We start from the raw sequence: 57671 nt of genomic DNA, 5'->3' as shown, positions 1-57671 counted from the left end.
ATATCCAGTGTAACGCAAGCCTTCTGTTCTACCTGCACACGCACCCGACTTTCAACTGATGGCAAATTGTTCACTTGCCTATTCGCACAGTCGGGCCATGATCTACGCGCACTTATGCGTTCAGGTAAGAGCGATACGCAAATTACCCGTGCCATAGGATTAATTTGGAATCAGCGTGAGGATCGCTATTCACAACTTCGAACAGAAGAAACGACAGGCAACAAAAAAGTGGAGATGTCGTATATCGGTGGCTGATATTTTCAGCCATAACGACACTTTAAAACCATGTAAATTTTTAAAAGTAATATAAAAAACCCAAACAGAAAATACTGTGCTGAGCTTTTTATGCACTAACAAAGATTATGCTTAGAAGTCGTCGAGTACTGCACCTTTACTGGCACTGGAGGCGTTAAAAGCAAACTTGGCTTGCACCCCACGGTTATAACGTGGCGTTGGCGCTTGCCAGCCTTTTTTACGTTCAGCAAGCTCATCATCGCTGATATTCAGTTGCAGTAGTAACTGTTTAGCATCAATGGTGATGGAGTCGTCTTCTTCAATGAAGGCGATGTTACCACCTGCAGCGGCTTCAGGCGCGACATGTCCGACGACCATTCCCCAAGTACCACCAGAAAAACGGCCATCAGTAATTAAGCCAACGCTTTCTCCCAAACCTGCGCCAACAAGAGCGCCTGTCGGTGCCAGCATTTCTGGCATACCTGGGCCACCTTTAGGACCTAAATAGCGCAGTACCATGACATCACCCGCTTTAATTTTACCCGCCAATATGGCCGCGAGAGCAGTTTGTTCGTCGTTGAAGACACGAGCTGGGCCGGTCATTACGGGGTTTTTTAAACCGGTGATCTTAGCCACACAACCTTCCGGTGACAAGTTACCCTTAAGAATGGCCAAGTGACCCTGCTGATACATAGGGTTGCTGATAGGACGAATCACATCCTGATCTGCTCGTGGCACCTCAGGCACGTATGTCAGTACTTCTGCAATGGTCTGTCCTGTTATAGTCAAACAGTCGCCATGCAGTAGACCGGCCACCAATAATATTTTCATGACTTGTGGGATGCCACCAGCTTGATGCAAATCGACAGCCAAGTATTCTCCGCTAGGTTTGAGGTTGCACAGTACGGGGGTCTTTTGGCGGACTCGTTCAAAATCGTCAATAGTCCATTCCACTTCAGCCGCATGGGCGATAGCTAAGAAGTGAAGCACGGCATTAGTTGAGCCACCGGTGGCCATGATGACCGCCACAGCGTTTTCAATTGATTTACGGGTCACAATATCACGCGGTTTGATATTCTGGCGGATAGCTTCAATCAGTACCTTGGCAGACTCTGTCGCGGAATCTACTTTCTCATCATGCGGGTTAGCCATGGTTGATGAGTAGGGCAGAGAAATACCCAGTGCTTCAAATGAGCTCGACATAGTATTCGCTGTGTACATACCACCGCAACTACCGGTGCTTGGAACAGCTCGGCGTTCGATTTGCAACAAGTCTTCATCGCTCATTTTTCCAGCAGCATGTTCGCCCACGGCTTCGAAAACACTGACAATATTAAGTGCTTTCCCCTGATACTTTCCGGGCAGTACGGTACCACCATAAACATAAATAGAAGGCACGTTGGCACGCAGCATACCCATTAGGCCGCCAGGCATATTCTTATCACAACCTCCAATGACTAATACGCCATCCATCCACTGACCCTGTACGCAGGTTTCAATACAGTCAGAGATCACTTCGCGGCTGATTAATGAATACTTCATGCCCTCGGTACCCATGGCCATACCATCAGAAATTGTCGGGGTACCAAAAACTTGAGCATTCCCCCCCGCTTCTTTGATCCCCGCTATTGCGGCATCAGCCAACTTTTGCAGGCCACTGTTACATGGAGTAATAGTGCTGTGCCCATTGGCGATACCCACCATAGGTTTATTGAAGTCTTCTGCCTTGTAACCCATAGCATAATACATCGATCGGTTCGGTGCGCGTGAAGGCCCTTCTGTAATATTTTTACTACGACGATTGATTTGGTCGCTGGTATTTTTGCTGTTTTGCGTCATGATGTTTCTCGTCGGAAATAAATGTGGGTAAACATAAAGTATGCACTAGGGAATAAAGCTATTCCAGATATTTAGCATGACTCAATCCCTCCAAAAGCCAAGTTAATATATAAAATATGGTATTTACATTATTACTCTCTAAATAAAATACCCCACCTTTGCATTGCCCTCAACTTTCGTAGGCCATCATTAATGCTTGCATCGTTAACCCCTTATCAGCGATCAATTTAGCAAGTAATTCAATATGCTCATTTCTTTTGGTAATCACAATGACTAAGCTGCCATGGTTTACGGATTTTTTGATGCTGTTAACAATCATTTCATCTCTAGCTTGGTTACAAGCTAAGTGTTCGGCTCTGTTATAGGTTAGCTTCACCAGATAGCAAAAGTACGGTTCTCTATAACACCCTATCAAAAAAAGATAGATCATCGACCCATCTATTATGTAATTCCTTTTACATATAGCGTCCAGTTAATGAATAAAAAATTTTGAAAAAATAGTGACAAAAAAGCAGAAACCAACGATTTTTTCCTGAAAGCTAATTGCGCCATATAACACAATTTCGTCCCTCTTCTTTTGCTTGATACAGCATATCGTCAGCCAACTTAAACGTCGCTTCAGAACACATTTGCTGTGTTGGAAAGCAATTGACTCCACCAATACTGATTGTCAGGTATTTATTGCTGGTGTTTTTTTCGTGCTCTATTTTCAGGTCCTCCACAGCTTGGCAACAAGATTCCATTATACTAAAGGCATCTTGAGCTGGCGTGTTCGGCAGCAATACCACAAATTCCTCGCCTCCGTAACGAGCAACAAAATCAAAAGGTCTTTTTAATTGCTTAAAAATCACTTGTGCCACCATTTTTAAAGCTTGATCTCCTGCCGCATGCCCGTATTGGTCGTTATATTGTTTGAAATAATCTATATCAATCATAATCAGAGATAAAGATGTATTTTTTCTGACGGACATTCGCCACTCAAGAGCAAATATTTCGTAGAACTTTCGACGATTAGGGACACAGGTTAACGAATCTACATTTGCTAACTGCTCAAGCTGTATGCGCTGCTCTGCCAATTTCAAATGTAGATTAACACGTGCAAGTACTATATCAATGTGAAAAGGTTTTTGAATATAATCACAGGCACCTAGTGCCAAGCCTTGACTTTCATCGACCACATCTGTCAGACCTGTAATAAAAATGACAGGGATAGCAGAAGTTTCCTTATTCTTTTTCAGTTGCTTGATAACTGCAAACCCACTCATTCCCGGCATGATAATATCCAATAAAATAAGATCAGGCTTAAATTTTATTATTTTTTCAATACCTTGCGTACCATTTTTTGCCAAAATAATATTAACCTTTGACTTAAAAAGTTCACTTAAGATTTTAAGATTAGCTTTTTCATCATCAATCACTAAGACAGTTTGTCGCTCAGATATTAAATTTTTCATAAATTTTTTTCCCAGCTATACTCAGATATTATACAAAGATAAATTCTACATGGCTAATGGCTAATGGCTAATTTGAGCATACAGTTTATCGGCATATTCCGATGCTTCTTCATACTCAATATTATCAACAAGTTCAATTATTTTGTTAATAACAAATGAATATTCACTATCCTTACACATTGATTGTATTCCGGGTAAATATTTTTCCACTGAAAAATCAGAAGCTTTCAGCAACGGTCTTATTTTATCCAAATCATTGAGTAGATTTTTGATTGAAAATGAAACTGTTAACTCAGTTTGAGCGGTATTAACTATGCGAGCAATCTCTGTAAGTAGTATATCCAATTCCTTTAATGTTATATCAAATAAAGCCCTGTTTGGGGATCCCTCTTGTAAGGTGTATTCCAGCTCATCACATAATGTCGATAATTCAACAGCGCCTATATAAGCAGCATTCGACTTTAGTGAGTGTATAATACGATGGAGAGTCTCCCAGTCGCCCTCTTGATACAACTGTTCAAGGACTTCTTTCCCTTCTTGAACATTCACAAAATCGTTTATTAAACCTAAGTAAAACTCAATATTGCCTTTTAAATTCCCTAAGGCTAAATCATATTTAATTCCTTTTAACTGCATAATTAAGGATAATTGATCTTGCATATTTTTAGGGATATCAGCGAGTAAAACAGCTTTATTATCAATATTGAGTTCTGCCTCTATAGATGTGCTTACATGTGTTTCAATCTTCACACTCAAAAAGCTGACCAATGTTTTATACAAAACATCAAGATCAATCGGCTTCATTAGATGAGTATTCATGCCAACCTCTCGACTTTTGTCAACATCACTTTGCATCGCATGGGCTGTCATCGCGACTATCGGTAAATCAACCAATTTCAATGTCTGGCGAATTTCTTTAGTGGCAGTTAATCCATCCATTTCCGGCATCTGAATATCCATAAAAACTAAGTCGTAAGTCGATTTCTGTAACTTTTCCAAAGCTATCAAACCGTTTTCTGCAATATCTACCTGAATATTCGTCTCCTTCAAAAAACCTAACATTACTTTACGATTAAGAAAGTTATCTTCCACTAATAAAATATGAAACGAAGCTAAATTCGGCGTAGTAACTTGGGTTTTAAAAGTGCTCGGCCGCACTTCCATAAGAGGTGGGAGAACATTCATAATAGCATCTATTAATATCGATTGATTAACCGGTTTTTCAATAAATCCTTGGATAGCCGTACCACTGATGAGTGGTTGAGCCACGTATTTGTCATAAGCTGAAACCATTAGAATATGTGGAGATTTCTTGATAGCCAACTCACTAATATGACGCGCAGTTTCAATGCCATCCATATTGGGCATTCGCCAGTCCATAAAAATAATATCATAGTAAATATCATCGTTTTCAGAGCGCTTAATAAACTCAACTGCCTCTCTACCTGATTCAGCTTCATCAGCATGAATACCGAGGTCATTTAGAAGTGACTGCAATACAACTCTAGCCAGAGGAGCATCATCGACTATAAGTACCTTCAGCCCTGATAACTTATTTTTATCAACCAATATTTCCGAGTTGAAATCGACTTTGTCTACCATTACTGTAAAGTGAAACGCGGCACCTTTACCTGCTTCACTTTCAAGCCAGATTTCTCCATCCATTAATTCACTCAGCTGTTTTGATATCGCTAAGCCAAGACCTGTTCCCCCATATTTTCGTGTCACAGAATCATCTGCTTGAGAAAAAGACTGGAATAATCTGGATTGCTGTTCCTCAGTCATGCCAATGCCTGTATCAATAACAGAAAATTGCAACATTAACTGTTGTTTCCTGTCTTCTTTAATCTGTAATTTGATACAGATAGTTCCTATTTCAGTAAATTTAACGGCATTACTAATTAAATTAACAAGGATTTGCTGGAGCCTATAAGAATCTCCTACAAGCTTGGGAGGTATATTTTTATCTACATGCAGAATCAACTCAAGACCTTTATCATGAGCCTTTAAAGCATTAAGATTGATTGCTCTACATAATAACTTTTCTAATGAGAATGAACTTTTTTCAAGGGTTAGCTTACCCGCTTCTATCTTCGAAAAATCGAGAATTTCATTAATTAATATTAATAGGTCTTCACCTGACTCCAAAATACTTTTAATATTCTCTTCTTGTTCATTATCCAAGTCAGTTTTAAGAGTTAAACGGCTTAAACCAATCACCGCATTCATCGGTGTACGTATTTCATGACTCATTTTTGCTAAAAAGTCAGATTTAGCTTCACTGGCTGCTTTTAACTTTAAGTTAGATACTGCAAGCTCTGAAGTTCTTCGATCAACCTTAACCTCTAAGCCTTTATTTAATTCTATATTTTCTTCATTAATCAAACTAAATTTATTTGCCATCGCAAAAGCAAGTAATATAGATTCCAAGGCAAAACCAATCAGCCCCAAAAGATATCCCGTAATACTTATAGGAGGTAATAGATCAAACGTAATCAAATTATTAAGCATATTCGGCACGGATAGCGTTATATATGCCAATACAAAATATCTTGCAGGCCTAAAACCAAGTCGCCAAGAATAGATACCCGCATAAAAAGCTAACAGCACATAAACACTACTTGTTATCGTCAACAACCAAAATCCTGTTCCAGGATCTGCCATAACAAGAGGTATGCAACAAATAACAAAGCGAGCAAAGTAAATGGAAAGTTTATTTAGTTTTGGATGAAACTCTTTCAACTTCAAAAAATGTGAATAAAAATAAATACCAAAAACTATCATCAGAGCAACACCTAACCAATGTAGATGTGGATAAGAGTCGCCTGATATTCGAGGGAAAATCAGTTGAAAATGAGTCCAATAGAAAACCCATGATCCTGTAAATAATGAATAGTAAAGATGACTGAGATCTTTAAAAGCCATGTATATCAAAAAATTATAGATGCACAGCGAGAGTCCGATCCCCAAACACAGTACAACAATTAAATTTTCTAGCGTAACTTGATCTTTAAACGCTTCAACCGGTGTGACACGTATATTAAGTGATAAGTAAAAATAGCTACTTTCAATAAAACCAATAATATAGTGTGTTTCACCTCTATTTAGTGTGATGTTATTACCGTAATGAAAATCGTATTCAGTTGGATAGTTTTCTCCTGAGAATACCTGCTGTACTCCGTTTTGAGAATAAATGGAGAAGCGCATTTCCTCAATTAACGTATTATAGGGGTACAAAACAAAGTCACTGTATTCCGACTGGTTATAAATTTTTATCACAAACCAGAATTTATCTCCACTGGCGTTGATTGCTGTAGGAGGTAATACTTTTTTATCTTCAAGCCACCCAGGTATGTCATCTAAACCGGCAGGAAATTGTACGTCGTCTGCTTGGTAATATGTGACAAGATCGCTAAAGTCTCGGTCAACGGTAGAAGAATTTAATATTAGCGGCTCTACCTTTGTAGCACTTACACTGAATGACATGACACACAACAGAGCGACACACAACAAAGCATTAGCATATATGAATGTTTTTCTTAACATAAAGTCAATCAACCTAATAAGACTAGAAGCGCTACACAGCAATAGTTAAATAGCAGAGGTTTTTAAAATCGCAAATTTACATCAAGACCAAAATGCCGAGGCATTGGCATAATATAATAATCAAACATAAACGTTTGCTGTGCATTAATGGCATAAACGGGCTCATTGTTTTCTTCAATATTTTTAATCCACAGTGATACATCATAACTTTCATTTGCAGACGACCAAGTAAACCTAGCATTTGACTGCATATAACCGTCTGCTTTAATGCCCTCATACCCATAGTCATCATTGTAAGCAGAGAACCACTGTTTACTCACATATTGACTATTAAAGTGCATTGATACCTCTCCCCAGCTCCCCCTAGCCGCAATGTAATCCACAGAAATGTTCATATTTACACTGGGCGCCGAAGGTAATTGGTTACCAGAAAGGTCAACGGGTAAACTTGTAGCCGGGTTTGTTAAGCTAAGTTCATCATACTCTGTATCGAGTAAACCAAGACCTATATTAATTGATAAGTCTTCGGACAGTAGCGCACGAAACTCTAATTCTGCACCATCAATATACGAGCTACCTGCATTTTCCAGAAATCGTACAGCACCAACAATATTAACCAGTTGTTGATTCTTATAATTATTGTGAAATAGCGCACCATTAAACTGTAAGCGGTTATCCCACCAACGAGACTTTATCCCAATTTCGTAAGCCTCTACCGTTTCAGGCTCAGCTATTGTCAATTCAGTTGTGCTGAAGGTTGCACCACCATTGAAAGCACTACTGCGATACCCCTGACTATAACTACCATAAAGCATAAACTCATCGGATAATTGATATTTCAATCCCATACTACCGCTTACTTTGTCATCGTTGTAACGCTTAGGTGGCTGATCTACAATTAAGTCATAGGCGTGATTAGCATCATAATCGCCCACCCATGAATGTACATTAGAAAGTTTTCCTTTATCCTTGGTATAACGCACCCCCAAGAAACCTTCTAACAACTTATTAATGTCGTAGGTTAAGTGCGTATAAATAGCCTTAGAATCACGCTGTTGTTGATAGCTTTGACCCACTGTAAAGCCACTGGTCGCTAGAGAAGGATCAAAAGGCACTCCTAAAGACTCAGTGAATAACAAAAAGCTCAGGTCGTTTTGAATTTTCATTTTATCGTGACTAACAAACACACCAACAATAGCATTAAGGTCGCCCTCAAAATTGGTCGTTAAACGTAGATCTTGTGACCACTGTTCAATCTTACTACTCCAATCTATTTCAAGAATTGAGACAGGTGAACCATCGCCGTTTTCATTTAACGCTTTACCCTTCGACCATGCTGTCACGGAGGTATAATCAATATCTTTTGTCAATGCACCTTTTACGGTTAAATTAAGACTATCTGTTTCTGTGTTATAGGCACCCACTTTATCTTCAGAGCCTTCAAAGTCATCATAGTTTTGTTTAATACGTTGTTCTATTACGCCACCACTAAAAAAGCCCGCCACATCATAACCATTTGGACCTCGTCCTTTAGCAATAATACCCGCCGTATTGCCAAGCGTTTTACCCAACTGTAAACGTAATATTGCATCAATCGACTCTGTTTTATAACGTAACGAGGTTCGAAGCGCCCAATTGTTAATTTCTCGTAAATCTTCAGCGCCTTCATAGTTATTTCCATAAAACCCATCACTGTCGCTGTAGGTAAAAGCGGTTCTTAGTCCCAAAGTATCATCAAGAAATACGGTTTCACCTGCGCCTGAAACGCGAAGGTTATTATTATTGCCGTAGGATAAATGCAAGCGTGCATTTCGCTCAAATTCAGGGACTCTACTCGTAAAATTGATAGCTCCAGCGGTCGTGTTTTTACCATATAACGTTCCTTGAGGACCACGTAAAACTTCGGCACGCTCAATATCAAACAACTGTGAAGCTTGCATAAAAGATGCCTCAACTGGTGACTCATCGAAATAAATACCAACAGGGCTAGATTGATTGGTATTAAAATCCGTCATACTAATTCCACGTAATGTGAAAATAGGCTGCGCATCTCCATAAGGTTCTGACACCTGTAGATTTGGCGTTTGTTGAGCAATATCTGATGGCAAGAGAATACCCAAGCTCGACAATGATTGGCTATCAAAAGCCGATATTGAAACCGGCACCTTTTGAATGTTTTCAGTGCGTTTCTGTGCCGTTACCACGATGACTTCCAACATTGGATGTGGCTTTGGGGTTATATTTGATGGTTCTGATAAGACTAAAACATCTACGTTTGACGCCGATTCGCTCTGCTCATTTACAACTAGTACGTCCTGCATCTGGGCAGAAGAGAAAAAAGATAATAGAAAGAAAGGAGCTACAAACGTTAAAGAAAAGCGTGAAGGAAACACCTGCATATTATATTGAAGTCCACAAAAAACCTTAGCATTAACTATAAGCATGCAATAGATTAATTTCAATGAACAATGCCTCTATTCAACGGTATAGGCTCTTACATTACGCTCTTTCTTATGAATAACATGAAAAATTATAATGTTTTTATTTTTAAGATATTATCAAAGACCTATTTCATAAATATTTTATCATTACCCATAAATATAATTTTCTGAATTTTGATACTTAATACGACTATAAAAAAGCCTAGTTGTTAGTGATTGTAGGTCTACTTCTAGCAGAAATATTAACTAATAACAGAAAAAATATAGTATAGATCCTATTTATATTTTCCAAAAAGTTAAGATCAGTAAGGATCCACATGGATGATATTTATCTCTACCAAAAAAGTTGTTTTTACAAAATATAACGTTTAGAGTTTATGACGTATCAACTTGATATTTTTTCATTTGATATCATAAAGTTATATTAAGGACATAAGTATGAATAATCTTCCTCCCTATATTAATTACTCAGGCAACATAATTATACATCCACCTGCAATATGGATAATGCCGATATGTATGGTTTTTTTGTAAAAGGAAAACTTGATTAGTTGATAAAAATAGAAGATCCCTTTTCGAAATGAATAACGTAGCATAAACGTTTCTAAACCAAGCCCACAGTGAGCACCTAGGTAGTTTATACTTTTCATTTTCTCCTTCTTTAGAGAATGATCATTTGACAAGATATCCTTTCACCAGAAAACTAGATAGGGTTGAAAAAAAACCCGAATATCGCTATTCGGGCTTTCATTTAAATGATTAGACTGTATAGATTTAGAGTTTAAATCCTACTTACATCATGCCGCCCATGCATGAACTATCTATTTGTTTTTATTAAAAATTCAATACGGGGATTTTATTGATACCCCACCTTATACCCCTGAAGCATGTGCACCTAACCTAAGTTATTGAAAAATATTGAAACATCGTTGTTTCATTTAGTTTAAATAAATTTTAAAGTATGCGCTAGACACATAAATAATGAAACCTAAATAGTATAAAAAGGCTCAAATGTACATTAGTGTTACGGATGATTAATTTAGTTTTTTATTCGTTTTATTGCCTTTTTAAACCACTACGTATTTGTCAGCCAAAGATTAGGGTAAATGATAGCTATTATCCAAAAACAATAAATGCTTACAGGTCAAACCGTAATAAACCAAAATGGATTGTTGAAAAAGTCATTTACCTCAAAGCCATGATGGTAAATCATGGTTGTGGAAAAATAGCAGCCACATTTAATCGTTGATATTGTGATAAAGGTGAGTCTGCTAGCAAAGCATTTGTTTATGAAAAACTCAAAGCAAATAAATATCAACTGGCGCTAGTAAAACGCGATATTAAAGATAAACCCCATATTCAATTCCTGTGAATCAAACATGGGGACTTGATTTAACTACTGTAAACTTATCAACTAAACAGCAAGTTAGTTTAGGCAAAGTAGTTCATGGCTCTCGACTTAATTTGAAATTACAGCACTTAAAATCAAAACATTCTGAAAAATATTTTATTTGAACTTGTTAGCGCTATACGACAGCTTGGTTTTCCTACGTTTATCAGAACGAATAGTGAACACTTTTTTAGATCTTCATTCATGAATCTTGGCTTAAAGTTGTTAAGTATAGGACATCAAAAATATGATATTACTTGCCCTTACCAAAATGGAAGCATTGAACATTTATCAGGCATATTTAAATCCAAATATAAACAACTTGATTGGTCAAAAGTTTGCTCTAACTACTTACAAGTAGAATTAGATAGTTTTCAAGCTTGGTACAATTATGTGAGAGTTCATTCGAACTTAAATGATCGTACACCTGTTGAATTTTTTATTAACAGTAACCCTAAAGGTAAGGACAATATGTTTCTGATTGGGATGCCGTGTTAACTGGATTTTATTTTCCTGATTGATCGCAAAAATGCATATTTGAAACTAAATAAAAGTATCATTATTAAGACATAATGATACTTTTTACATCTACAACTTGCAAAAGAGCGTAATTAACCAGCAACAGTGATTAATTTGGCAAAAAACTGAAAATTAATTCTTGGTTTATGCTTAAAAATAAAGAAAGTTAACGGTCAAGTATTTTAAAAATGACAGCTGATTTTATAGCCCTTGTTGACTGTACGGTGCGAACGGAACAACATTTGCTTACACCTTGCTACAAAAGTGTTTACTAATTCTAAACGATTTGTTAACATCCTTGACGCACTTAAGGAGGAGCGTTGATTTTAAAGGGTATTTATTCCACTATTCTTCCACCTATTCTTTAATTTGCAAAATAGCACTGCGTCTTCTGGTTAAATAAATCAATAAAAAGGAATGAAAATGAACAAATTTAGTAAAAGGTTATTAATAACGCTTCTTGTAAGTTTTGGCTCTGTATCTATGGCTGCTTATGCTGTAGAAAAAGAGTTAGAGTGCCACAAAATGAAAGATGGAACGTTTCTATGTCAAGACAAGGTTGAAAAATAATGAATAAATTAAAAGTTGCTTTAACCGGATTAATAATGGGTGCATCTGTAGCCGCCTCGGTAACTGTATATGCCGTACCCATGTTATGTGATATGACTAAATGTAGTAAAGTTATGGGTGGTTATATTTGTGAAAAAGGCGCCTGTAAAGAAATTGAAAAATAAAATTTAAAAAAATAAAGTTTTAAAATTAGAAGACGCACTTATGATAAAAAATAAATACAAGCAATTTATACTGGCAATTAGTTTTATTATATTACTAGGGATAATTTGGATTTTAAATACTAGCACACCAGAAACAACTATTATTCATAAACCAAAAGTTGTTGATATTTATCAAAACAAGCCAGTCAAATCATTTAATGATGAATTTAACAATTCAAGCCAAGTAAGTATTAATCGGAATAAAACACAAGCAACTTTAAGCATTGATGAACAAAAAAGCACACTAACCTCTAATCTTTCTATTCTAGATAAGTCTACTGAACGTTATGGCAAATACAAAGAACTGTATAAGGAGGAGAAATTCTCAATTAAAGCCATTGGTGACAATTTAGTCGGAGCTTATAGCAAAGACAATGATGTTGACTTTATTATTATAGATCTAGCATTTATTACGAATAACTTAGGTAATACGCAGGCAACGCATTCATATTTTTTAGACGAATTAGATGAAAATGAACAATACGGGACTTGGGATAACTCTTTAAAAGATGAATTTCTAGATGCTCTTTCAGCATATAACTCTTCTGACGTCCTTAATGTTTCGGATGTCAATTGCAGAGAAATAAGATGTGTAGCGACACTTCGCTTTGATAACGAAAGGGAGTTTAGTCAGTTGTTCCAAAAACTTAATCAAGATGCTAAATATTCATTTTATGCCATACCTTTTTACGCTGTTACTTCGTTTGAAGCAACATTAATAATTATGAGAATTGATAATGCGTGATGTATTAATATGGGTACTTACTTTAGCGTTTGGTTTTGCCATATCACTCTCTATATTTCAACATATAAATAAGAAAAACTCTATTGAGGAAGGTAATTATTCTCGATATTTCAAGAATCTAGATGAAGATATCATTATTGTTTCTGTAGATTGGTGTAAATATTGTGATGAACTTAAGGTATTGCTTAAAGAAAATAGGGTGAAGTTTTATAATTTTGATCCTAGTAAAGAGCTGAATAATTCAAATATTTTTCATGAGCTTAACTCAGACGTATTCCCTATCATTGTTACCAATAATATCAAGATAAAAGGGTATTCAAAACAATTAATTCAAGATTTACCAGAGTTCCAAAATGCAACCAACTAGCTTTACACTCCCAACTAAACTAACACCTAAAAAAAGTATTTATTTATGGTTATTTATTTTCGGAGTACTTGTTTTTTTTATCTATAAACTACAAAACATAGGTGCAGATTTCACTTACGAATCCATTAAAACAGGCGTAGTTAGAATAGGGACACTTAAACAAGTATCGCTTGGAACTGGAAAACTACAATCATCTGTACAGCGAATAATATCTGCCCCTAACGGTGGCACCGTAGAAAAAATTTATATGTATCCTGGGTCGGAAGTAACTGAGGATAGTATTGTAATCCTTCTTTCAAATTCAAAGCTTGACAGTCAATTGGCAGACATAGAATATGAATTAAAAAAAAATCAAATTCTACTACTCAAGACTGTTAGTGATGCACAGTTAGCTTTAATTACTGATGAGCAAGCATTATTAGAATTAAACAAGCAGTATAAAAAAACAGAGCTTGAATATCAGATCGTTGACAAACTTGCAGAATCAGGAATAGCTTCAAAGCTAGAACAAAAGAAACTACAGCTTGATGTAGATTTTTATAAAGAGCAGCACAATTTACTTAAAAAAAAGTCGCTTTTGTCTGGTAAGGTTCGCCAAACTAAGATCAATGCGCAAGAAGAACTAATTTCTCTTATCTCTGGTAAATTTGAAAAATTGAAAGCAGCGAGATCCAATTTAGAAGTTCGTGCAGGTATCAAAGGCTTCATACAAAATATTGATATTAAAATTGGTCAAACACTTTCACATGGAGAAAAAATAGGAGATGTTGGGAGTGTTGATGAGCTTAAAGCCGTGGTAAAAATCCCTCAAAATGCTTTATACAATCTAAAAGTAGGAATGAAGGTTTATATATCTAATACCTCTGGTCAAGCTTTAGGTAAAGTTGAAAGAATAGAGCCTACGATTAAAGATAGTAATATTACGGTTCAAGTAAGATTAGAAAATAACTTGCCCAGTGAATTTAGACCTCAAATGAATGTGAAAGCCAAGATTATTTTTAAAACTTCAGAAAATGTATTGCTTGTTGATATTCCTCACAATGCAATACCAAACCAAATAAACCAAATATATATTATTAAGAACAGCAATGCGATTCAGAAAGATGTTTTGTTTGGAGAGGCATCTGCAAACAAAATAGAAGTGCTAGATGGGTTATCTTCTGATGATCAAATTATAATTTCAAATACAAACCTCTTCAAAGAAAAAAAGGAAATTGCTTTTGTCAATAAATAAAAATGGATCTCCCCTCATTACAGTCGAAAATATTTCTAAAATATTTGGTAAGAAAAATCCAACCAAAGTTTTAAATGATATTTCCTTTTCAATACAGTCTGGAGAATATGTTTCAATTATTGGCGAATCAGGAGCAGGTAAATCAACTTTATTATCTATCTTAGGCTTAATAGAAAAACCGACCTCTGGTAGTTATAAGTTATTAGGTAATTCTATTTTTGATTTTGATGATGATGGACTAGCTGAGATTAGAAATAATAATATTGGATTTGTTTTTCAGTCGTTTAACTTGATTGATTCATTGAATGTTATTGATAATGTCAAATTACCTTTTAAGTACCGTAAAAATAAAACTGAGACCAATGAAAGTGATGCTATAGACATACTGGATCGTTTAGGTTTAAAAGATAAGCTGAATTCATTTCCTTCAGAACTATCCGGTGGTCAACAACAGAGAGTATCAATAGCTAGAGCATTGGTTACTAAACCAGCTCTATTAATAGCAGATGAACCGACAGGAAACCTTGACTCTAAAAATAGTGAAGATATTTTTAACTTGATTGATCAATTACACAGTGAAGGGATGACTATTTGTGTTGTTACTCATGAAGAAAAGTATGCCCAACGATCCTCGAGACAATTACATATAAGCGATGGGATGTTAATCAATGATATCAATCGCTAAGCTACCTACTTTAGGCGCATTAAATATAAAAAACAGTGCATTTAATGCACCTTTTGTAATGCTATTTTCTGTTGCATTCAGCCTTTTGATCAGTATAGGTAGCATTTTTTACAATACCGTGATTCAACCACTTCCGTATAAGGATTCAGAACGCTTAATCTCTTTTGAAAGCTATCTTAATATAGGTGGCACAATGAAAGTGAGAAATATTACTGGAGGAATAGCATCAGCATTAGATAAAGACTCTAAACTTTTACAAAGCAAAATCCTTCATAATCTTGTTATTAACGATAAGTTTAGGCTTACACCTGAAACTAAACCTTTTGCTGTTCAATATGCTTTTGTATCCCCAGAATATTTTCAGTTAATAGGGGCAAAAATGTTAAAAGGGAGTCACCTTAAAGCCTCATATAGTAAGACTTTAAATAACCCTAAAGTTGTAATCAGTGAAAATTTTTGGCGCGAAAGATTTAATTCAAGTGCAAATGTTTTATATGATTCAATTACCGTCGGGTCTAAAGTTTATAGTATTGAAGGAGTTCTAAGTAGTAAAACATTACCGATTGAACTATTAAAAGATCAGAAAACAGATTTTTGGCTACCTATCAGTTATGCTGATATCGATAATTCAAACTTGTATAGTTTTGAGAATGGCTTGTCAATAATAGGCTTATTAAATGATGGAATAAGCCTTTCAAGTGCATCAAATAAAATAGAAAAAGAGTTCGAAGGGGTGCATGAAGACATTGTAGCTTCTTGGCCTGCTAATACTTCTATAAAATCTTATTTTGTAAATATTCGAGAAAAAACAACAGAAGACTCTTTAGAATTACTCATTTTATTAAGTATTGGAGTTACCTCACTTTTTGTTATCTCGATTGTAGGAATTTCGAATTTAACTGTCAGTAATGTTTTTGACGACCTAAGTGATTTCGCCGTTAAGGCTTTACTCGGAGCAAAAGCTAAAGAACTTTTTAAAGAGCTATTCTTAAAGTACCTAACTTTATTGGGCCTCGCCTCAATACTGGGGATTTTGATAGGACACTTCATCAAAGCTACCTTAGTAGTCGCAGGAGAAGGTCATTTATCACGATTAGGTGAAGAAGTTCCCTTTGTTAATCAATTTATTTTTCTACTCACTCTGAGTGTAGTCATATCTTCTATTTATGCACTAATTTCTATAACCATTATTAAACAGTCTTCGTTATCAAGTGTGTTGAAATCTGGCACAAAGGGGGCGAAAAGGTCTATTTCTCAACTTAAACGAATAAGTGTTATAGCAATTCAAATTACTATTTCGGTATTAGTTTTAGCAATACTGTCCAATGTTCTAATTAAAAATATAAATGCTATTAATGGGTTTACTAGTATTAATACTAATAATAAGCATCTTATAACTCTTAAATCTACAGGAACAGAATATTTCGATTCAAACGTACTGGAAGAAATTAAACAAAATATTAGTGAAAAATTTTCAAGTTCAAAATTATCTGTTAGTTTAAACCCAATAATTGGAAATATGTTTGCAATTACTACATTTACTTTTGACGATGACAATAAAGGGATATCTAAACTTGTTACAATTGATGAGGATTACCTAGCCCTTAACCAAATAAACTTACTATCTGGTCGATATTTCGATATAGATGATATGCTTTTAAAGAAGAATAATATAATTATCAATCAAAAATTGGCTGATAAACTCAAGATAACGATTCTCGATGGGCAATCGATTACTTTATCTGATAAGAGTTACTCTATTATTGGTATTGTAGAAAATGTGACGTCTAATAAACAAAGTGAAGATGAAAATTCTATTCATCAAATTTATCAAACTATAGACCAAGAAAAGTTTTCAAAAGTAGCAATTTCCTTTATAAGTAATATATCAATAAACGAAGATTCTCTGAATGATATTTTAGAAGACAATACAAATATATACATTGATAAGTTTGGCTCTTATGAAAAACTCACTTTTGAGCACACTCAAAAAGAGAGATTTATAGTTGGTATAATAAGTATTGTTATAGCTTTTACTTCTTTAATACTCTTAGCAAGCTTGTATGGACTTATAACATTTCATGAAATTAGCAGAATGCCAGAGTTTGCAATAAAAAAGGTCTTAGGAGAAAAGTCCAGAAATCAATTAATACAAACATTAAAAGACAATTTAATTCCTTTATTGATCGGGGTAGTGACTGGTTTGGCATTGATCATTCTAATTAAATCAAACTTGCAAACAGAATATTTTATATTAGAGCTTAATTACAATATATTTCTAATGTCCGTATTGGTTCCTACGCTGGTTATTTTCTTTACCTCACTTATTGTATATCAATATAAAAAGCAGAAACTTAAAAACGTTGCTGACTACCTATAATATCCCAAGCGCATATAAAAGATCTGTGGCTATCTTGCGGGAGCTTAAAAAAAGCTGTCAAGCCATCAGAGCGAAAGCAGTTAGCCCAGTTCGCGCATATTGAACTGGGTTTAGGTATTGTGTTGGCTTGCAAAATTCTTTGTATTAGTCGATGTACTTAATATTAGCACCCTAGATATGTTTTTTAATTTAAAAACAAATCTAATGCCAAATTAGCGAAATTAAATATAACGCCCAGTATGAGCCGCCGAGGAAACTGCTGGGATAATGCTGTGATGGAACGATTTTTTAGAAGTTTAAAGACAGAGCGTCTCAATACAATAAAGTTAGCTTTAATAATCATCAATAGGTTATTAATGAGTAAAGTTCTGGGGAAGGCACTTAGCTAAGCTTGGACGTTCCAAGGTAGTATGAATCGATATCGAGTTTCGGATTACGCCAACCATAGAAGGTGGACACGTTAATATTGTTATCCCGGCAAAATTGAATAATAGTAAAATCGCTACGTTGTTGATGTTCAAATATGTTGTACCAGTGTTTTATTTTTTGCTGTTTATTCATAATGACCTAATGCTAATTTTCTGAGATAATTATGCGCAAGCTTGATTAAAATTGGTATGTGGGGATAATTACCCGCTTACGTATAAACTCCATTTTTTAGGCAAACGCCCACTTTTTATACCTCTAAAAGGCCACAAGTATAACCAACTATTTTTTTGCCATGTTAGATTCAAATAATCGGTACTTCCGAAAAAATATTCTTCTAATACTCCCTAAAGAATCATACCCCCATGTACCACGAACGCAAGCTCAATTTTATCCCCACGGTTTAGAGTCTTAAAATGAAAAATTTCTGTTGTCATAAATATTCCTTATTGAGTTAAAATAAATTTTTCTGTCTAAACGGTAATCTTTTTTACTTCGTTAATTGGGCTTGAGACAATATGGAAATGGGTTAAATCCTTCTACCTTAATTTCTTTTTAATAGTATCCCAAGCAGCATTGATTAACTTAGCTTCATTTTCTGCTTGAGCTTTTCTCGAACCTGATAATCCAGCTATTTTATCGGGATGGTACAGTTTAATAAGTTGTATATAAGCGGCTTTATATTCCTTTATTGTGCAACCTTTACCTTTACCTAAAATTTCACAAGCGTCTGGAAAGTATTGAGGGTTTAAATACCCTGAGTCAGTATTACTTGAATTTTTACTTTGTCGACCATTGCCATTTTCTTGTCTATTTTGACTATTATTATTTTTATTTTTTTGCTGATTAGATCGCGCTTTTTCTTGTTCACGTTTTAGATTTTCAGCTTGTCGACGAATGTCATCTTCGGCTGCGCGTCTTTGGCGTTCAATATCTTGCTCTGCTTGATATTTTTGTTGTCTTAGTTCTTCTTCAACCTGTTGCTTTTGACGATATAACTCAGCCACTGCTTGGTCTTTCTGTTGTGCAATATCTGCTACGTAACCCGCCTTAGCTCGCTTAAAGCTGATAGAACCGAACAAATCACTTATCCAATACTTAACTTTAGTAACAGGTCGTTCAAAATTGAGTATAAAGCCAACAATAAAAAATGCTGTTGCAAAGTCTCGTTGTTCCATTTGTAAGAAAACAGGAGCGATCCCTATTAGTATAAAGCCACCTAAAATAACTAAAAACGGATTTAATCCTTTAAACAGTTTACCGATTAAGTAACCAATAAATATAAATGCCGCCGCACCAAAAAATAACTCTGTCATAATTCTTGTAACTTCCTATATAACGGTTTCCATGTATGAATTAGTAACCCAACGACAAATGACAATGTTAACGGCCACCAATTTAAAGTTGAAACTATAGTGAAAACAGGTGCTAGGCAGCAAATTACAATGATGCCCCAAAGTGAAATTCCATTTCGGAAAAACCAACCAATAAATAATCCTGCAAACCAGAATATTCCTAGAAATACCATCGTCTCCGTATTCATTGCTATATCCTTAATTTGGTATCAAAATCGAGTTTGATTGATTGCCCACTACATTGAGCAGGTTGTTTCCTAGATAAACGAGCATAACGGGAATGATTAAAAAAGTTAACTGTTTCAACTATGGCGGGTTGATGGTGTTTTGAAATATAAACTGCTTGATTATCAGCAAGGGTTCTTAATTGGCTAGATGAAAACAAATCAATCTCATTGTATTGCTGTACAACACTGGTGAAATTTTCCCGCTGTGTGATCACGCGTTTACCAATAATTTGGGCATACTCTTGGTTAGTATCTAAATCGCCCCCTTTATAAATAAGGGAGCTACCAATGCCTGCTTTTATCGCTTTCGCTTTTTGTTCACCGTACTTATCTTCTAATTGAGATATGCCCTGAAATACCAGAGATAATGACACTCTATATTTCCGTACATTAGTGATAATAGTATTAAAATTATGGATGTACGAGTTACCAAACTCGTCAAGAAACGCGTAAATATCTAATTCATTTTTTGTTGGTTTAGCTTTCATCACCTCGGTAAAAAGGCGTGCATAAAATACGTCAATGATGAACTGATAATAAGCTTGCTGTGACTCTGGAAAATTTAGGTAAATTATTGTTTTTTGCTGTCGAATACTTTCTAGTTCTAGCGTATCAGAGGCTAATAGTTCTTGAACTTGTGGATTGTTCAACTGTTTCAAAGCGGTTTTACAGATAGTAACATAGCTACTCAGCATTTTTTCATTACTGGTTGTTAAACCAATCCATGATTCAACTAAGCTTTTATCGTTCGGGTAATAAGGATTAACAGCATTTTCAGCCACCCAATCATCTAACCCTGAACCATCACTTCCAAAACGCTGTATTAGTGAATTTATCTCAACAAGGTTTAGTTTATGCGGTTGACTATAGGCTAAACACTTAGCCAATATTTCCATAATGGAAATTGCGCCATCATTCCAAAGTTGCTCTTTATCAGTATTGTACTTTGACATAATAACTGCTGCACAAACTTGCTCTATTTCAATTGTGTGGCGTGCATCTAAACCAGCAAAAGGGTTAAAACGTGAAGATGAAGCTAAATCGTCAGGGCTTAATTTTAAGACTCGATATCCTTGCTGTTTTAAATGCCCACTAGTGAGATGATATACCTCTGAACTAGGATCGTTCACAATCATCGAACAGTTCGAATTTGATAGTTCAAAAATGTTGGGAATTATAAAGGCAGTCGTTTTACCACTACCCGGTTTTGCTATTACCGCAACGTGTTCATATGAATCTTTTTGAGATATACGGCTGCTTTGACCATCGATTAATAACCCTTTATTTCTAGGTGAAAAAATCGATGACAGTTCTTTTGCAGAAGCAAACCTAGCACCAGCTTCTTTAACCAGTAGCTTATTTTTAGCGATGTGAGAACCAATTTTAAATAAACCGGCAAAGGTATCTTTCATTATTTTAGACACTAGCGCATATCCTTATCGTGTTCTGAGCCTTTAGCCTGTTGTTCCCTAGCCTTTTTAATACTTTCTTTGTTTGATCGACCACTTGGTATATTTTCATGCATGAACTTCTGTTGAGTTAACCTTTCTTTTTTATCACGTTCTTCATCTACTTTTTTACCTGAGCGAGCAGCAGAAAAGGCACTAAATAAACCATCAAAAAAACCTAATATATCCATTTCATCACCTTTTGTGTTAATACTACTAACGATCTAAACCTTTGTTTTTATATTTGATTTTTCCATTTTTAACTTTTGAGGACGCTTCTCTAGCTTTCTTAATATCAGCCTTGTTTTGTACTACTTGCTCTTTTTTATTCACGTTTTGCTGAGAGCTTTCGTTATTTTGTTCTGGCTTATAATTACCCTCTTGGCTTTGATTTTTTTCCTGTTGCTGAGTACTTTCCTCAGATTTAGTTTCATTATTTTTAGTTTGTTCTTTCGCATTTGATTGACGATTAACTGAATTAATCAATTCATCTATTTGCTTGAATTCATTTTCCAACGCCAGCGTTTTTAAACGATATTTTTTGCCATCAGCTTTATTCAAAAAGCCAATAGCACTACCACGGTTATACATTTCAATATCTTGGCTATTTAAATGTTTAAAGTAGTCATCCATTGAACTGCTTTTGCTGAATATGCCACTTAGTATTTTGATCATACTTTCTTTTTTCTCTAAACGGCCTCCTTTTCGTTTCACCTCTGCCGCTTTATTAGATTGTCTGTTTTTCTTCTGTTCTTTTTTGGCGTTAATAATAATGCCTTGCTCAAGCTCTGGATGTTTTTCAACTACATAGCGCTCTAGCTGTTTTTTAGCTTTGTCAAAATCAAATTTTGTTAATCTTTGGTTTTTATAAGCATCCAGTTCGTTACTGCTTATCATAAGATGAAAATGCACATTGTTGTCTTTTTCATCATGCAAGTAACCAACAACTAAGTTTTGTTTACATCGCATACCCACATAGTTGCGAACAATATCAAATAGCCGCTCTTTTTCTTGATCAAGTGTTAATTGCTTTGATTTAGTAATAGCAATCACTTCATGAAAAAGATAATTACCGTTTTTACGTGCTTTTACCTTGCGAGAGTTGGCAACAAACTCTGCAACTATATCCTTATCTTTACGCGAATATACGTTATGTGAAAAGTAGTCATATTCGCTGTTACGTGACGAACCATCACGCATGTAATTATAAAGCTGAGAAAATGTTCGATGCTTTCGGCTCATTGATTTAATGATCACTTATTTGCTTCCTTGTGAATAAAAGTAGCAATATCATCTTCCAGTTTTTTTAGCTCCATTAATAAATCTCGTTCATCGACCATTACCTTAAGGGTATTTGAACGATGTGCTATTTGATTAATATTGTTGGCAACATTGCGTATTAAAAACTTCATTTCCTTTATTTCATCTTGTAGTTGCGATGAAATAAATGGTGATTTATTTAAGTGATGTTGAACAAGTTGAGTGATAAAAGAAGTGCGCTTGGTTTGATTAAGGTTGGCAAGGTGACTAACTTTTAAAAATTCGTCAGCCGATAAACTGATATTGATACGCTTACGTTGATCAACATAGTCGTCTAAATATCGCTTTCGTTTTTCACTTACCACCAGTATCACTCCTCAAAATGGTTTAGGTGTTTAACCTAAAGCTTAGGGGTTAAGGGGATTCCCCTTATGGGTTCTAGGGCTAGCCCTAGCAAGAGGGCAATTGGTACAGTTGGTCACCAACTTGCAATCTTGCTACTACACCAAAGCATAGTATAAATATCGAACATTGGAAATAGTAATACGTGGGTAATAAGCATCACGAAGTGATGTTCTAGCTTGCTAGTACGAATGCTGTAATAGCTTAAATTGATGGTAATATTTTAATTGAAACTAGTTATCTTTTTTGTGAGTCTTTTCTTTAATTAGCTCGCTGAGACCAAGCAATTTTTTATATTCTTCTATTTCTTTTTCAGATTTAGCAATGTTCTCTTTATATTCAGCTAATTTCTCTTTTTGCTCTGGAGTAGAGTCAGTACTTATCCCCTCAGTGTAATCAGCATCTCTGGCGAGTAGCAATAGGTTATTAGTAGAACTTGGCGCTATTGTCGGAAAAGCTTTTATTAGTGAGTTGGCTCTTCCTTCAGCTTTTCCCTCTTTTTTCTCAATTTCTTGGTAGGTTTTTAAAAGCATTAAGGAAAATCTATGCTTATTTCTTGCGGATAAGTCGTCAGGTAATTGTTCTGTTGATAAGGCAAAAGTCTCTAACATTGAATGCTGTAAATTATTTGGCAATGCAGATAATTCGTTAGTAAAACGCCCTGCTAGTTTTTCATTCAAAAAATAAGTCGCATACAATTGCCTAGCATTTTCATAGTCAACAGTATTGGCTGATGTTAAGTGGCTATTTAGGGATAGGGACTCTTCAGCATTCGCCGACATTAAAAAGGTATTTAGCAATAGAATTAGGCTGATAGCGATTGCTTTTATTGAGTTGAACATAATCCGTTACTTATTTTATGAATGATTATTTTTATACTATTCATGATTTTATGGTGTTGCTCTAAGTAAAGCAAATGTTGAAAATATGGTTATGAAAAATGCTCAGCAATTGCTGAGCATTTAAATGAAAACTAACAGTAAGCGCTTAAATTATACATCTCTTCAATAGAGTAAAATAAATAATTTAAATCTTTGGTGTAAGTTTCACCTCACCAACCAATCATGTATTCAACGCTTTCCCATCTGGTATTTACGTTCAAGTATACATTTGGTCAACCGCAGCTTAACAAAATTTCAAAATAACTGTAATGATCATTGCTATAATGTTGAATTTCCAAAATGCTGAAATAATCAGAGATTAGATCAAACTCATCATCTTCATTGATTGCTCATTCATGACCAATAACTTGTTTAACATACTCGCTGCTTGATAAATCTCTAAACGCTAAAACATCAGCTTCAAAATTAGCTGCATATTGTTGTAGTTCAGTTTTCATAATAAAAAACTTAATAAATAAAACAGGACGATTAATCCTATAAATCAATCACAATGCTCTAAGGTAACTCAAATTTATTTTGAAAAAATTGTGACTTCATAATAACTACCTGAGAATATTTTCAAAGTTAATTTTAATTTCCGAAGTTTTAAGAGGCTTTTTCAACCGCCATTTATAAAAAGAAAAACCCTTAAAAGAGCTTTGTAAAATTGATTTATTTGATTGATAGGCCTACGTCAAAATATAGCTATTCGTGATTAGTAGCTATTAAAAAAGCGTATGAAATTAGATGAGTTGATATACGATGCATATCAGTCCTGAATGAGATAGAATATATGTGTTATAAGTTAGATAAATAACGTGTTTTAGTTAGTGTCATTTATGGAAAAGTGACTAGGAGTTAATTATGGCTAGTGGAAAATTATTAAGATTACTTGTTCAATCCGGCGCTTCCGGTGACCCTACTGCGTTTAGAAGTGCTACAGAGCAATTAATAAAAGAAGAAAGGCAAAAGCAGCATAATTTATTAGCCAATGATCTAGAGCGTATCCTATACGGTGATCGCTCAACTCCAAGTTCTACAGCACACAATATTTTGCCTGAAGCTCCCGTTGATAAAGAAAGCGGTGTTGCATTAATAGATATTAAGCAAGCAAATCGCTCTATTGATGAACTTGTTTTAGCGCAAAATACTTTAGAAATAATCGAAAACGTACTCGAAGAGTATCGACGTGAAGATATTCTAAGAAGCTATGGCATGATGCCCGCAGAAAAAGTTCTTTTTTTTGGCCCTCCTGGTTGTGGTAAAACACTTTCTGCAGAAGCTATTGCTTATGAATTAAATCGCCCACTTGCTATTGTTAGGTTAGATTCCTTAGTGTCATCATTCCTAGGAGAAACAGCCGCGAACCTCAGAAAGATATTTGATTTTATTGCAAAACACAGGCTAGTTGTTCTTTTTGATGAATTCGATGCACTAGGAAAAGAGCGAAATGATGGTTCTGAACACGGTGAACTTAGACGAGTTGTAAATGCTGTGCTTCAAATGATGGATTCATATGATGGTAAAAGCATAATTATTGCCGCGACTAACCACGAACAGATTCTTGATAGTGCCATTTGGCGTCGTTTTGATGAATTAGTGGAATTTCCTTTACTCAATAAAGATCAGCTCCAAAACTTACTACAACTTAAGCTACGCGGTGTAAGAAGAGAATTTGATTTGGATAGCCCTGAGCTTCATTCAATATTTGATGACAAATCACCCGCAATAATTGAACGTATAATCAGACGCGCTGTTAAGCGGATGATTCTAAAGCAAAAAGAGTTTTTAACTGTGAAAATGTTAAAGCATGCTTTTGAATTGGAAAACAGAGTTAGATAATTTTAACAAACAAAGGAATGTAATATGGCGGGAGTATATCCTCATCTTTCTTTTTCAAAGGAAGTACCATTAACCCCTAGAAGATCTCGTAACGGATTCGGTTCAAAAATTACATGTGATAACCCAAAAGAACACGGTCGAAACTTACAAAAACAAGTAGTGTCTTTTCAGGAAAGCATTTCATCGCAAGTCGGTGGAAATGCATCTCGCAACATTATTCAAATCAAACTGTCTGAAAAAATGAGCTTCGAAGATATCACTAAACATGGTATTTCGATCATTGGTCAGCAAGATGAAACCTTATATCTCGCATTTGCTGATGAACAACAGCTAAATGAGTTTAATAGTCGACTATCCAGATTGGTTGACGGCGAACATGTAACTTATGAGAACTTGCTATTTGCAATTGATAAAATAGATGCTTGGGGTGCTGAAGAAAGAAAGAGCTGGGCATTACAACAATTTGGCTACCCAAAAGAAGAAAATTTTAGATTAGATGTTGAACTCTGGCCAATTGGTGATACTGGCAGCGCAGAAAGAAATAACTTAATTGTAGATTTTGAAGCGTGGTTAAATTCTTCAGCAATACAAAAGCTTGATAAAGTTAATCGCGATAGCCTTGTGATGTTTCGTGTAACTGTCAATATAGAGAAAGCTGAAAGCCTTCTAAATCATAAAGATATTAGGCAGGTAGACCTACCTCCAAGAACTGGTGTTGAGTTCTCTCAGTTAAATATCGATGTTAATGTATTACCTCCTAAATTAAATGAATTAACTGACGCAGCAAGCAAAATTTGTATATTAGATAGTGGTATAAATGCCAATCATATTTTATTACAAGGCGCTGTAGGTGATGCGCAAAGCTTTATTGATGGTGAAGATGCTACCGATACAGTAGGTCACGGCACCGCTGTAGCTGGTGTGGCATTATTTGGTGATTTAGAAGAAAGGATAGAGGCGAACGAATGGACTCGTGAATTATGGCTGTTGAGTGGAAAAGTATTAACTCAAGATGAGCATGGTGAGCCAGTATTTGATGAAAAAACGATAGAAACAACTCTTATTAATGCAATCACCTATTTTCATGATGAATATGACTGTCGCATTTATAATTTGTCTTTAGGAAACTTAAATGCGCCTTATAGGCATAACCATATATCAGGTATTGCTGTTACTTTAGATGAGCTTGCTAGAAAGTTAGATATTTTAATCGTTGTATCATCTGGTAACTATAATGGTTCAGACATAATTAACAATTGGCGGGATGATTATCCATCTTATCTACTATCTGAGGACGCAGCCTTAATTGATCCTGCCCCAGCGGCAAACGTTTTAACTGTTGGCTCTATTGCAAAGCATACAATGACCTATGCAGAGCGTAGATATCAGCCACAGGGTGAAATTAATGAGCTACACGTAGCAAATGAAGGACAAATATCTCCATTCTCAAGAAGTAGTCAAAGTAATAAATCAGCATTAAAACCTGATTTGCTAGCTCATGGTGGAAACTTTGCTATACCTGCAAGAAGAGAGGGACAAAGTTGGAATCAAATATCCAAACACCTTGGCGTTGTAACACTGAATCATAACCCGCAAGGTAATACTTTACTTAGCGAGTTCAGTGGAACTAGCTTTTCTGCTCCATACATCGCTCATTTAGCTGGTAGGCTACTGAATAATTACCCTCAATCTTCTGCGAATCTACTTCGAGCATTATTAGCTAATCATGCTTATGTAACACAAGAGATAGCGTCAACTTTTGAAAATAAAGAGCATACTCGTCGAGTAGCAGGTTATGGCGTTGTAGATGAAGATAGTTTATTCAAATCTTCTGAAGAGCATGTTGTTTTAATAACCGAAGAAAAAATTGAAAATGATAAACATCAATTTTTTGAAATTCCTATACCTGATGATTACTTTCGTAAAGGTAAAGCGATTAGAACCATTACTGCCAGCCTCGCATACAGTCCAGCTGTTCGCACTACTAGGTTAGAGTACCTTGCGACTAAGATGAAATTTCATTTAGTTAACGGTGATTCATTAGATTCGGTAGCCAAAGCTTTTAACAATGAAAATAAAAAGCAAATAAAGTCTATTGGTGAAAGTGATGGCGCTAAACGAGATATAACACAGGACGATAGAAGCCGAGGAACGCTTCAATCGAGTAAATGGACGTATAACCAATTTGGAAAACCAAGAAAGCTTTTTCTAGTTGTTACTCGACAAGATCAGCCTTGGGCTCAGAATCAAGTGAACGATGAAGAAAGTTATGCTCTAGCTATATCTATCACGGATCGAGAAAATGAAGAAGCCAGATTGTACCAACAAATATCTGAAAAACTTCAAGCTCGTGAGCAAGTGAACCAGAGAGCGAAAGTTAGTTAATGATGAAAGCTAAAGAATATTTAGCTTTTATAAAGGATCAATCTTGGAAGAGATCACTCGTATAGCAAAGAAATACTTATATACAACGATAAACGTTAAGCATTTTGATTTACTAGTAGCTGTTTTATTATTTTTTAGCCTCTGTATTGCTGCTGCAATTGGTTATCTTATTGCAATTGAACACTGGATTGTTAATACGCCATTGATGATTATATTTATGGTGACTTTAGGTTTATTTGCTAGGCCAGCGAAGAGCCGCTATGAAAATAACCTTTCAGAATATCTGCAACAGATCGTTAATGATAACAAAATCGAAGATCTGCAAGCATTAAAAGCGAAGTACTTAAGGCAGCTCACATCTGCTGTTGGCTCGACTAACTATGAAGCCCTTAAAAATATCAATTATTTACAGGAACAGTTGCATAGTTATCGCCCCTTTACTCCTGATAATTTAGGCTACTATTTCTGGCGTTTTCTCTATAACTCAGAAGCAAAGCCTCGAATACTGTCACTCTTCATTTTTTTACTGAGCATTATCGTTTTATTGATGGTGACGAAGAGCGATATAAAAACCAACCCTGCTGAGGTTTGGCAATATATGACTTCAGAGTTTTTTTCTGCGGTTTTGTCATGGGGTATGTTTAGCCTTCTCTTACTATTTTGGTGTGGCTATATGGCTATCAGCTTCATAAATATATTTATTATTCGCCCTTTTGTTTTAGTTAATGCGAATAATAATTTTGCTATAAATTATTTGGTTAGTGATCTTGCTAGATATTCATTTATGGAGTCACCTGAAACTAGGCGTTATACAGAATGAAAGATTACTTATCTAAAACTTAATACCAAACAGCTAAGCGATACCTAAAGCGCCTATAGAATGAGATAAAAATATGGATTTATCAGAGAACATAGAGTTGATTTTGCATCAATACATTAAAGACGAGCTAATGAATAAACTCGTTAAAGTCTTTTCTACAGGCGGCTTCTATGATTACGCTCAACGCAAAGGCCTTTCAAAACAGGTTAACACAAACTCAGTTTATGATGAATGTGGAGGGGCTGATAACTTAAAGTCATTCGTGAAAAAGCACTATCCAGATTTAACAATTGAATCAACTCGTCCGCATAAAGTTGGTCGGAATGCATTTCAAACAGCTATGCAATACTTAGATAAAGTAAGAGGTTGTCAGAATGATACCGACTTAAGTAAAGTATTGTTTAAAAATGGTAACTTCAGTACACGATCTAGCGCCAATGCCGCGATTAATAATTATTTCGGAGGAAGAGGTAACCTTTGGTTTCTAGTTCAAAATAACGTTAGCTTTAAGAATAGTCATGACGTGAGTAAAAACTCACTACCTGTGTTCTTTTCTAATTTGATTGAAGACAGGAATGCATTGCAAAAATATACAACAAACAATGGAACCGAACATTCATTAACGTCTCCAAAAAAATATCACTACTTTTATGCTTTTAAACAAAAAATTAATGAAGATGAAAAGGCTGACTTAACAGTAAAACATGGCAATTCTTCTTATATATTAAAAGTCGGTATTGCAGAAATCTTGGAAGCGAGACTAATAAACCACTATAAAGCAAACATACTCAACAAAGGTGCAAGTATTTTCTATATTCACGATGAGTCTATTGTTAGCACAGTTGAAACGACCCTTAAACAAGTATTGAAGTTAGTTGGAGCTCCTACAGAACTGAAGCTTGGTACAGAACGTTTTGTAGTAGACACCATTGCATTTAACGATGTCCCAAAATTGATTGTAAATGCGACAAAAAGTAATGAAAATCTTCGAAACCTTAAGATAAAAAATAAGGTTTTTACAGTATAGATAATTAATAGAAACAAGTTGCTCTTGATAGTAAAAGCTTAAAGTATTCCAGCTACTTTTTATGAAAAGCAGTAGCAGATACCCCCTTTAAATTTGTACTCGACAAAAAGACCAAGTTTCCTTGGTCTTTTTCTTAACACGCCTTTTTTAACTTCAACTCACTAAATTTAACTGATTCAAAATACATATCACGTTCTATTCGTGGCACTTGTGGCGCAAGCATTATGCTTTCAAGTTCAGTTAATGACACGTAACCCCATTCATCGTGAGATAGGCCAGTAACATAGCCGAATGCATTGTTTTCAACTTCGCTGTATTCAGTTAAGTACCAAGTGGCAGAGCCGTATGTATCAAATAGCTTTACGACAACGACAGGGTCTTTGTTTCCTTCCTGTGAGTAGAACGGGTAGTTTTCGAATAGTTTCTTAAATTCAGGTGTGGCTAAGTGCGACATAAATTGCTCCTTTTTTGCAATAAGTAAACATGACGTTATTCTTAATTTTTAAGGTTAAGAACAACGAAATTTACTTATTGCGGTGAGCAAAAATGCGCGGCATTTTTAGATCATGGTGTTTGCCAGTTATCAGCAAAGCTGGCTAACATTGATTGATTACTTTTAAAGTAAAAATGGTTTGTAAACTGCATGAGTCATTTATCGTTTTGAAAGTGATTAAGTACTGAATTTAGGCAACTTTCATGTTCGAACACATAATAAATCTTCACGGCCTTTTTAAGTTTAAATTGCTCTGAAGCTGCACCATTAGCAAGGCCATAACAATGGTGAGTTATTTGCCCTATGGCGCGTTTTGCATCTACGCCATTATGTTGCTCAAATAAAAACAAGTGTGGCTCTGTATTGGCGAAGTATAAGCCAATGCCATCAGGCTCCGATTTATAATCTAAGTAGGCTATTGATGTTTCGGCTTTGTTACCGTTTTCATGTTTTGGTCTGTTGAAGTAGCTTTTAAAGAAATATAGCTTATGACCTTGGTTAATCAGCCAGCGCTGAAATAAAATATTAAAGGTAATGGTCGATATGCGATGAAAATAATCACGCTGGAAAAAACTGTTTCTGTGGGTAGGCGCGTATATTTTGTGTAGCGGAATTGATAACTGATCTACCAGTACTTTAATACCTGAAGATGTTAAAAAGTGTATGTGAGGTAACTTGCCATGTCAGGGCGTTATACCAAAACTTAGGCTTTTAACCAACGGATATTTGAAGCCTTTTAGACTTCTTATAGCTGTATTTATTGAGCTGGTACTTTTACTTGTAAATATAATTTGTAATTGATGACTGGTTAAATATTTAAAACGCGCCAGTGCTTCTAAAATGATGATCTGTTTTTCGGTAAGTCTCATTCAATTTGGTATTTACTGTTTAAATTTTCTAAATGGATATTAGTGTTTATCTGTTGTTGGCTAACATAATATTTATTATGTTTTTGATTATTAATTTCGTGCTTTAAATCGCTATGAATATCTTGCTGTTTAAGCTTTCCATAATAGCGTTCTAGAGTTTGTTTTACCAAGTTGCGCCAATTGCTTGTCGACATGGCGTTTTTACTTCATAACAGGTATTTAGGCGTTTTTATCTTTACTGCTAGGTAGTTCGATACTTGTAGATAAAACTCGCCAGTATTAAGTTGTTTTAGCTCATCAACGGTTAAGTCCATTTCATTAGCTAAAAGACTTAAACTTTTCCTTTCGTTTTTTCCCGCTATTTTTACGCCAGATGCAAAGAGTGTTTTTTGTAATGCGGTTGATATTTGCTGTCATACATATTGGTTGGCTAATACTAGGTGCAAACCGTATTTTCTTAACTGAGTGAGCGCTTTTTCAATATCACTGGAAATGAAGTTTTGGAACTCATCAATAAACAGAAGTATTGGTACTCGTTTGTGTATTACTATGTTGGTACGTTGCAGCGCAATAATACGTAATAGGCCGACAATGAAACGTCCATAGGCTTGCACGCTATCACTTCAGGCACTACCAAGTGATAACTTGAATAGAATAATTTTCTTTTCCTCTATGAGCTGTTTTAGGTTAACGCTAGTGGTATTTGAGATCAGGTTTTGAAAGGTCGGATCATTTAATATTACTTGTAGGCGAGTATAAATACCGTGTTTAGTGGCGCTAAATAGTGGGCTGTTAAATTTATGTCTGAATAGCAGCCTATGTTGTGGATTTGGTGAGTTCTGCCCTAAAGCGAGTAAATCAACATTGTTGTTGTCGTCCATAAAACGCTGTAAATCAGTAAACGAGCTATTTTTACAACGTAATAGCGTAGCTATGCATGGGCTTAATATGGCGTCCATTTGATTAGTGGTACTGGCTCATTGGTTTGGTGTTCAGCTATTTGATTGCCCCATTGATTGTAAGAGAACTTTGATAATACTCAGTAGCTCTTGTGTCATTAAAGCTATATTTTCATCCGTTTTAACTTCAAGTTGAAACGGATTAATACTTGGCGAATATCCTGTTTTTAAGCTTGGGTCAATAAACACTAATCTGTTAGCGAATTTTGGTTGGTTAAACTCTTTAAATTGAGCAATTTCTTGTGCCATATCGCCATGAGGATCTAAAAGTATTACCGCCTCCTTTGGCTTAGCTTTAATTAGCTCACGATAAACTAGTAGTTTTATAAACTCACTTTTACCACTTCATGATGATGCTACTAAATAACCATGTTTTTTAAGGCTGTGAGTTGGCAAATGTTTATTCAATTTTCGTAAAAACGTCCGTAGTTGGAATTTCTTTAGCCAATGAATGACATTTAACATTTCGAATAATTAATGAGTAATATGTGAATGCGATTGAAGGTGCGTATGGTGGGTTTTTAACGGTGTAGTGCTTTGCGCTAAAATAAGCGGTTAACGCTTGGTCATTGTATTCAATCTTTAAACCCTATTCATACGTATCATCTCAACTATCTGCCAGTCTTCTGAACAATCTCCTATCTACATACCCTCGTCGTTATCTCTGCTCAATATTCGAATGTATTTCACAATAGACGCCAGCTCATGCTCGGTTAGCGGCACTAGGTCGTAATACATCTTTATTTTATCTAATCATCATTGGTACTTTTTGCCTTTTGGCGGATTAGTTTCCCTCCCAGTACTAACGACTCAACTATTAAAAACATCAACTTGTATTGCGGTTAAGAACTTTTCTTTTTTGCTCATTTATAAACAAGTTAGTAAATATGCGCTTGCTGCTAACTCATTATATTTACGTTGTGTTTTTATCAAAGTTTTTTTAGTTATGCCAGTTTTTGGCTTGTTGTAAAGGATTGCTAATTAGGTGGCGTTAGCTGTATTTACAATTTGAAATCGTCTGCTGTAATTAACTGTATAAATAATTTGTACAATTAATTATTGAATAAATTTTTCCATTGTTTTTCTTAATCTTATTAACTTTTCTAGTTTTTCATCAAGCCTTACACCTTCTGCCTTTAGCCTTACACCTTTTTCTTCAAGCGCGCTTAGCCTTTCATCTAGTATTATGTCTAATATAATCTTGGCGGATTCATTAAATTTTCTAATAAAATGATCATATTTACGTAAATTACGAACATTATCCTTAGTAAAACCGCCATCAATCAACACCATATATTCAACAGCCTTATCAATTAACTTGATCCCTTTCAATTTTGAACTTTGGTCATCACCCGTGGCGAAAATATTCAGTACATCTATTTGAGAATTAACAGGCATCGCATCAAATGCGTTTTTATATTGCCAGTAAAAACGCATCATTCTTTCTGTTTTTTTAGGCGTTTTTTGTGACTCTGCTTTGGCTTTTAACTTGGCTAGTTCGTTATTGAATTTTGCCAGTAAATCCTGAGGAAGTTGAGCTGGTACTGTTGCTTTTACGGAATTATTGGCTGGTTCATTAGCCTGAGAGTTCGCGGCCAAGGCAATGTTACAACACAAGCTAAACATAGCTATGGTAAAGGTAAGTATATATTTCATGGTGACGTATTTAATCCGTAAATATTAAGCTTTAATAATTCCTGCTAGTTAGATTATCAAAACTATAGCCCTTTGAATACAAAACGGTAATACATAGCTTTGATATACGTCTTTTTTAAGTCTATTGGTTTTCAAATTTTAGTTAAGCCTATTACAAAGGCTGTTTGTTTGAATGCTTGGTTTATTGCTTGTAGCTGACTTTCAGAGCAGGTTGATAAATGCTGTTCTACTTTTTTAGTCAGTAGTTGAAACTCATCTGCTTGATCTTTGTCTTGTATGCTTTCAGATTCTTTTTGGCGTTTTTCTACCAATTTATACTGTGCTTGTTTTTGCTTTATCTGGCAATTTGGCGTGTATAAATCTTCTAGCAATGGCTTGTTGTTCAATACGCCTCGCAAGTATTTGAACATTGAATCTATGGTTTGTTTGGTGTTTCTATATTGGGCGTAAATAAGTAGTTGTTGTAAGTAAGCTTGGTCGTGGTTTTGGCTATATTTTTTACTCAACTGTGTGAACTCTGAAGCGCTCACGCCAATCGCTTTATATTGCTCTGCTAAAGCCAAGTTTGGCGAAGATTGGTTTACTTTATTACTGACTAGGTGGGGTTGTGTTATAGCAGGGGCTTTTAATTGCTGACTAATATCAAATTTAAATCCGGCAATACGTCTACCGTGTTTTACGTCTTTAATGATTACCTTGATATCGGTTACGGCATTAATAAATTCAATACTTGGCAGTAATAAACGACTTTTTAAGTGTCACACCAACTTGTACTTTTTTTTATCGATATCGAGTATTTCACGAATTTGTTCAATGCTGACATTGCCAGTAGTACCGCGATAAAGGTATGAGAATAAGTAAGCATGAAGCTTAAAGTGCTGGTCTTTTTTAAAGTGTTTGATGTTTTCTAATTTTGGTGCTGAAAAGTAGCCTTTAACGCCAATTAAATAAGGCAACATATCGTTATTTAGCTTTATGTCTACAAAGGCATGACCGCTGTTTTTTGTGAACTGGCATGAGTGTATTAAGTGCCTTTTTAACCAGCCATTATCTTGTTTTATTTTGATATGGGCGCTCATCAGTGAATCGGTTGCTTGATCTATTCTAGCAATAGCATTTTTATCGTTTTTTAATGCCGGGTAAAAGTCGATGATTTGCTTGGTGTATATACGAAAGGTCACAAAGCTTTGATCGTCTTTTGCGATAGCTGAAATAGCAACTGCTAGTATTCTGTGAGCATCAGGTGAAAGCGTGTAACTCGCAGCAGTAAAGTTGTTTCATCTCACTAGTGATTTATTTCAATCAATAGCGGTTATTTTTTGGTGAGTCATTTTTAATGAATTTAGATTATAAGTTTAAAGTGAGGTATTAATAATCTATTGAAAAATCATATAAATGCAAGTTTTGTGATATTTAAATCTATTATCTAAATAGAGCCTGAAAAGTGTGGTATTACACCTGAAAAATGTGATTTCATCCCTGATTAATGTGATAGTTAGCCTGAAAAGCGTGATAGTTGACGTTCTTTCTTGGCTTAGCTATCAGATTTAAGAGTCATCTAAACGGAATAAACGATAATAAAAGAATAACGACTGTTATTTATTAGTTTTTGTAGTCGCTTTTTTTAAAGCCAACAACACCTGAAGTAGCTTTTCAGACTCAGCCAAACTCTTTTTAGACTCAGCCCTAAACTTTTTAGACTCAGCCAAACTCTTTTCAGACTCAGCCAATAGTTTATCTGAATATACTAATTCGAAATAATTTTTAGGTAATCTATTTGATAATATGTGCGATAAAACATCTCCAGCATTAGGGTTAAACTTTGTAATAAATTGATTATATTTATTCAGAATTACTGCATTTCCACTTGAGTAAGGCTTATTTAAAATAGTTATATACTCTGAAGCTTTATCAAGTAATCGTTGACCTTTTAATTTTGAAGTTGGCTTATCACCAGTTTTAAGTATTTTAAGCATGTCAACTTTAGATTGTGGCGGCATTTTATCAAATGAATTTTTATATTGTTCATGAAAACGCATAATTCTTTGCGTTCTTTTTTCTGAGGTTTGAGCGTCAGCTTTTAGCTTTATTTCATTAAGGATATTTTGATACTGTTGATAAGTTACGTGTAGTTCAACAGGAATTTCATTAAGAACTGTTTCTATGCTTTGTTTATTCTCTGTTGCTATTGATGAAAATGCAATAGAGGCCATTAACAAGAGCCAAACTAAAATATTTTTTTTCATGCTTTCGACTCTAAAGTTAAATCCATTTAGTCTCTATATATCTCGCGACTTATCTTTACTTTTGTCTTTATTTTTATCGCTCATTTCTGCACGAGCTTGAGCAATACGATCTTTATTTTCTTGAATACCTTTTTCGTTTGATGATGTTAAGTCTTTACCTATAGAAATAGCATCAATATTTTTAGCTTCAAAATCAGAAAGCAGTCCTTGCTGCTGAGCTTTTTGTAAGTCGCTTTTACTGAAGTTTTTTACAGCTATATCGAGACTATTTTTGATAATGGTATTTGCTTGGGTAAGTTCATCACTTGTGCCTAGGGTATTTTGCATATCAGAATGTTTATGAACTGATTGGCTAGTTTGAATATCACGATAAGCAGCATAAGCAACACGAAAGTTCTTCACTCGCGCTTCAAGCGAGTTTTCATTCGATTTTGATAAGTGTGCTGCAAATGTCATGTAAACTATTCTCTAGTGATCTTATGATTTATTTTGTATGCTAATTGAAAGGAAATCAATAACATTTTATACACTAACGCTAACATTAACACTAATGTGCTAACGACAGGAACATAACGATTAGATGGATAAGCCGTTTACACCCAATTTATGTGAACTAGCCGATAGTATGGGGATCGCTATGTATCAGCGATTCACACCTACTGAAGCATCACTATTTTTACGGTGTCCAATAGCTGAGATTACTAAATTGCAAACGAACCATCAAATCGAATTTATTCAAGTTACCGAAAAACAAACTGAGTTTTTTGGTTTTCAATTGCTCAATTACCTACTTGGTAATATACAGGTTGCTACTCAACCGACAAACCACAGCCATCCCCACGCCTCTAATTCTTCAGTGCATGATAAAGTTATCCGCTCAAAAGAAGTGCAAGAACTTACAGGGTTATCGAGAACCACCATTTGGCGCATGGAGCGTACTGGAAAATTTCCGGCACGTATTGCTCTAAGCACCAGTAATGTCGGTTGGCGTTTATCAGATATTCAAGAATGGATACGTAGTAAGTGATTGCACCTCTACTTTGTGACCCTGTAAATTAACGAAAGCTGATTACTTTTTATTTTGTACACTAAGCTCTTCTAGGTAATCACTCCACGTTTGCATCATTTTTTTACGTTCTGGTAAATATATAGCTCTGTTGTATGCCCGTGATGTATTTGACCCTGTTAAGTGAGCTAATTGCACTTCTATCGCGTCATGTGACCAACCTTGCTCATGTAAAATTGTTGAGGCTGTTCCCCTAAAACCATGCGCTGACATCACATCTGCCGCATACCCTAAATCACGTAGGCGGTTTGTCATCACATTTTTACTTATTGGGCTGTCACTATTTCTACTGTTTGGAAAAACATATACTGAATAACTGGTTACGGTATAAATATACTTAAGCTGTTTAATGACTTGCTTAGAAAGAGGAACAAGGTGGTCTCGATCTTTTTTCATCTCTTGTGCTGGAATACGTATTAACTTTTCCGAAAAATCAACGTATGCCCATTTAAGGCCTCTAATTTCTTTCGGCCTAAGGAACAACCTTGGAATGAGTTTTAATGCTTCAGCCGTACAGAAAGTACCTGAAATAGTCATATCTATATCATGAATTAAGTTACCTAACTCAGTTGGGTTAATTATTGCTGAGTGGGAGCGTACTTTTTTAAGTGGTTTAATAATATCTTTAAGGGGTAAACCTTGTGCAGGGTTATTTCTTGTCAACCTATGAGCAAGTGCATAACCAAAGATTCGGTTAATAATAGCTAGAATAACTGGGGCTTTTTTAGGGCTGCCTGAAGCTTCTATAGACAGCATGACTTCGGTAATGTGTCCTGCATCTATTTTATCGATAATCAGTTTGCTGAGCAATTTACAGTCAATAGTGATCAAACGTTTAACTCGGGCTTTATGATCAGCAGACCATGAATCTTTTTGTTGCTCCCACCATTTCAAAGCGATTGCATTAAATTGCCTGTCTGTCACTGAGTGACTGCGTTTGCGTTCTCTTCTTTCGTCTGAAGGGTTAGTACCATTCATCAGTAATACCCTTGCCTCCTCTGCCAACTTCCTCGCCTCAACAAGGGGTATCGTAGGGTATTGACCTAAAGCTATTTCTTTATGTGTACCTGAAAATTTATACCGCATCCTCCATAGCTTTGAACCATTAATTTTAACTAATAAAAACAAACCATTACCATCAAATCTTTTGATTTGCTTTTTATCTTCAGGGCAAGATAGATTTTTAATTTCTAAGGCGGTTAATGGCATAAAGGTAAACTCATCAGGGTTTAATTAGGGGTACCCTTCTAATTAAACACCTTAAAATGAGATCATGCAAGTACTAAACACCCCACATTATACCCCCGAAAATATGAAACTTGATGAGTTATGATGAAACAAGCTGAAACACTAGAAACAAAAAAGCCCTGTAAAAACAATGATTACAGGGATTTTTGAAACAACATGTGTTTCGGTGAAACTAAGGGGTGATGATTACATCATGCCGCCCATTCCACCCATACCGCCCATATCAGGCATACCGCCAGCGCCAGCATCTTTAACTGGTGAGTCGGTGATCATAGCTTCAGTTGTTAACATTAGACCGGCTACAGAAGCAGCAAACTGTAATGCACTACGCGTTACTTTAGTTGGGTCAAGAATACCCATTTCTAACATATCACCGTAAGTAGAGTTACCCGCATTGTAACCAAAGTTACCTTTACCGTTACGCACTTCGTTTAATACGACTGAAGCTTCATCACCACAGTTAGCAACGATTTGACGTAGTGGTGCTTCCATTGCGCGAATTGCAACGTTAATACCATGTGTTTGGTCTTCGTTGGCACCTTCAAGATCTTTAATAAGGTCAGCAGCACGAACTAATGCAACACCACCACCAGCAACAACACCTTCTTCTACCGCGGCGCGAGTTGCATGCAATGCATCTTCAACACGGGCTTTTTTCTCTTTCATTTCGATTTCTGTTGCTGCGCCAATTTTAATAACCGCAACACCGCCAGCTAATTTAGCTAAACGTTCTTGTAACTTTTCTTTATCGTAATCAGAAGATGAGTCTTCGATTTGACCACGAATTTGCATTACGCGACCTTGTATATCAGCTTCGTTACCAATACCATCAATAATCGTTGTATTGTCTTTAGTGATAACAACACGTTTAGCTTGACCTAAATCTTCTAATGTTGCTTTTTCAAGCTCCATACCGATTTCTTCAGAGATTACCGTACCACCCGTTAATGTCGCGATATCTTGTAACATTGCTTTACGACGGTCACCAAAACCAGGTGCTTTAACCGCTGCAACTTTAACGATGCCGCGCATGTTGTTTACCACTAATGTTGCTAAAGCTTCACCTTCAACATCTTCAGCAATAATTAATAATGGCTTACCTGATTTTGCAACACCCTCTAAAGTAGAAAGTAATTCACGAATGCTGCCTACTTTTTTGTCTACTAATAGAATAAATGGGCTTTCTAATTCAACAGTGCCACTTTCTTGGTTGTTGATAAAGTAAGGAGATAAATAGCCACGGTCAAATTGCATACCTTCAACAACGTCTAATTCGTCAGTTAACGCTTGACCTTCTTCAACAGTAATTACGCCTTCAGTACCAACTTTTTCCATCGCTGTTGCAATGATTTTACCGACAGTTTCGTCAGAGTTAGCAGAGATAGTGCCTACCTGCTCAATCGCTTTGTTATCGCTACATTCTTGCGATAAACCTTTTAACGCTTCAACGGCGGCAATAACTGCTTGGTCGATACCACGTTTTAAGTCCATTGGGTTCATGCCGGCAGCAATTGATTTCAAACCTTCATTTACAATAGCTTGCGCTAAAACAGTTGCAGTAGTTGTTCCGTCACCGGCTTCATCATTGGCTTTAGAAGCAACTTCTTTAACCATCTGTGCGCCCATGTTTTCAAATTTGTCTTCTAATTCAATTTCTTTTGCAACAGTAACACCATCTTTGGTGATGATTGGACCACCAAAAGATTTGTCTAATACAACATTACGACCTTTAGGGCCTAATGTTACTTTTACCGCGTCAGCTAAAACATTTACACCACGTAGCATTTTTGCTCGTGCGTCATTTCCAAATAATACGTCTTTTGCAGCCATGTTGTTTCTTCCTATATTTTGTTAGTTTGTCGAACATCGTTCGACTACAATAATTAATGCACTGTAAGTTGAGGCTTAGCCTAACGAATTCCTACAGTTTATATAAAGTCAGTAGGGTTACTATGACTCAACAATCGCTAAAATGTCTGATTCAGAAAGGATTAAAACTTCTTCGCCATCAATTTTTTCAGTTTTAACGCCGTAACCTTCACTAAAAATAACTTGGTCACCTACTTTAACGTCTAAAGCACGTACTTCGCCATTTTCTAAAATGCGACCGTTACCAACAGCAATAACTTCACCGCGCGTTGATTTTTCTGCAGCACTTCCTGTTAAAACAATACCACCAGCTGATTTTGATTCTACTTCTTTACGTTTAATTATTACGCGGTCATGTAATGGACGAATGCTCATTAATTTTCTCCTGAGAGTTTATTCACTCTCAATAAATTTAAATAAAAGGTTATAAAACTTTGTTGCAATTAAAGATGGGGCTAATTTAAAACTTCACAAGCCCCGTTAAAAATTTTTTTATTCTTTGCGCTCATACTCACCTTCAAGCGTTTCACCTTGGTGGTGTTCAATCGGCTTCTTAGTGCCTAAACCCTGCTCAAATGGATCAGGCGTAACTGGCTGTTCTTGCTGAGTATGCACCGAACTTTGATAAGTAAAACCAGCTGCGCTTTGATTCATGATTAAACGTGACTGTACTGATTTGATCAACAGACTTCTCACACTAGGGATCAGAAGAGATAATCCAAAAATGTCAGTAACAAAGCCAGGCGTTACTAAAAGTATGCCAGCAACCAGTAAAAGTAGTCCTGCAACTATTTCATCTGAAGGCATTTCTCCTTGCGCCATTTTAGTTTGTACTGAGTTTAAGGTGGCAATCCCCTGCTGTTTAACATTTCTCGCGCCCAGCCATGCAGTAATAATAACAATAGCAATTGTTGGCCATGCACCAAGCCAAGTACCAACATTGATCAGTACCATAATTTCGATAATAGGAACGACAATAAAAAGGATAAATAGAAATCGAAACATTTAACGTCTCTTCATTAAAAAAATTTTATATAAGATGAAACATATATGGGGTTGTGCCGGTCTTTTTCAAGCATCAACTAAATACAAGATAGTTCATATGGCGATTAGTTATTAATTGTCATTTAAATAGTTTAAGTTTTTGTTAAGGAAAATACGTTAATGTTTCAATTAATAATGTGCACTTGTCCTGATATTAGCAATGCAAAGCTAATTGCAAAGCATTTAATACAAGAAAAACTGGCCGCTTGTGTCAATATTATTCCTAACGTTATCTCTGTTTATCGCTGGCAAGATAATATTGAATGTGATGAAGAAATACAGTTAATAATAAAAACACAAACCGATAAATTTAACGAGGTAGCTAGTGAAATTAAACGCTTACATCGTTATGATACCCCTGAAATTATCGCCGTGAACATCCAGCAAGGCGACAATAGTTATTTAAACTGGATTACTGAGTCTTTAAAATAGTTGTTATGAAAAAAATTGTCTTACTTTTTTGGTTAGTTTTAACCAGTATTTTTTTACAAGTACCCAATGTTCAAGCCCAAGATTCAATTTTTGATACTTCGTCCGCTTCATTATTCAGTAACGATGATGAGTTTCTTAGTGTCGAAGAAGCCTTTGAATTTAACTTTCACCAGAAGGATGATCAATTATCTGTTTCCTTTACCATAGCTGAGGGGTATTACTTATATCGTCATCAGTTTAAGTTTAGTGTTGAAAACGCAGAAATAATACCGGTCGAATTGCCTGTAGGTGAAGACCATGAAGATGAATTTTTTGGTGTTCAGCAAATATTTACCGAAAAGCTAAGCTTCACGATTAAGCTTGTTAACGCTAATAGCAATGCCAGCATTAAAATACGCTATCAAGGGTGCGCAGCGAAAGGCTTATGCTACCCCCCTAAAAGTAAAGTTGTAGCACTATCAAAAGTAAATAATGAAGAAGTTATTAACACCAACAATGTTTTGGCGGCGATAACAGCTGACAATGAAACCGGCAATACATCTATTGCCGCTGAAAATGCCAGCGAGCAACATCAATTAGCCGATATGCTCAAAAGTGATAATATTTGGCTAACACTACTCGCTTTTTTTGTCGGTGGTTTACTGCTTTCATTTACTCCTTGTGTATTTCCTATGTACCCTATTCTGACCGGCATTATCGTTGGGCAAGGCGATAAATTATCAACGTCAAAAGCCTTTCGTTTATCGTTTGCTTATGTACAAGGCATGGCAATAACATATACCTTACTGGGCATTGTTGTTGCACTGGCCGGCGCTCAGTTCCAAGCGATGTTTCAACATCCTGCTGTTTTAATTGTATTAAGTGTTTTATTCATCTTTTTAGCACTTTCTATGTTTGGAGTTTTTAATCTTGCCTTGCCAAGTAGCTGGCAAAATAAATTGAATAACATCAGTAATAGCCAAAAAGGTGGTTCATATTTAGGTGTTGTTGTTATGGGTGCTATTTCTGGTTTAGTGGCGTCTCCATGTACTACCGCTCCTTTAACCGGTGCTCTGCTATACATCTCGCAATCGGGTGATATTTGGTTAGGTGCATCAGCCCTCTACGCATTAAGTTTAGGTATGGGTGTACCATTACTTGTTTTGGGTAGTTCTGGTGGTAAATTATTACCAAAAGCAGGTACATGGATGACGGTAATTAAAAATGTATTTGGTTTATTACTACTCGCTGTTCCGATATTTTTAATGGAAAGGTTTTTACCTTTATTGGTAACACAAGCCATGTGGGCAATATTGGTCTTATCAAGCGCAGGCTATTTTTATACCGTCAATCAACAGACCCAGAATAACTTTTGGTTTGGTGTTAGAAGTGTGGTGATATTTGTAATGATATTTTTTGGCGCCAACCAAGCTTTTCAACTGATAAATCCTAGCCAAAACGTTGCGACAAGTAATCAAGCATCTCCACAACAACATTTTACTAAAGTAGCAACACTACCAGAGTTGTTAGCGGCAGTGAATAACGCTAATGCACAAGGGAAGACTGTAATGGTCGATTTGTATGCCGACTGGTGTATTGCCTGTAAAGAGTTTGAAGAATACACCTTTAATGCGCCACAAGTACAAAAAGTGCTGAGTAACACGGTATGGTTACAAGTTGATATGACTGACTTCGACTCGACTGACAATGCTGAGTTTGCGAAAAAGTATCAAGTACTTGGCTTACCAAGTATTCTATTTTTTGACCAACAAGGTAAAGAATTAACTCAGCAGCGCGTAACGGGGTTTATGGGGGCAGAAGAATTTACTGAACATCTACAAAAAATCCTTTAACCTTTAACAAACAAGCACACTTTAACTCGCATAACTCTGCGGGTTAAAGTGCTGATACTTTCCAATAGCCATTAACAATTTTTGTATCAATAAATTCCATTAGTTTGGTTTCAGGAATAGGTTTAGAAAAGTAGTATCCTTGAATAATATCGCAATCATTTTCGGTTAAACTGCGTAACTGCGCACTCGTTTCAACACCTTCTGCGATGACCTGCAAACCTAAGTTCTTCACCATAGCAATGGTTGACATAATAATTTGATAATCAGCTCGATTTTCTAACATGCCAAATACAAAGCTTTTATCTATTTTAATAACATCGACCGGCATTTTTTTCAAATAAGCTAATGACGAATAACCAGTGCCAAAGTCATCAATAGCAAAACTAAATCCTACATCCCTCAAGCCATTCATCATTTCAATTGCACTATCAATATTTTTTACTAAGGTTTGCTCAGTCAGTTCTAGTTCGAAGTGACTTGCCTTAAGCGAAAACTCAGTAAGTAAACCGGTTAAATAAGGGGTTAGATGTGGATCGGCAAATTGACCTGCGGACAGATTTATCGCAATACGGACATCCGTTAAGCCCTTATCAATAAATGTTTGGCAAAGCTCAAAACAGCGCCTGATCACCCAATAACCTAGTTCAACCATATGCTGGGAGTTTTCAAGAAGAGGAATAAAATCTTCTGGCGAAACCATGCCTCGCTCAGGATGCTGCCAGCGAAGCAACGCTTCAAAGCCGTATAGTTTTTTTGTTTTTGCATCTAACTGAGGTTGTAAACTTAAGCTAAATTGATTTTTAGCTAAAGCCTGTCTAACTTCACTTTCCATCATCACCCGAAGGGCAACTTTTTTATACATCTCTTCATGGTAAATATGATATTTGGCGCCACCATCGTCTTTAGCTTCGTACATAGCGATATCCGCATAACTAATCAAATCTTCTGACTGAGTCATTTCTTCAGAAGCAAAGGCTATTCCAATGCTGGTACTTACATAAAAAAGGCTGTTTTGTATTTTAATCGGTGCTTTAAAAGCCTCTAAAATTTCTTGTGCAACAAGCACTGCGTCATTTTCATGGTCTATATGTCCAAGGACGACAACGAACTCGTCGCCACCAAAACGACAAGCCATATCAACTTCCCTGATGCTAGAGCGCAAACGATTAGCCGCTTGAATTAACAACTTATCTCCATCGGTATGACCATGGCTATCATTTACTTTCTTAAAATCATCGAGATCTAAAAATAAAACGGCAATTTTTCCATCACTGTGTGAAACATTCATCAACGCTTTACGCAGTTGGTAGTTCAACATATTACGGTTAGGTAACCCCGTTAATAAATCATACATGGCAATATTTTCGAGTTCCTTCGTTTTTTGATCAACTTCAATGTTTAATTGTTCAAGTTCAAAACTTAACTCGGTGGCCGCATTTGCCAAAATATCTAGTTCATCAATATATTTACCATTTCTTTGAAGGTCTGTTTCACGAAACTGATCAAATTCTTTTTTTGCCAATAAAGGTAAAACATCTGACAATACCAGTAAGCGACGAGTAAATGGGCTAGCAACAAAATGAACAACAATGACTAAAGCAATAAGCACAACTAAGGTAAAAATTAAAAATTGCAAACGGTTTTGCTGATATTTATCTGTAAAAATAGTGGCATCATCAATCAGTGCTAGGTAATAAAAATCATCACGGGTATTTGCGATGGGAATTAAGTTAATCAGATAACTGCTATCGTTGGCTTTAGCTTTTATACCTTGAGAGTTAATTATCTCGCTATTGACAATTTCTTGGTTTGACATAAATAATTCACTGACTAGTTGAGTATTTGTTGAAGAAATAAATTTAGCATCAGCAAGTATAATAGCCTCTTCGTTACTTGTTATTGATACAAGCTTATCTGAACGAGAAAAACTTACAACGGCTAACTCATTATCAAGCGCCTGATTTATATAAAAAATCATATCAACAAGTGAAACTGTCATCGCGACAACCGCCATATCACCCTTACCGTTTAAGACCGGTATTGTAATCAACTGAACGCAATGACCCTCACAGTACAAAGTGTGTTCAGGTTGCTGATATCTTAGTACATTGTCAATACTCAGCTGAACAAATTTAGGAATAGCATTAGAAAGGTATAACTCTTCATTACTTGCTGAAACTAACCAAACATTTTCAACATTTTGATTCATTTGTAGGGTATCAAACTGCGCAGCAAACTCGTGTGCTAAAACGTCAAAATTAGCTTGCTCTTTTAACCGCACAATATCAGAAAACGACTCTAGCCACGTCAGTATTTTTTGACGTAATACGTTATTTTGCACAGAAAATTGTGCCTGGCCTTTACGTAAAGTATCGCTTTGATATTGGGTGAATTCTTGATTTAATCTTGATAAAGACAAGTAAGAGAAAATAGCCGTTAGGAGCAATAAAGCCCCAATAACTAGCACTAATAATTTAACAGGAACGCTAACAAATCTTTTTCTCATCAAGTTAGCCCTACTAGAACCAGTACATTAGTTGTAAGGCCCACACTTTCCAATGCTCACTATTCGCCTCTGGGTTGGGTAACACAATAGGATTAACGCGCGCAGCGCCTTTTACCCAATGGTACTCCGCATTGACTCGTAAACTATCAGAAAAATCATATGAAAATCCTAGCATTTTATTGTGCTGATAAGCAAAATAATGAGGTATGGTACCAAAACTTTGTTGTTGTAATTCACGGCCTTTTTTATCATTCTTATTTGCATAGAAATTTTCAAAACGACTAATAAATTTCAATTGTTGATTTACCTTGTAAACCGCTTGAAAATAACCACCTTGACCAATATTGTCTTGGTTAAACTGAGCCGCGTAAAAACCGTCGGTTAAAAACCTTGTTTGCGAAATTTCACTAGTAAACTCCCAGTGCTCACCTTCATATAAAGCATTCATCGTATAAAACTGAAAAACAAATTTTCCATCAACAAAAAAATCAGGACTCTCATTTTTATAGTTAAATTCTGAATCCAATAAGGTTAGACCAAAGCGCCATTGTGAAAATACTGGTCGCCAATAAACACTCACTTGCGTATCAAGCTCATGCTCGATATCTCCCTGTGCTAATTTACTGAGAATGACTTCTGAATCATCACTATTAATTGGACTTTTACCACGACTAAAATTGAAATCAAATTCACCATATTTATCATTATTGTAAGTCAACTTTAATGCAGCGCCATCGCCACCAACAGCGATATCACGAAAGCCATCAAAATAAGTCCCTTGCGGTAACAAGATTGAGGGCCGTGCAAAAGGAATATCACGGGTACTTGAATGTAACCAGTGAGCATTTTTAAAACGGCCAACAAATAAATTGGCTTGCCACTGCTCTGAACTATAAGCGCTCCAATCCATTAAGAAGTAATCAACACGCAAACCTTCCTTGTAGCGATTGCCCCCGTCTAAATAAACAGCTTGTGCCGCAAAGCGATAATCGTCAGAAAATTGATACGAGGTATTAAGTCCTATCTCTGTTAATTTTAACGATATTTTGCCATTATCATTAACAAAGTTGCTATTGTCGACGTCAATAACGCCTTGCGCAACAAAGCCATGTATTTTTAACGGATCTGCCGAATGCCCTTCCTGTGCGTGCGCATTAAGCGCAAGTAATGCTAATAAGCACATTACCTTATAATTCATTTTATTGATCGATTTTAAGCAGATTGACATCACTTACCTCATTAATATCTTCAATGTAACCAATGGCACCTGTGGTTGATTTAACGGCTTTAATTAACTCCTCTTCACTTAACACCACCGTTGGGGCAATACCCATACCTGAGAAAGTCAACTTGTCCCATATACGGTCAAGTTGATACGGAAATAAGCGTAAGATATCTTTACAAAATTTTTGATGGATGGGATTGGTACTTGATAAAACAAAAACAGTTATGGGAAGGCCATTGGCCCATTTAGTTTGACGCATTGAATATATACGACGTAACTGAGTGGTTGTTATTGACACAGTACCAGCAGAGATATTGGTAATAACTTCGACCGCATGAGTTACCGGACTGCCAATAAATATGACAAGAACCATTAATCTGATTAGAATTTGGCTGATAACTAAATCCTTGTTAATGAAAAATAAAGAGCACTTTGTGTATCTAACAAAGTGCTCCGTAGCCACTAGTAGTAACCGACCAAAGGAGACCGAACACCCCACTGGCACATGTCAACCTGTATATAAAAAACGCTAAACCAATGAATTGATTAACAAATGTAGATAATAATAGTGTAGTAAATTTTTTCTAAAATACAAAACTTTATTGTCATCTTATTGATAAAAAGTTAACAACAACAGATCAGACCAGTATTTTGCTGCTATATTCTGCGAAAACACTATAATAATCGCTTAACAGCAGAAATGCTCGATTTTGTTATTAGCTGTTCCATCACTCTAGTTTTTATGTGATGATATTTGTAATGTTTGCTATTTAATAGGTTTTTCTCAGAAAATGACTACAAAGTTTAAAGTTTTAGTGATAAATGGCCCTAACTTAAATATGTTAGGGAAACGCGAGCCTGAAATTTATGGTGCGCAATCATTAACCCATATTATTGACGATTTAACATTGCAAGCTTTACCACTGAGAATTGAATTAAGTCATTTGCAATCAAATGCTGAACACCTGCTGATAGAAAAAATACATCAAGCTCATAATGAAATAGACTTTATTGTCATCAATCCCGCCGCATTTACCCATACTAGTATAGCGATACGTGACGCACTTCTTTCTGTAGACATTCCATATATTGAAGTTCATCTTTCAAATGTCCATGCTAGAGAGTCGTTTAGACATCATTCGTATCTATCAGACAAAGCTATTGGTGTTATTTGTGGCTTAGGTGCCAATGGTTATAAATATGCGTTAGCGTCGGCTTATACTTGGTTAACTGACCATAAAAGTTAATGAATAAACAACAGAGAGTGACTTAACTTTAGTGGCTCTATTGACAACATAAATTACACATTGATAAAAAGGTATTCAAATGGATATTCGTAAAATAAAAAAATTAATTGAATTAGTACAAGAATCAGGGATTAACGAATTAGAAATTTCTGAAGGTGAAGAATCAGTACGTATTTGTCGTGGCGGTACTATGGTACAAGCTTCTCCAATGATGCACTCTGCTCCTTCTGCTGCTCCTATTGCCGCACCTGTAGCCACTGAAACTGCACCTGCTGTTATTTCAGGTCACGTTGTTCGTTCGCCAATGGTTGGTACTTTCTACGCTTCAGCGTCACCTGATTCACCTGCATTTGTCGAAGTAGGTAAACATGTAAATGCTGGTGATACTTTATGTATTCTTGAGGCAATGAAAATGATGAACCAAATTGAAGCTGATAAGTCTGGTGTTATTAAAGAAATTCTAGCAGGTAATGAAGACGCTATCGAATTTGACCAGCCGCTATTCATCATTGAATAATCCTATAGATATCAAACAAAAGGATCATTCCATGTTAGATAAAGTTGTTATCGCCAATCGAGGCGAAATTGCACTAAGAATATTACGTGCATGTAAAGAACTCGGTATAAAAACTGTTGCTGTGCACTCTACGGCTGACAGAAACTTAAAACATGTTTTATTAGCCGATGAAACTATCTGTATTGGCAAAGCGCCTGCGCCTGACAGCTACCTTAATATTCCTGCCATAATAACGGCAGCTGAAGTCACTAACGCAGTAGCAATACATCCTGGCTATGGTTTTCTAGCTGAGAATGCTGATTTTGCAGAACAGGTTGAAAAGTCAGGCTTTGCTTTTATAGGTCCAAAAGCTGAAAGCATCCGTATTATGGGTGATAAAGTTGCGGCAATTAAAGCAATGAAAATAGCGGGTGTTCCTTGTGTTCCAGGGTCAGATGGCCCACTTAATGATGATGAAGCGGCCAATAAAGCTCACGCTAAACGTATTGGCTACCCGATTATTGTTAAAGCGGCTGGTGGCGGTGGTGGTCGTGGTATGCGTGTTGTGCGCAGCGAAGAAGATTTAGTCGACGCGATTGCATTAACCAAAAGAGAAGCCGGTACTATTTTCAAAAATGATATGGTTTACATGGAAAAATTCCTTGAAAACCCTCGTCATGTTGAAATTCAAATAATGGCTGATGGTCAAGGTGCTGCAATTCACTTAGGTGAGCGAGATTGTTCTATGCAGCGTCGTCATCAAAAAGTGGTTGAAGAAGCTCCAGCACCAGGTATTACTCCAGAAATGCGCGCCAAAATTGGTGAGCGTTGTTGTAAAGCTTGTATTGATATTAATTATCGTGGCGCCGGTACTTTTGAATTTTTATACGAAAACGGTGAATTCTACTTCATTGAAATGAATACCCGTATTCAAGTTGAGCATCCAGTTACTGAAATGATCACCGGTGTTGATTTGATCAAAGAGCAATTACGTATTGCTGCTGGTCAACCATTATCTTATACCCAAGATGATATCAAAATCGCTGGCCATTCAATTGAATGTCGTATTAATGCTGAAGACCCACGTACTTTTGTTCCTTCACCGGGCAAAATCACTCGTTTTCATCCTCCAGGAGGATTGGGTGTTCGTTGGGATTCTCATATCTATGCTGAGTATACGGTACCACCAAATTATGACTCTATGATCGGCAAACTGATCACTTGGGGTGATAACAGAGATGTTGCAATCGCACGTATGCGCAATGCCTTAGCCGAATTAGTGATTGACGGTATTAAAACCAACATTGCCTTACATCAAAATATTTTAAATGATAAAGGTTTTGTAAATGGCGGTGCCAACATCCACTATCTAGAAAAGAAATTAGCTGAAGCTGAATAACCTTTTCATTTAATAAAAACCTGCTTAGGCAGGTTTTTTTATAACTAAATAAACTATATTTGCACTAAAGGAACACTATGAAAAAAATTATACTCCCCTTTATATTTACTCTCTTATCTGTAAACGTCTACGCCGATGCTCCATTAGTTTCAATAAGTAATCACGATCAGTTTTTTGACAATATAGCTGCCTTTTGTGGCAAAGCTTTCGCAGGAAAAGTAACCGTTGACAATAGTAGTGGTGATGGTTTTGATAAGCCTTTAATTATGCATGTGCGTCAGTGTAGTAAGACACAACTGCATATTCCTTTCCATGTTGGTGATGATTCATCAAGAACTTGGATTATAACCAAGACAGGTTCAGGGCTTTCTCTTAAGCATGACCACAGACACAAAGATGGTAGTGATGACAAGTCAACTATGTATGGCGGACATACTAATGATGCGGGCTGGGCACAAGTGCAATCATTTCCTGCAGACCAATATTCAAAGGAACTTTTTGTCAGTGGTGGCATCCCACAATCTATTGGCAACACTTGGCAAATTTATATTTATCCAACAAAGTTTACTTATCGATTGATCAGGCAGGGTAGGGAATTTCGTGTCGATTTTGATTTAACTAAGCCTATTTCTCTGCCTAAAGCTCCTTGGGGGTATAAATAATCCAATTTTTATTTATACCCAATCCACCTCAAGGCTGTTTGGGTATATAATACAAAAAATTTTAATATTGATATAAATTTATGACTGAATTACTTGAAAAACCTTTACCACCTGCCGATGGTGAATGTTGTGACAGCGCATGTACACCATGTGTTTGGGACGATTTCTATGCAAAGCGTAAAGAATGGCGGCTACAACAAGTCGCACTAAAAGAAAAACAAGCCCAAGACAACGAGTCAAATTAATACTAAGCGACTTTCTAAACGATACTGTGTATGACTGAATTACTTAAAGAACCTTCCCTTCCCGCCGATGATGACTGTTGCGGCGGCGGTGCTTGTTGCCCTTGTGTATGGGACCACTACTATAGCGAATACGAAAAGTGGCGTTTACAACAAGTAGAATTACAAACTGATGCCAAAGCTGAGTAATATTAGCTGAGTAAAATTACTTTTTTCACTAATTTATTAATACCGCTGGCTGCCTCAACAAGTGACGTCGCTAGCATGTAGGCCGGTGTTGAAACAAGTTTTCGTTTTCCGTCAACAATAATATCGCCCACTTCACAATCAACGTGTGCTAAACCACGCTTTATTAACGAGTCCGCAATATCACGGTCTTTACCAATTGTTGCTTGAACATCCTCACCGTAAATAAGTGGGATCATTGCCGGAGCAATACACATAAAGCCAAGCGGTTTGTCTGCTTTAATAAAGCGTTGAGCAGCAGCAAGTACTTCAGCATTTATTTGATAGTTTTCTGCATCAAGCGCGAAGCCACAGAGGTTCTTTGCTGCGCCAAAGCCACCTGGAAAAACGAGCGCATCAAATTCTTCATGGTAAAGCTCAGTAATGTCTTCAATGTCACCACGGGCAATACGCGCAGATTCAACCAAAACATTACGTGTTTCATCGTCACTAACCGCACCAGTTAAATGGTTAATCACATGATATTGATTAATGTTTGGTGCAAAACAACGATAGCTTGCTCCTTGCTGTTCAATCGCTAATAACGTTAAAACACTTTCATGTATTTCACTGCCGTCATAAACGCCACAGCCAGATAAAATAATCGCTATTTTTTTCATGTTAATCCTTTATTCCTATATTCTTTGTCATATTAGGTAACTGACATAATAAAACAACTATTATCGAGCACCACATCAATAATGCAAACGGTAAAGCACTACCATCATAAAAATACGCTAATATTGGTCCTGCTAATGCGCCAATACCAAAGCGAAGGGTACCTATTACCGCACTTGCGGTACCTGATTCCCGTGTAAATTCTTGCATAATAAGTGCATCAGCATTTACCGCTATCATCGATAAACTGCCCATCAACGGCAATACCGCAACTGCGGTATACATTAATGGTAGCTGTAAAAAGTTTACCACCACCAACAATGAAGAAAAACATAACGCAACAATTAAACCGTAGGTCAACATTATAAATGACCCTTTACGACTAACTAAGCGGGTATTAATAAAGTGAGCGGTCATTAACGCCAAAACATTAACAGCAAAAAGTAGGCTAAATTCAAATTCAGAGACGTTAAAAACCGTTAGATAGACAAAAGGGATAGCAGTAATATAAGCAAAAAAAGCCAATGAAATAACCATAGACGTAACAATATTTAGTTGTGACTTTTTATTAGATAAAACAATTTTATAGCGTTGCAGAAAACTAACAGGTGCTAAATTTTTCTCACGCTTTACTTCAGGTAAAAATCGATACACCAAAAGCAAAATAATAAAGCTATAGGCCGCTAAACTTAAAAATATAAGCTGCCAACTATGCAGCAGTAACACTGAGCCAATAGCAGGCGCTATCATAGGCGCTATCATCATAATCATAGATACATAAGAAAACCCTTTGGCGGTATCTTTGCCATATCGCTCTTTTATTGTTCCTGGCACAACAACCGTTGCCGCACTACTAATAAATGCCTGAAAAAACCGAAAGGATAAAAATTGTTCAATACTCGTGACAAACGTTATCGCTATACTCATCACGATAAAACCTGAGATACCTAGCATCACTAATTTTCTTCTGCTGTGCTTATCCGCTTGTGGACCAAAAAATAACAAACCTAAAGCATAGCCTAGTAAATAAATACTCAGGCTATTTTGTACCATTGGCATATCGGTTGACAAATGCTCTGCCAGTATCGGCATTGCTGGTAAATACATGTCGATTGCCAATGGTGAAATAGCAATAATGGCTGCTAATAAGGGTAATAATAATTTTAATGAAAGCTCTGTTTGTTCACTAATTTTTACGTTTCTCATGATTTCTCCGGATAGTCGTAAACAAGTTTGCCAAGGTCAGCAATCGCTTTGTCTATTTTTTCACACCATTTCACCCCATAACTAATGCGCATAAAATTTTTATATTGCCCTGTTGGAGAAAATATTTCACCAGGAGCAAAACTCACCCCCTTAGCAATAGCCTGAGTAAAAAATTTGCTAGTATCAACATGAGAACGGCAACGTATCCATAAGACACTGCCTCCTTGTGGCTGTGAAATGCAGACTTCTTTTGGAAAATGACTCGCGATTAAGGCGCGCATCCGCTCGCAATTATAACGTAAGGTTTTTCTTAACACTTGTAAGTGGCGATCATATTCACCACTCATCAAATAATCAGTTAATGTCCATTGCTGTAACATCGGTGTTGAGCAAGACTGTGCGCGTTTAATACGCTTTGCTGCTTCTTCATATTTGCCCGGTAATAGCCAACCGACTCGATAACCCGGTGCAGCCGTTTTTGAAAAAGACGAGCAGGTTAGCACTAGGCCTTTTTTGGAGTAAAGCTGTGCGGGTACTGGTCTATCTTTGCTAAAATATAAGTCACTGTAAACTTCATCTTCGATAAGTGGAATATCATGTTTTTCTAATAAACTGACCATATTCTGGCGCTGTTGATTAGTCATCATGGAGCCAAGTGGATTAGAAATAGCGGTAGAAAATAAACACACTTTTACTGGATGTTGCTCAATAACTTTAGCCAGTTCTTCGACACAGATCCCCTCTTCAGTGCAGGTATAAACTTCCAGAGCTTTCATACCCAAACTTTCAATTAATTCAATCAAACCAAAGAAACATGGTGATTCTACAGCGATAATATCACCACGTTCCGCAACACACTGTAAGGCAATTGACAGGGCTTCTTGGGCACCACTAGTGATAATGATATCGTCATGATTAATGGCTACACCTTGCTCATGATAACGAAAAGCAAGGTTTAAACGCAGTTTTGGATCACCATTTACGGGTCCGTAACTAACCGCTTTTTCAGCATTTTTACTCAACACCGAACGCATTAATCGTGCTAAAGCTTTATCTGGTGGGTGTGCATTGACCGGGTTAGAAATACCCAATGCGACAGTATCGGGTAAATGAACAGCTTCATAAACTTGTTCTATTATGCTTCGACATGAGATTTCAACGGGCTGACAACTTGCCCATAATGACCGCATGGGTTTTAAGGTTCGTGCTTGTTTAGCTTTTAAATAATAGCCTGATTGTGGCCTTGCAGAAATACTACCCTGGCGCTCTAGTTCAATATACGCTTGTTTTACTGTCGGTATACTTATCTCAAATTGTCTACTGAGTTTACGTAGACTAGGTAGCTTGTCTCCCGCTCTTATTGCCCCACTTTTTTCTTGGTCTTCAACAAAGTCAATGACTTGCTGATATAAAAATTCTGAAGAAGATTTATCTAAAAGTCGCATTTTATTTCACCTCAACAAAAACTGTATAGGTTGCATTTTATATTTTTTGTATCTGTTACACAACAGAACTATCTATAAACTAGCGTTTTAGAAATAAATCGACCTTAAGAAATAGTACTTCATATAAGAAATGCTGTTACAGTGATTTAGTCAAAATTAATTGAGAAGATTGCGCTTAAATTTTTCAGGAAAGAATAATGAACAACACACTTTTATATGTGATCACCGTACTTATCTGGGGAACAACTTGGATCGCCATTAATTATCAATTAGGTGATGTTCCCGCCGAAGCATCTATTGTTTATCGTTTTGGCTTAGCAGCACTTCTGCTATTTGCTTATTGTCGTTTTAAAAAGCTCTCACTTGCCTTTAACAAAAAACAGCACCTACAATTCCTGTTTTTTGGTTTGATGTTATTTGGCTGTAATTACTATTTTTTATATTCAGCTCAACAGCACATAAATTCTGCGCTTGCCTCAATCGCTTTTTCAATGATTATGTTTTTCAATGTGATCAATGCCCGCATTTGGTTTAACACTAAAATTACTCAACAAACTTATCTAGGCGCTTTTCTTGGTTTAACCGGTATTGTGGTTTTATTCTGGCCACAAATTAACGATACCGAGTTAGGCGCAGAAACATTGCTAGGTTTATCACTTTGCTTCGTAGGGACATTGTTCGCTTCAACGGGCAATATGGTCTCAATGAAAAATAAGCTTATGAATTTACCTATGATGCAAGCCAATGCTTGGGGCATGCTTTATGGTTCAATATTTATGACTCTATTGCTATTAGTACAAGGAAAATCATTTAGTTTTTCATATACCTTACCCTATATTAGTTCGCTGATTTACCTATCGGTTTTCGGTTCTATTATTGCCTTTGCCAGTTACTTAACACTTTTAAATAACATCGGTGCTCATAAGGCCTCATATGCAAGCGTGATGTTCCCTGCTGTTGCCGTCGTTATCTCAACAATATTTGAAGGTTTTAGCTGGAATATTTATACCGTCATTGGCTTATTAATTATTGTCGCTGGGAATATTGTTGTGTTAACTAAACCCAAAAAAAAAAACATAATAATAACACCATAAAAGCATCCTATTTTTAAATATATTTCATTTAAATCAGCTTATTAACCAAAAGTAACTTTACCAGACAATTTATAAGTAATAATATAAACAGTGTATAAAAACGCTAAGTAACGCTGTTATTTTCAATAAAAATCGAGTTAAAATAAAGGCATTTTTTTATTGAGATGCTACTCTTTTTAGGGTGATTAATTTTTATAAAGTCATTAATTAGGGGCAAAATGTTAAATAACTCATGGGGTCAATTGTTAATACTAGCGCTATCGTTACTTTTGACGACGAACGCTGCTTGCCAAAAAATAAATAATAATCATGATTTACCCATAGTAACGTTAAAGTTTGACCCTTCTGGCTCAAATGCTTGGTATCCCTATTATATTAATACCGGTGAACAACGTGGCATTGTCGTTGACGCCGTAGCCATAATACTCGCCACTGCCAATATAAGTGGTAAAGAAATAATTTTACCGCCAAAACGCACCAACTTATCATTGAAAAATGGTCTCGTTGATTTTGATTTAATCAATCCTGATTGGTTATCTAAAGAGCAACAGTCTGACGACTATGTCTTTAGTGATAGCGTGATCCCAATTAAAGAACATATTATCTATTTGGCCGGTATTGTTCTTCCTGAAAACTTAGGGGAAGACCAACAATTAACCAATCAAGATATAGGTACCGTTCGAGGTTACTATTATCACAATGATAATTTATTTAATCGCCTAGATTACCCTTCAGAAAAAGAGTTAATCAAAGCACTTTTTAGAAAAAGGATCACCTTTGCGATCAGTGGTGATAAACCAGCACAATATTGGGCAAAAATATTATCAGTCCCCATTGTTCTCGGCCCTGTCCATTCTGATGGTTACTTAAAAATTAGACTAAGAAAAGAGCTAAAATATCTTTTACCCCAAATCAATGATGCCATTCAACGATTAAAAATAAATGGCAGTCTCGAAAGTATTATAAAAGCTTACATATAATGCTCATCGACCTAATTTATAACTAAGTACTCTATAAGGTTAGTTGCTGAGTATTTTTTATCGTGCGTAGTTGTTAATAGCAAGTGACTCCATTATCCTATTGCCTTAAAATAATCCGCTTTATCTCGTCTTAAAATTTAAGGGTAATATGAAATATTTCCATCGCTCAGTGCTACCTTGTTTGCTTTCTAGCTCTTTATTGCTGGTAACATCTTGCTCGTTATCAAGCGAACAAACCAAAACAGATAACAATGAAACTGCTGCTTTTACCTATCTTAAAGAACTGGTTTCACCCACCGATGGTATAGGTGCTCGCGAAGCTGGAACAATAAAAGAACAGCAAACAGCTCACTATATTAAAACTAAATTTGAAAAGTTTGGTTATCGAGTTACCGAGCAAAACTTTTCTTATAACAGTAGAAAAATGGTCGGCGAATCAAAGAACATTATTGCTGAATTTGGTGACGTAACAAAGCCAACCATCATACTTGGCGCACATTATGATTCAACGGCAATGAAAACGGGATCAATGGGCGCCACAGATAACGGCGCAGGTGTTGCGGCAATGTTAGCGATAGCCCAAGCATTGACCACAAAAATGCCAAATAATTATAGTATTCGCTTTATTGCCTTTGGCGCAGAAGAAATTGGTTTGCAAGGTTCAAAATATTACGTCAACGACTTATTAACCCATAAAAAATTAGATAATATCGCTGCGATGATTAATTTTGACACTATTGCTGGTGGCGATAAGGTTTATGTACATAGCGCGCATACACAAGCTTATGATAATTGTAAAAATGAAACTTATAACAGTGACACTTTTATGCGAAATGCTTTACTCAAGGCATCAATTAAGGTGTTAGGCGAACAAAACAAGTATGTTATTCATCCTGACTATGAAGGCTATCCTGAAGGTGTAACTGGCTCTT

53 protein-coding genes and 5 pseudogenes (2 of these 58 running past the window's edge) are annotated in these 57671 nt (G+C 36.1%); 26 read left to right on the top strand and 32 right to left on the bottom strand.

Annotated features, from left to right (window positions below):
• A pseudogene (locus H4J67_RS07660) lies at nucleotides 1–255 on the top strand (GTP 3',8-cyclase MoaA); its annotated part reaches 42 nt to the left of the window's first position; the annotation flags it as partial.
• Between the two features lie 111 nt (nucleotides 256–366).
• Here H4J67_RS07660 and ilvD read toward each other — a convergent pair.
• The 5 genes from ilvD to H4J67_RS07635 form a co-directional block, all read right to left on the bottom strand.
• Nucleotides 367–2073, bottom strand: coding sequence for a dihydroxy-acid dehydratase (gene ilvD, locus H4J67_RS07655; RefSeq protein WP_182176402.1), 1707 nt, complete (start codon nucleotides 2071–2073; stop codon nucleotides 367–369).
• Between the two features lie 169 nt (nucleotides 2074–2242).
• A complete protein-coding gene (locus tag H4J67_RS07650) occupies nucleotides 2243–2392 on the bottom strand; it encodes a hypothetical protein (protein WP_182176403.1) in 150 nt (49 codons plus the stop codon).
• Between the two features lie 220 nt (nucleotides 2393–2612).
• Nucleotides 2613–3527, bottom strand: coding sequence for a diguanylate cyclase (locus H4J67_RS07645; RefSeq protein WP_182176404.1), 915 nt, complete (start codon nucleotides 3525–3527; stop codon nucleotides 2613–2615).
• Nucleotides 3528–3587: 60 nt separating this feature from the next.
• Entirely contained in the window at nucleotides 3588–7073 is a 3486-nt protein-coding gene (locus H4J67_RS07640) for a response regulator (protein WP_182203360.1), read from the bottom strand.
• Nucleotides 7074–7135: 62 nt separating this feature from the next.
• Nucleotides 7136–9472: a TonB-dependent receptor gene (locus tag H4J67_RS07635; protein WP_182203358.1), complete on the bottom strand. Its 2337-nt coding sequence runs from the start codon at nucleotides 9470–9472 to the stop codon at nucleotides 7136–7138.
• 1636 nt (nucleotides 9473–11108) lie between these two features.
• On the opposite strand from H4J67_RS07635, the gene H4J67_RS21200 reads away from it, so the two are divergent.
• The 9 genes and pseudogenes from H4J67_RS21200 to H4J67_RS07590 all read left to right on the top strand — a co-directional run.
• Nucleotides 11109–11402, top strand: coding sequence for an integrase core domain-containing protein (locus tag H4J67_RS21200; RefSeq protein WP_182203356.1), 294 nt, complete (start codon nucleotides 11109–11111; stop codon nucleotides 11400–11402).
• Nucleotides 11403–11846: 444 nt separating this feature from the next.
• On the top strand, nucleotides 11847–11993 hold the full coding sequence (locus tag H4J67_RS07625; protein ID WP_182203355.1) for a hypothetical protein: 147 nt from the start codon (nucleotides 11847–11849) through the stop codon (nucleotides 11991–11993).
• On the top strand, nucleotides 11993–12157 hold the full coding sequence (locus H4J67_RS07620; protein WP_182203353.1) for a hypothetical protein: 165 nt from the start codon (nucleotides 11993–11995) through the stop codon (nucleotides 12155–12157). Before H4J67_RS07625 ends, H4J67_RS07620 begins: the two co-directional genes overlap by 1 nt.
• 40 nt (nucleotides 12158–12197) lie before the next feature.
• Nucleotides 12198–12941 carry a hypothetical protein gene (locus tag H4J67_RS07615; protein WP_182203352.1) on the top strand — a complete coding sequence of 248 codons (744 nt, stop codon included), beginning with the start codon at nucleotides 12198–12200 and terminating at the stop codon, nucleotides 12939–12941.
• Nucleotides 12934–13308: a hypothetical protein gene (locus tag H4J67_RS07610; protein ID WP_182203350.1), complete on the top strand. Its 375-nt coding sequence runs from the start codon at nucleotides 12934–12936 to the stop codon at nucleotides 13306–13308. The genes H4J67_RS07615 and H4J67_RS07610 overlap by 8 nt, the downstream gene beginning before the upstream one ends.
• Complete coding sequence (locus H4J67_RS07605; RefSeq protein WP_182203348.1) at nucleotides 13295–14542, top strand: efflux RND transporter periplasmic adaptor subunit; 1248 nt, start codon at nucleotides 13295–13297, stop codon at nucleotides 14540–14542. Before H4J67_RS07610 ends, H4J67_RS07605 begins: the two co-directional genes overlap by 14 nt.
• Nucleotides 14529–15227, top strand: a complete 699-nt coding sequence (locus H4J67_RS07600) for an ABC transporter ATP-binding protein (RefSeq protein WP_220471621.1) — start codon at nucleotides 14529–14531, stop codon at nucleotides 15225–15227. Before H4J67_RS07605 ends, H4J67_RS07600 begins: the two co-directional genes overlap by 14 nt.
• Entirely contained in the window at nucleotides 15211–17607 is a 2397-nt protein-coding gene (locus H4J67_RS07595; RefSeq protein ID WP_182203346.1) for an ABC transporter permease, read from the top strand. Before H4J67_RS07600 ends, H4J67_RS07595 begins: the two co-directional genes overlap by 17 nt.
• A 227-nt stretch (nucleotides 17608–17834) precedes the next feature.
• A pseudogene (locus H4J67_RS07590) lies at nucleotides 17835–17921 on the top strand (integrase core domain-containing protein); the annotation flags it as partial.
• Nucleotides 17922–17988: 67 nt separating this feature from the next.
• Here the strand turns inward: H4J67_RS07590 and tnpA are convergent.
• The 7 genes from tnpA to H4J67_RS07560 all read right to left on the bottom strand — a co-directional run bounded on the left by tnpA (nucleotide 17989) and on the right by H4J67_RS07560 (nucleotide 23567).
• A complete protein-coding gene (gene tnpA / locus H4J67_RS21195) occupies nucleotides 17989–18168 on the bottom strand; it encodes an IS66 family insertion sequence element accessory protein TnpA (protein WP_404842780.1) in 180 nt (59 codons plus the stop codon).
• Nucleotides 18169–18572: 404 nt separating this feature from the next.
• A complete protein-coding gene (locus H4J67_RS07585; RefSeq protein WP_182203345.1) occupies nucleotides 18573–19349 on the bottom strand; it encodes a DnaJ domain-containing protein in 777 nt (258 codons plus the stop codon).
• A gap of 229 nt (nucleotides 19350–19578) precedes the next feature.
• The gene (locus H4J67_RS07580; protein ID WP_182203343.1) at nucleotides 19579–21039 is read right to left on the bottom strand and encodes a type IV secretory system conjugative DNA transfer family protein; all 1461 of its coding nucleotides are present in this window, start codon (nucleotides 21037–21039) and stop codon (nucleotides 19579–19581) included.
• The gene (locus H4J67_RS07575) at nucleotides 21039–21254 is read right to left on the bottom strand and encodes a hypothetical protein (protein ID WP_182203341.1); all 216 of its coding nucleotides are present in this window, start codon (nucleotides 21252–21254) and stop codon (nucleotides 21039–21041) included. The genes H4J67_RS07580 and H4J67_RS07575 overlap by 1 nt, the downstream gene beginning before the upstream one ends.
• Before the next feature lie 25 nt (nucleotides 21255–21279).
• Nucleotides 21280–22320, bottom strand: a complete 1041-nt coding sequence (locus H4J67_RS07570; protein WP_182203339.1) for a hypothetical protein — start codon at nucleotides 22318–22320, stop codon at nucleotides 21280–21282.
• The gene (gene mobC, locus H4J67_RS21020) at nucleotides 22317–22688 is read right to left on the bottom strand and encodes a plasmid mobilization relaxosome protein MobC (RefSeq protein ID WP_182203338.1); all 372 of its coding nucleotides are present in this window, start codon (nucleotides 22686–22688) and stop codon (nucleotides 22317–22319) included. Before mobC ends, H4J67_RS07570 begins: the two co-directional genes overlap by 4 nt.
• Nucleotides 22689–22958: 270 nt before the next feature.
• Complete coding sequence (locus H4J67_RS07560) at nucleotides 22959–23567, bottom strand: hypothetical protein (RefSeq protein ID WP_182203336.1); 609 nt, start codon at nucleotides 23565–23567, stop codon at nucleotides 22959–22961.
• 903 nt (nucleotides 23568–24470) lie between these two features.
• On the opposite strand from H4J67_RS07560, the gene H4J67_RS07555 reads away from it, so the two are divergent.
• The 4 genes from H4J67_RS07555 to H4J67_RS07540 all read left to right on the top strand — a co-directional run bounded on the left by H4J67_RS07555 (nucleotide 24471) and on the right by H4J67_RS07540 (nucleotide 29680).
• Nucleotides 24471–25448 (top strand): AAA family ATPase, encoded by a 978-nt coding sequence (locus H4J67_RS07555; protein ID WP_182203334.1) that lies wholly within the window; start codon nucleotides 24471–24473, stop codon nucleotides 25446–25448.
• Between the two features lie 24 nt (nucleotides 25449–25472).
• Entirely contained in the window at nucleotides 25473–27833 is a 2361-nt protein-coding gene (locus tag H4J67_RS07550; RefSeq protein ID WP_182203332.1) for a S8 family peptidase, read from the top strand.
• Between the two features lie 43 nt (nucleotides 27834–27876).
• On the top strand, nucleotides 27877–28653 hold the full coding sequence (locus H4J67_RS07545) for a hypothetical protein (RefSeq protein ID WP_182203331.1): 777 nt from the start codon (nucleotides 27877–27879) through the stop codon (nucleotides 28651–28653).
• A gap of 73 nt (nucleotides 28654–28726) precedes the next feature.
• Nucleotides 28727–29680, top strand: coding sequence for a hypothetical protein (locus H4J67_RS07540; protein ID WP_182203329.1), 954 nt, complete (start codon nucleotides 28727–28729; stop codon nucleotides 29678–29680).
• Nucleotides 29681–29813: 133 nt separating this feature from the next.
• Here the strand turns inward: H4J67_RS07540 and H4J67_RS07535 are convergent, their stop codons facing one another.
• From H4J67_RS07535 to H4J67_RS07495, 10 genes and pseudogenes are all read right to left on the bottom strand, one after another.
• Nucleotides 29814–30134 (bottom strand): DUF2958 domain-containing protein, encoded by a 321-nt coding sequence (locus H4J67_RS07535; RefSeq protein ID WP_182203327.1) that lies wholly within the window; start codon nucleotides 30132–30134, stop codon nucleotides 29814–29816.
• A 904-nt stretch (nucleotides 30135–31038) separates the two neighbouring features.
• On the bottom strand, nucleotides 31039–31236 hold the full coding sequence (locus tag H4J67_RS07530; RefSeq protein ID WP_182203325.1) for a hypothetical protein: 198 nt from the start codon (nucleotides 31234–31236) through the stop codon (nucleotides 31039–31041).
• A 219-nt stretch (nucleotides 31237–31455) separates the two neighbouring features.
• Nucleotides 31456–31656 carry a TraM recognition domain-containing protein gene (locus tag H4J67_RS21190; protein WP_182203322.1) on the bottom strand — a complete coding sequence of 67 codons (201 nt, stop codon included), beginning with the start codon at nucleotides 31654–31656 and terminating at the stop codon, nucleotides 31456–31458.
• Nucleotides 31657–32034: 378 nt separating this feature from the next.
• Nucleotides 32035–32334 (bottom strand): annotated as a pseudogene (locus tag H4J67_RS07520) (hypothetical protein); the annotation flags it as partial.
• 723 nt (nucleotides 32335–33057) lie between these two features.
• Nucleotides 33058–33657: a hypothetical protein gene (locus H4J67_RS07515; RefSeq protein ID WP_182203320.1), complete on the bottom strand. Its 600-nt coding sequence runs from the start codon at nucleotides 33655–33657 to the stop codon at nucleotides 33058–33060.
• Nucleotides 33658–33788: 131 nt separating this feature from the next.
• Complete coding sequence (locus H4J67_RS21015; RefSeq protein WP_310740545.1) at nucleotides 33789–34187, bottom strand: hypothetical protein; 399 nt, start codon at nucleotides 34185–34187, stop codon at nucleotides 33789–33791.
• 120 nt (nucleotides 34188–34307) lie between these two features.
• Nucleotides 34308–34403: pseudogene (locus H4J67_RS21185) on the bottom strand (hypothetical protein); the annotation flags it as partial.
• A gap of 12 nt (nucleotides 34404–34415) precedes the next feature.
• Nucleotides 34416–34922: pseudogene (locus tag H4J67_RS21010) on the bottom strand (replication initiation protein); the annotation flags it as partial.
• A gap of 330 nt (nucleotides 34923–35252) precedes the next feature.
• On the bottom strand, nucleotides 35253–35903 hold the full coding sequence (locus H4J67_RS07500; RefSeq protein WP_182203318.1) for a hypothetical protein: 651 nt from the start codon (nucleotides 35901–35903) through the stop codon (nucleotides 35253–35255).
• Between the two features lie 33 nt (nucleotides 35904–35936).
• Nucleotides 35937–36359, bottom strand: coding sequence for a hypothetical protein (locus tag H4J67_RS07495; protein WP_182203316.1), 423 nt, complete (start codon nucleotides 36357–36359; stop codon nucleotides 35937–35939).
• Between the two features lie 124 nt (nucleotides 36360–36483).
• On the opposite strand from H4J67_RS07495, the gene H4J67_RS07490 reads away from it, so the two are divergent.
• Nucleotides 36484–36930, top strand: a complete 447-nt coding sequence (locus H4J67_RS07490; protein WP_220471620.1) for an AlpA family transcriptional regulator — start codon at nucleotides 36484–36486, stop codon at nucleotides 36928–36930.
• A 42-nt stretch (nucleotides 36931–36972) separates the two neighbouring features.
• Here H4J67_RS07490 and H4J67_RS07485 read toward each other — a convergent pair whose 3' ends face one another.
• The 4 genes from H4J67_RS07485 to H4J67_RS07470 all read right to left on the bottom strand — a co-directional run bounded on the left by H4J67_RS07485 (nucleotide 36973) and on the right by H4J67_RS07470 (nucleotide 41091).
• The gene (locus H4J67_RS07485) at nucleotides 36973–38178 is read right to left on the bottom strand and encodes a tyrosine-type recombinase/integrase (RefSeq protein WP_182203314.1); all 1206 of its coding nucleotides are present in this window, start codon (nucleotides 38176–38178) and stop codon (nucleotides 36973–36975) included.
• Nucleotides 38179–38403: 225 nt separating this feature from the next.
• Nucleotides 38404–40047, bottom strand: coding sequence for a chaperonin GroEL (groL, locus tag H4J67_RS07480; protein ID WP_182176407.1), 1644 nt, complete (start codon nucleotides 40045–40047; stop codon nucleotides 38404–38406).
• Between the two features lie 120 nt (nucleotides 40048–40167).
• Complete coding sequence (locus H4J67_RS07475; protein WP_070374905.1) at nucleotides 40168–40461, bottom strand: co-chaperone GroES; 294 nt, start codon at nucleotides 40459–40461, stop codon at nucleotides 40168–40170.
• A 117-nt stretch (nucleotides 40462–40578) separates the two neighbouring features.
• Nucleotides 40579–41091 carry an FxsA family protein gene (locus H4J67_RS07470; RefSeq protein ID WP_182203312.1) on the bottom strand — a complete coding sequence of 171 codons (513 nt, stop codon included), beginning with the start codon at nucleotides 41089–41091 and terminating at the stop codon, nucleotides 40579–40581.
• 159 nt (nucleotides 41092–41250) lie between these two features.
• Here H4J67_RS07470 and cutA point away from each other — a divergent pair, with 159 nt between their 5' ends.
• Nucleotides 41251–41562, top strand: coding sequence for a divalent-cation tolerance protein CutA (cutA, locus tag H4J67_RS07465; protein WP_182176409.1), 312 nt, complete (start codon nucleotides 41251–41253; stop codon nucleotides 41560–41562).
• A gap of 5 nt (nucleotides 41563–41567) precedes the next feature.
• Nucleotides 41568–43394, top strand: coding sequence for a protein-disulfide reductase DsbD (locus H4J67_RS07460; protein WP_182203310.1), 1827 nt, complete (start codon nucleotides 41568–41570; stop codon nucleotides 43392–43394).
• A 43-nt stretch (nucleotides 43395–43437) separates the two neighbouring features.
• Here H4J67_RS07460 and H4J67_RS07455 read toward each other — a convergent pair whose 3' ends face one another.
• From H4J67_RS07455 to H4J67_RS07445, 3 genes are read right to left on the bottom strand one after another with little or no spacing between them, the layout of a single operon-like run.
• On the bottom strand, nucleotides 43438–45900 hold the full coding sequence (locus tag H4J67_RS07455; protein ID WP_182203308.1) for a bifunctional diguanylate cyclase/phosphodiesterase: 2463 nt from the start codon (nucleotides 45898–45900) through the stop codon (nucleotides 43438–43440).
• Nucleotides 45901–45913: 13 nt separating this feature from the next.
• Nucleotides 45914–47098 (bottom strand): hypothetical protein, encoded by a 1185-nt coding sequence (locus H4J67_RS07450; protein WP_182176412.1) that lies wholly within the window; start codon nucleotides 47096–47098, stop codon nucleotides 45914–45916.
• Between the two features lies 1 nt (nucleotide 47099).
• Entirely contained in the window at nucleotides 47100–47498 is a 399-nt protein-coding gene (locus tag H4J67_RS07445) for a hypothetical protein (RefSeq protein ID WP_182176413.1), read from the bottom strand.
• A gap of 418 nt (nucleotides 47499–47916) precedes the next feature.
• Here H4J67_RS07445 and aroQ point away from each other — a divergent pair, with 418 nt between their 5' ends.
• The 6 genes from aroQ to H4J67_RS07415 all read left to right on the top strand — a co-directional run bounded on the left by aroQ (nucleotide 47917) and on the right by H4J67_RS07415 (nucleotide 51360).
• Nucleotides 47917–48372: a type II 3-dehydroquinate dehydratase gene (gene aroQ / locus H4J67_RS07440; protein WP_182176414.1), complete on the top strand. Its 456-nt coding sequence runs from the start codon at nucleotides 47917–47919 to the stop codon at nucleotides 48370–48372.
• Between the two features lie 79 nt (nucleotides 48373–48451).
• Nucleotides 48452–48889, top strand: a complete 438-nt coding sequence (accB, locus tag H4J67_RS07435; RefSeq protein ID WP_182176415.1) for an acetyl-CoA carboxylase biotin carboxyl carrier protein — start codon at nucleotides 48452–48454, stop codon at nucleotides 48887–48889.
• Nucleotides 48890–48920: 31 nt separating this feature from the next.
• Nucleotides 48921–50267, top strand: coding sequence for an acetyl-CoA carboxylase biotin carboxylase subunit (gene accC, locus H4J67_RS07430; RefSeq protein WP_182176416.1), 1347 nt, complete (start codon nucleotides 48921–48923; stop codon nucleotides 50265–50267).
• A gap of 77 nt (nucleotides 50268–50344) precedes the next feature.
• Nucleotides 50345–50929, top strand: coding sequence for a hypothetical protein (locus H4J67_RS07425; protein ID WP_182176417.1), 585 nt, complete (start codon nucleotides 50345–50347; stop codon nucleotides 50927–50929).
• 80 nt (nucleotides 50930–51009) lie between these two features.
• Nucleotides 51010–51174 carry an oxidoreductase-like domain-containing protein gene (locus tag H4J67_RS07420; protein WP_182203306.1) on the top strand — a complete coding sequence of 55 codons (165 nt, stop codon included), beginning with the start codon at nucleotides 51010–51012 and terminating at the stop codon, nucleotides 51172–51174.
• 30 nt (nucleotides 51175–51204) lie between these two features.
• The gene (locus H4J67_RS07415) at nucleotides 51205–51360 is read left to right on the top strand and encodes an oxidoreductase-like domain-containing protein (RefSeq protein WP_182176418.1); all 156 of its coding nucleotides are present in this window, start codon (nucleotides 51205–51207) and stop codon (nucleotides 51358–51360) included.
• A 2-nt stretch (nucleotides 51361–51362) separates the two neighbouring features.
• Here H4J67_RS07415 and elbB read toward each other — a convergent pair whose 3' ends face one another.
• From elbB to H4J67_RS07400, 3 genes are read right to left on the bottom strand one after another with little or no spacing between them, the layout of a single operon-like run.
• Complete coding sequence (elbB, locus tag H4J67_RS07410; RefSeq protein WP_182176419.1) at nucleotides 51363–52016, bottom strand: isoprenoid biosynthesis glyoxalase ElbB; 654 nt, start codon at nucleotides 52014–52016, stop codon at nucleotides 51363–51365.
• A gap of 1 nt (nucleotide 52017) precedes the next feature.
• The gene (locus tag H4J67_RS07405) at nucleotides 52018–53220 is read right to left on the bottom strand and encodes a multidrug effflux MFS transporter (RefSeq protein WP_182203305.1); all 1203 of its coding nucleotides are present in this window, start codon (nucleotides 53218–53220) and stop codon (nucleotides 52018–52020) included.
• The gene (locus tag H4J67_RS07400) at nucleotides 53217–54665 is read right to left on the bottom strand and encodes a PLP-dependent aminotransferase family protein (RefSeq protein ID WP_182176421.1); all 1449 of its coding nucleotides are present in this window, start codon (nucleotides 54663–54665) and stop codon (nucleotides 53217–53219) included. The genes H4J67_RS07405 and H4J67_RS07400 overlap by 4 nt, the downstream gene beginning before the upstream one ends.
• A gap of 197 nt (nucleotides 54666–54862) precedes the next feature.
• Between H4J67_RS07400 and H4J67_RS07395 the strand changes: the two genes are divergently transcribed.
• The 3 genes from H4J67_RS07395 to H4J67_RS07385 all read left to right on the top strand — a co-directional run.
• Nucleotides 54863–55759: a DMT family transporter gene (locus tag H4J67_RS07395; protein ID WP_182203303.1), complete on the top strand. Its 897-nt coding sequence runs from the start codon at nucleotides 54863–54865 to the stop codon at nucleotides 55757–55759.
• 218 nt (nucleotides 55760–55977) lie between these two features.
• A complete protein-coding gene (locus H4J67_RS07390; RefSeq protein WP_182203301.1) occupies nucleotides 55978–56739 on the top strand; it encodes an ABC transporter substrate-binding protein in 762 nt (253 codons plus the stop codon).
• A 148-nt stretch (nucleotides 56740–56887) separates the two neighbouring features.
• Nucleotides 56888–57671 carry the 5' portion of a M28 family metallopeptidase gene (locus tag H4J67_RS07385; RefSeq protein ID WP_220471619.1) on the top strand. The gene runs 326 nt beyond the window's last position, so only the first 784 of its 1110 coding nucleotides appear in the window; it begins with the start codon at nucleotides 56888–56890; the stop codon falls past the right edge of the window.

This window comes from Colwellia sp. BRX10-4 (assembly GCF_014077465.1).
In the GTDB taxonomy this organism is placed as follows: domain Bacteria; phylum Pseudomonadota; class Gammaproteobacteria; order Enterobacterales; family Alteromonadaceae; genus Colwellia_A.
Note: the sequence above shows the minus strand (reverse complement) of the source record. Positions and strands in the feature narration are given on the sequence as shown.

Coding starts and splice junctions, on each gene's coding strand:
- ilvD (WP_182176402.1), bottom strand. CDS start 2,073: ATGACGCAAAACAGCAAAAATACCAGCGACCAAATCAATCGTCGTAGT.
- H4J67_RS07650 (WP_182176403.1), bottom strand. CDS start 2,392: ATGATTGTTAACAGCATCAAAAAATCCGTAAACCATGGCAGCTTAGTC.
- H4J67_RS07645 (WP_182176404.1), bottom strand. CDS start 3,527: ATGAAAAATTTAATATCTGAGCGACAAACTGTCTTAGTGATTGATGAT.
- H4J67_RS07640 (WP_182203360.1), bottom strand. CDS start 7,073: ATGTTAAGAAAAACATTCATATATGCTAATGCTTTGTTGTGTGTCGCT.
- H4J67_RS07635 (WP_182203358.1), bottom strand. CDS start 9,472: ATGCAGGTGTTTCCTTCACGCTTTTCTTTAACGTTTGTAGCTCCTTTC.
- H4J67_RS21200 (WP_182203356.1), top strand. CDS start 11,109: ATGAATCTTGGCTTAAAGTTGTTAAGTATAGGACATCAAAAATATGAT.
- H4J67_RS07625 (WP_182203355.1), top strand. CDS start 11,847: ATGAACAAATTTAGTAAAAGGTTATTAATAACGCTTCTTGTAAGTTTT.
- H4J67_RS07620 (WP_182203353.1), top strand. CDS start 11,993: ATGAATAAATTAAAAGTTGCTTTAACCGGATTAATAATGGGTGCATCT.
- H4J67_RS07615 (WP_182203352.1), top strand. CDS start 12,198: ATGATAAAAAATAAATACAAGCAATTTATACTGGCAATTAGTTTTATT.
- H4J67_RS07610 (WP_182203350.1), top strand. CDS start 12,934: ATGCGTGATGTATTAATATGGGTACTTACTTTAGCGTTTGGTTTTGCC.
- H4J67_RS07605 (WP_182203348.1), top strand. CDS start 13,295: ATGCAACCAACTAGCTTTACACTCCCAACTAAACTAACACCTAAAAAA.
- H4J67_RS07595 (WP_182203346.1), top strand. CDS start 15,211: ATGATATCAATCGCTAAGCTACCTACTTTAGGCGCATTAAATATAAAA.
- tnpA (WP_404842780.1), bottom strand. CDS start 18,168: ATGAATAAACAGCAAAAAATAAAACACTGGTACAACATATTTGAACAT.
- H4J67_RS07585 (WP_182203345.1), bottom strand. CDS start 19,349: ATGACAGAGTTATTTTTTGGTGCGGCGGCATTTATATTTATTGGTTAC.
- H4J67_RS07575 (WP_182203341.1), bottom strand. CDS start 21,254: ATGGATATATTAGGTTTTTTTGATGGTTTATTTAGTGCCTTTTCTGCT.
- H4J67_RS07560 (WP_182203336.1), bottom strand. CDS start 23,567: ATGTTCAACTCAATAAAAGCAATCGCTATCAGCCTAATTCTATTGCTA.
- H4J67_RS07555 (WP_182203334.1), top strand. CDS start 24,471: ATGGCTAGTGGAAAATTATTAAGATTACTTGTTCAATCCGGCGCTTCC.
- H4J67_RS07550 (WP_182203332.1), top strand. CDS start 25,473: ATGGCGGGAGTATATCCTCATCTTTCTTTTTCAAAGGAAGTACCATTA.
- H4J67_RS07540 (WP_182203329.1), top strand. CDS start 28,727: ATGGATTTATCAGAGAACATAGAGTTGATTTTGCATCAATACATTAAA.
- H4J67_RS07535 (WP_182203327.1), bottom strand. CDS start 30,134: ATGTCGCACTTAGCCACACCTGAATTTAAGAAACTATTCGAAAACTAC.
- H4J67_RS07530 (WP_182203325.1), bottom strand. CDS start 31,236: ATGTCGACAAGCAATTGGCGCAACTTGGTAAAACAAACTCTAGAACGC.
- H4J67_RS07515 (WP_182203320.1), bottom strand. CDS start 33,657: ATGAAATATATACTTACCTTTACCATAGCTATGTTTAGCTTGTGTTGT.
- H4J67_RS07500 (WP_182203318.1), bottom strand. CDS start 35,903: ATGAAAAAAAATATTTTAGTTTGGCTCTTGTTAATGGCCTCTATTGCA.
- H4J67_RS07495 (WP_182203316.1), bottom strand. CDS start 36,359: ATGACATTTGCAGCACACTTATCAAAATCGAATGAAAACTCGCTTGAA.
- H4J67_RS07490 (WP_220471620.1), top strand. CDS start 36,484: ATGGATAAGCCGTTTACACCCAATTTATGTGAACTAGCCGATAGTATG.
- H4J67_RS07485 (WP_182203314.1), bottom strand. CDS start 38,178: ATGCCATTAACCGCCTTAGAAATTAAAAATCTATCTTGCCCTGAAGAT.
- groL (WP_182176407.1), bottom strand. CDS start 40,047: ATGGCTGCAAAAGACGTATTATTTGGAAATGACGCACGAGCAAAAATG.
- H4J67_RS07475 (WP_070374905.1), bottom strand. CDS start 40,461: ATGAGCATTCGTCCATTACATGACCGCGTAATAATTAAACGTAAAGAA.
- H4J67_RS07470 (WP_182203312.1), bottom strand. CDS start 41,091: ATGTTTCGATTTCTATTTATCCTTTTTATTGTCGTTCCTATTATCGAA.
- cutA (WP_182176409.1), top strand. CDS start 41,251: ATGTTTCAATTAATAATGTGCACTTGTCCTGATATTAGCAATGCAAAG.
- H4J67_RS07460 (WP_182203310.1), top strand. CDS start 41,568: ATGAAAAAAATTGTCTTACTTTTTTGGTTAGTTTTAACCAGTATTTTT.
- H4J67_RS07455 (WP_182203308.1), bottom strand. CDS start 45,900: ATGAGAAAAAGATTTGTTAGCGTTCCTGTTAAATTATTAGTGCTAGTT.
- H4J67_RS07450 (WP_182176412.1), bottom strand. CDS start 47,098: ATGAATTATAAGGTAATGTGCTTATTAGCATTACTTGCGCTTAATGCG.
- H4J67_RS07445 (WP_182176413.1), bottom strand. CDS start 47,498: ATGGTTCTTGTCATATTTATTGGCAGTCCGGTAACTCATGCGGTCGAA.
- aroQ (WP_182176414.1), top strand. CDS start 47,917: ATGACTACAAAGTTTAAAGTTTTAGTGATAAATGGCCCTAACTTAAAT.
- accB (WP_182176415.1), top strand. CDS start 48,452: ATGGATATTCGTAAAATAAAAAAATTAATTGAATTAGTACAAGAATCA.
- accC (WP_182176416.1), top strand. CDS start 48,921: ATGTTAGATAAAGTTGTTATCGCCAATCGAGGCGAAATTGCACTAAGA.
- H4J67_RS07425 (WP_182176417.1), top strand. CDS start 50,345: ATGAAAAAAATTATACTCCCCTTTATATTTACTCTCTTATCTGTAAAC.
- H4J67_RS07420 (WP_182203306.1), top strand. CDS start 51,010: ATGACTGAATTACTTGAAAAACCTTTACCACCTGCCGATGGTGAATGT.
- H4J67_RS07415 (WP_182176418.1), top strand. CDS start 51,205: ATGACTGAATTACTTAAAGAACCTTCCCTTCCCGCCGATGATGACTGT.
- elbB (WP_182176419.1), bottom strand. CDS start 52,016: ATGAAAAAAATAGCGATTATTTTATCTGGCTGTGGCGTTTATGACGGC.
- H4J67_RS07405 (WP_182203305.1), bottom strand. CDS start 53,220: ATGAGAAACGTAAAAATTAGTGAACAAACAGAGCTTTCATTAAAATTA.
- H4J67_RS07400 (WP_182176421.1), bottom strand. CDS start 54,665: ATGCGACTTTTAGATAAATCTTCTTCAGAATTTTTATATCAGCAAGTC.
- H4J67_RS07395 (WP_182203303.1), top strand. CDS start 54,863: ATGAACAACACACTTTTATATGTGATCACCGTACTTATCTGGGGAACA.
- H4J67_RS07390 (WP_182203301.1), top strand. CDS start 55,978: ATGTTAAATAACTCATGGGGTCAATTGTTAATACTAGCGCTATCGTTA.